This is a genomic window from Streptomyces sp. NPDC048507 (assembly GCF_043199995.1).
Taxonomy (GTDB): Bacteria; Actinomycetota; Actinomycetes; order Streptomycetales; family Streptomycetaceae; genus Streptomyces.
In genome coordinates this window covers 56,075-111,829 of sequence record NZ_JBICWZ010000006.1, presented here as the reverse complement: position 1 = coordinate 111,829, position 55,755 = coordinate 56,075, and the positions used below count along the sequence as shown (strand labels likewise).

The window sequence follows — 55,755 nt, the reverse complement described above, 5'->3', positions numbered from 1 at the left end:
CCGGGCTGATGGCCGAGGTCACCCAGGAGCTGCCGGCCCCGGCGCAGAACCTCTCCGAGAGCGCTCTGTTCCTGTCCTCGCGGCCCGGCCTGCCGGCCCCCGACCTGCAGATCGCCTTCGTCCACGTCCCGTTCGACGTGATCGTCGGCCAGGACCACCCGAACACCGTCTCCATCCTGCCCGGGGTCGTGCGCCCCGTCTCGCGCGGCTGGATCCGGCTGGCGAGCGCCGATCCGCTGGCCCACCCGCTGATCCACCCGAACTACCTGGGCGACCGGTGGGACCTGGAACGGATGGTGCAGGGCGTCAGGACGGCCCGCGAGCTCTTCGCCACCTCGGCCTTCTCGCCCTGGTACAAGCAGGAGCTCACGCCGGGACCGGGCACGGCGGGCGACGAGGAACTGCGCGCCTGGGTCCGCCGGAAGGCGGAGAGCTACCACCACCAGGCCGGCTCCTGCCGCATGGGCGTCGACGACCTCGCGGTGGTCGACCCCGAGCTGCGGGTGCACGGCGTACGGAACCTGCGCGTCGTCGACGCCAGCGTGATGCCCGCCGTCCCGTCGGGCAACTGCCACACCGCCATCGCGATGATCGCCGAGCGTGCGGCGGACTTCATCGCCGGCCGGAACAGGGGGGCCTCCCGTGCCTGACGCGGTCCTGCGCGACGGCGCGCTCACCGGGACCCGGATCGCGGTCCTGGTCGAGAGCGACTTCTACGAGCCCGAGATCTTCTACTACCAGCGCCGGTTCGCGGAGGAGGGTGCCGAGGTCGACTTCCTGACCCGGCTGTGGGGCAACGACTCCATCACCTTCACCGGGCACGAGTACCGGGCGCCCTTCACCGCCGACCGGTCCCTGGAGGGCCTCGGCGACGAGGAGCTGCGCCGCTACTCCGCCCTCATCGTGCCCTCCGGCATGGTGGCCGACCGGCTGCGCTACACGGAGGACGTGGACGTACTGGCCCCGGCGACGGAGCTGCTGCGCCGGGCCTTCGAGGAGCCGACCGTCCTCAAGGGGATCATCTGCCACGGCATGTGGCTGGCCTCCTCGATCCCGGGGAAGGTGCGCGGCCGCAAGGTGGTCTGCCACAACAACCTCATCGGCGACGTCCGCAACATGGGCGCCGAGTACGTCGACGAGGACGTGGTGGTCGACGGGGACCTGGTCACCGGCCGTACCGGTGCCCACCACCACCTCTTCGCCCGTCGGATCATCGAACTGGTCGCCGCCGGGCGGGGCCGGGGGGCCGGCTGATGCCGGGCCCCATGGTCTGGTCGCACGTGGGGCTCAACTGCGCCGACCAGAAGACCACCGAGGAGTTCTACACCCGCCACTTCGGTTTCGCCCGGGCCCGCGTGGTCGACCTCGGGGAGAGCCGGATCGTGTTCCTGCGCAAGGGGGACGCGTACCTGGAGCTCTTCGCGGCGGACGTCGCCCCGGCCCGCGCGGGGCGTGGCGACGGGCCGCCGGCCCCGGGCCGCGTACGGCACCTGGCCTTCCAGACCGACAGCGTCGACGCGTTCCTCGCGGAGCTGGGCGACGCCGCCGAAGTGACGCTGGGCCCGCTGGACTTCGACGACTTCATCTGCGGCTGGCGGACCGTCTGGGTCCGCGATCCCGACGGGGTGGTCGTGGAGGTCAGCCAGGGATTCGAGGACGACCGCTCACACGACAAGGACGGTGCATGACATGGCGGGCTCGTTGGGCTTCTCCTTCTCCGACACGATCGCGGGCTACGTCGTCCGCTTCGACTCCGGCTCGCGGCTGCTGCGGCTGAAGACCTCCGACGACCGGGAGTTCGAGGTCTCGCTCGCCGGGGACCCGAGCGCCGAGCTGGTGCGCAACCTGGACGAACCGTACGTGGACGCCTCGGGGCACATCGACGAGATGCTCTCCCCGGGCCGCTTCCTCTACGTCTACGGGGTGCACTACCCGGAGCACGGCGGCCGGTTCGACGCCAAGCGCCTGGTGTTCCTGGGCCGCGGCGCGGAGGACTACCGCTTCGAGGAGACGAGCTGGTGGGTCAAGCAGATAGAGTCGCTGGCCGACTTCTACCGGCGGGCGCAGTTCGGCGACGGGCCGGTGGACTTCACCGAGTACCGCACCGAGGTCCGTCTCGGCGGCGACAAGACCGCCAGCCACGTCCAGGAGACCGACACGATCTCCCGCCTGGTCTACGGCATGGCCTCGGCCTACCTGCTGACCGGCAAGGACGAGTACCTGGAGGTCGCCGAGCGCGGCACCGAGTACCTGCGCAAGCACATGCGGGTCGTGGACAGCGAGGAGGACGTGGTCTTCTGGTACCACGGCATCAGCGTCGACGGGGACAGCGAGCGCAAGCTCTTCACCTCGGAGTTCTCCGACGACTACGACGCGATCCCGATGTACGAGCAGATCTACGCGCTGGCCGGCCCCATCCAGACCTACCGGATCACCGGTGACGTCCGGATCAAGAACGACGCGGACGCCACCATCCGGCTGTTCGACAAGTTCTTCCTGGACCCGGAGCAGGGCGGCTACTACTCCCACGTCGACCCGATCCTCTTCAGCCCCGACCACGAGTCGCTGGGCGAGAACGCCGAGCGCAAGAACTGGAACTCGGTCGGCGACCACGCGCCCGCGTACCTGATCAACCTGTACCTGGCGACGGGCGACCAGAAGTACGCCGACTTCCTGGAGTACACCTTCGACACGATCGCGGAGCGGTTCCCGGACTACGAGAACAGCCCCTTCGTCCAGGAACGCTTCTTCCGCGACTGGTCGCACGACACCGCGCACAGCTGGCAGCAGAACCGCGCGGTCGTCGGGCACAACCTGAAGATCGCCTGGAACCTGATGCGGATGAACTCGCTGAAGCCCAAGCCGGCCTACGAGGAGCTCGCCCGGAGGATCGGCGAGATCATGCCGCCGGTCGGCAGCGACGTCCAGCGGGGCGGCTGGTACGACGTGGTGGAACGGGTCAAGCACGGGGACGAGGAGACGTATCGTTTCGCCTGGCACGACCGCAAGGCCTGGTGGCAGCAGGAGCAGGCGATCCTCGCCTACCTCATCCTGGGCGGCACGCTCGGCGGCGAGGCGAACCTGCGCGAGGCCCGGCAGGCGCAGGCCTTCTACAACACCTTCTTCCTCGACCACGACGAGGGAGCCGTCTACTTCAACGTGCTCGCCAGCGGTACGCCCTACCTGCTGGGCACGGAGCGGCTCAAGGGCAGCCACTCGATGTCGATGTACCACTCGGCGGAGCTCTGCTTCCTGGCCGCCGTCTACAACAACCTGCTCATCGGCGGCCGGGAGATGGACTTCCACTTCCAGCCCGACCCGGCCGGACTGCCCGACCGCGTCCTGCGGGTCTCGCCCGACCTGCTGCCCCCGGGCTCGGTGCGGATCGCGTCCGTGGAGATCGACGAGAAGCCGTACGAGGAGTTCGACGCCGACGAGCTGACCGTGCACCTCCCCGACGTCCAGGGCCGGGTGAAGGTCAAGGTCCGGCTGCGGCCGGTGAACCGGAAGTAGCGCTCAACGGGGGGCGCCCCAACGAGAGGGGAAACCAATGACTCTGACCGTCAAGGAACGCCGGAACAAGTCGGGCACCGTGCTCGTCGCCACCGGCGAGATCAACAGCGAGACCTCCGGTGCCCTGCTCCAGGCACTCCTGCCGCTGGTCCGCGAGGGCCGGCCGCTGCGCATCGACCTCACCGCCGTCACCTACGTCTCCAGCGCGGGCCTGCGCACCCTGCTCGTCGTCTACCGCGAGGCGCAGCACGCCGGCGTCGCGGTGACCCTGTACGGGGTGAGCGAGGAAGTCCGGTTCGTCATGTCGGCCACCGGCTTCCTCGACTTCTTCCAGACCGGCGAGGCCGCGGCCGCCAGGGCGAAGGCCGCGCGATGAGCGGGACCACCTCCGAGCAGGTGCTGCGGGTGGACGCGTACCCGACCCACGAGGTGGGCGGGTACCGGGTCCGGGCCGGCAAGCCGTTCCCGTTCGGGGCCAACGTGGTCCCCGGCGGGGTCAGCTTCTCCGTCTTCTCCGACCAGGCCACCTCCATGACCCTGGTCATCTTCAAGCGCGGCGAGCCCGAGCCGATGGCCGAGCTGGAGTTCCCCGAGGAGTTCCGCACCGGCAGCGTCTTCGCCATGACGGTCTTCGGCCTCGACCACGAGAACATCGAGTACGGCTACCGGGCCGACGGCCCCTTCGACCCGGCCTCCGGCCACCGCTTCGACGCCCGCCAGGTGCTCTCCGACCCGTACGCCCGCCTGATCGCCGGCCGGGACGTGTGGGGCGTGGAGCCGGACCGCGGCCGCGGCTACCAGTACCGCTCGCGGGTCTGCCTCCAGGACTTCGACTGGGGCGACGACACCCCGCTGCGGATCCCCGCCGAGGACCTCGTCGTCTACGAGGCGCACGTACGGGGCTTCACCCGCCACCCCTCCTCGGGGGTCACCGCCCCCGGCACCTTCGCGGGGCTGCGCGAGAAGATCCCGTACCTGAAGGAACTCGGGATCAACTGCATCGAGCTGCTGCCGGTGTTCGAGTTCGACGAGAGCGACAACCCGCGCAGCAACCCGGAGACGGGGGAGCGGCTCTTCGACTACTGGGGCTACAACACCGTCTCGTTCTTCGCGCCCAAGGCCGGCTACGCGGCCACCGGCCGCTACGGGATGCAGGGCGACGAGTTCCGCACGCTGATCAAGGACCTGCACGCGGCCGGCATCGAGGTCATCCTCGACGTCGTCTTCAACCACACCGCCGAGGGCAACGAGCTGGGCCCGACCATCTCCTTCAAGGGCCTGGACAACGCCACCTACTACATGCTCACGCCCGAGGGATACTACTTCAACTTCAGCGGCACGGGCAACACCGTCAACTGCAACCACCCCGTCGTGCGCAACTACGTGCTGGACTGCCTGCGCCACTGGGTCGCCGACTACCACGTCGACGGCTTCCGCTTCGACCTCGCGGCCATCCTCGGCCGGTCCGCGGACGGCACCCCGCTGCCCAACCCGCCGCTGCTGGAACTGCTCGCCTTCGACCCGGTCCTGCGGCACACCAAGCTCATCGCCGAGGCCTGGGACGCGGGCGGCCTCTACGAGGTCGGCAACTTCCCGGCCTACGGCCGCTGGGCCGAGTGGAACGGCAAGTACCGCGACACGGTGCGCAGCTTCCTCAAGGGCGACCCCGGGGTCACCGGGGAGCTCGCCACCCGGATCGCGGGCTCGCCCGACCTCTACTCCACCCGCGGGACCTCGGCCTCGGTCAACTTCCTGACGGCGCACGACGGCTTCACCCTGGCCGACCTGGTCTCCTACAACGACAAGCACAACGAGGCCAACGGCGAGGGCAACAACGACGGCGGCAACGACAACGCCAGCTGGAACTGCGGCGCCGAGGGGCCGACCGAGGACGCCGGGGTCAACGCGCTGCGGCTGCGGCAGATGAAGAACGCCCTCGCGATCCTCTTCACCAGCCAGGGCATCCCGATGCTGCTGTCCGGGGACGAGGTCGCGCGGACGCAAGCGGGCAACAACAACACCTACTGCCAGGACAACGAGCTGTCCTGGTTCGACTGGGACCAGGTCGGGGACAACACCGAACTGCTGCGGTTCACCCGGCAGCTGATCGCCTTCCGGGGACGGCACCGCGAGCTGCGCTCCACCTGCCACCCCACCGGCCGGCTGCGCGACGGCCTGGGCCTGCCGGACATCAGCTGGCACGGGGAGCGGGCCTGGCAGCCCGACTGGTCGCCGGAGAGCAGGCTGCTGGCGGTGGCCCGCTGCGGGGCCGGTGACGAGGACGTGGTCTACGTGGCGATGAACTCCCACTGGGAGGCGCACGACCTCGAACTGCCCGCGCTGCCCGGCGGCCGCAGCTGGCACCTGTTCGCGGACACCGGCGCCGAGGCGCCGCACGACATCCGGACCCCGGGGACGGAACAGGAGCTGGACAACGCCGGGAAGTACCTGATCGGCCCGCGGTCGGTGGTGATCCTGGTGGGCCGCGCGAACGACCCCGATCCGCGAGGCGACTGAGACGCCCCGACCGAAGGAGACCTGACATGCCGCTTTCCGTGTCCCTGAGCATCGAGGGCGACACCACCGTGATCGAACTGACGGGCGAGCTCGACGCCGAGACCGCGCCGGACTTCCACCGCACCATCGAGAAGGCCGCCGGGCACGGCACCACCACCGTCGAGATCCGGATGGCCGGCGTCGGATACATGGCCAGCGCCGGGCTCCGCTCGCTGGTCTTCGCCCAGCAGAAGGTGGCCACCGGGGTCACCATCAAGGTGGTCGGAGCCATCGAGCCCGTCTCGCGGACGATCCGCACGGCCGGACTCGACCGCAGCATCCAGCTCGCCGACGGCTGAGCGACGGCCGGCCGCGCGGTGAGCGAGACGGTCGAAGTGGCGAGCACGCCCGCCGCACTGGAGGTGCCCGCGACGCTGGGGGCACTGGGCGAGATCGCCGCCTTCGTCCTGCTGCTGGCCGGCCGGGCGGGCCTCGGCAAGGGGGCCGCGTACCGGATCCGGCTCGCGGTGGACGAGCTGGCCACCAACATCGTCATGCACGGGTACCGGGGCGGCGACGGGCGGATCACCGTCCGCGGCCGCTCCGGTCCCGACGGGGTGCGGATCGTCATCGAGGACTCCGCCCCGGCGTTCGACCCCGTCGAGGGCCGGTTGCCCTGCGATCCCGGGGTCCCCCCGGAACGGCGCAGGGTCGGCGGCCTCGGCATCCACCTGGCCCTGACCAGCGTGGACGCGTACGCGTACGCCTACCGGGACGGCCGCAACATCAGCACGCTGACGGTGAGAGCCGAGGGGACGGACGCATGCCCTCCACGATCGTGATCATCCTGGACGTGTACCCTCCGCCACCGGCCGGACTGCTCGAAGCGCTCCGGCTGATGGACGCGGAACTCGTCACGCGCACGTTGTCCGAACTGCTCGTCGGGCGGCTGGAGTCGCTGCCCGCCGCGGACGTGCTGCTCGCCCCGGCCGAGGCCGACGGGGTGGCCGTACGGACCGCCGTGCGCCGGCTGCGCCGCTGGGCCGGAGCCCCCGTCGTGGTCGTCTGGACCGTCACGGAGTTCGCGGCCCTGGAGCGGCACGTGCGCCTGGGCCACGACTACCTCGTACCGCCCTTCCTGCCCGCCCTCGTCGGAGCCCGGCTGCACAGCTGCACGGAGCGCGCCGGACTCGGCCGCACCCTGCGCGAGGCCGACGCCCGCGCCGAACTCATGGGCTACGAGAAGGAACTGGAGATCGGCCGGGAGATCCAGGCCGGCTTCCTGCCCGAATCCCTGCCCGTCCCGGCGGGCTGGGAGATCGACGTGCGCTTCCGCCCGGCCCGCCAGGTCGCCGGGGACTTCTACGACGTCTTCGAACTCTCCCGGGGCCGGCGCCTGGCCGTCGTCGTCGCCGACGTCTGCGACAAGGGCGTGGGCGCCGCCCTCTTCATGGCCCTCATCCGCTCCCTGCTGCGCCACACCGCCGAGAACAGCGGACTGCAGCACCTGATGGCGGCCGCCCGCCCCGGCGGCAGCCGCCGCACCCCGGTCGTCGGCGCGACCCCGCTGCTCAACGCGGTCACCGCCACCAACGGCTACCTCACCCGCAACCACCTGCGGCAGGGCTACTTCGCCACCCTGTTCTTCGGCGTCCTGGACCCGCTCACCGGCAGCCTCGTCTACATCAACGGCGGCCACAACCCGCCCCTGGTGCTCTCCGGGGACGGCGCCGTGCCCCGGCCGCTGGAGGTGACGGGACCGGCCGTCGGAGTCCTGCCCGACTGCGTCTACACCCTCGGGTACGCCCAGCTCGACCCGGGCGACACGCTCTTCGCGTTCACCGACGGAGTGCCCGAGGCGCGCTGCCCCGAAGGCAGCTTCCTCGGGGACGAACGGATGCTGGAACTGCTCGCCGGTCCCCCGGCGAGCGGGCGGGACGTCGTGGACCGGATGGACCTGGCGGTGCGCGAGCACACCGGGACCGCCGAACAGCACGACGACGTCACCATGCTGGCCCTGCACCGGCCCCGTGCGGCGCGGGGGCCGCACGGGGACGGCGCCGGCTACCGGGTGGTCGCCTGATGACCCGGACGATCGTGGTGCACTCGCACCGCGGCGGCACCGGGAAGTCCTCGGTGCTCGCCAACCTGGCCGTGCTGCTGGCGACCGGGGGAGCGCGGGTGGGGGCGGTCGACACCGACCTCCAGTCGCCCACCCTGGACCTGCTGTTCGGACTCGGACCGGGCCCGGGCTCGCTCGCCGACTACCTGCTCGGCCGCTGCGAGATCGAGGCCGCGGCCCGCCGGACCGCCCTGCCCGGGCTGTACGTCGTACCCGCCCGGTCGGGGACGGCGGCCCTGCGGGAGCTGATGACCACCGGGTACGACGTGGGGCTGCTGCCGGAGGGCTTCGACCGGCTCGCCCAGCGGTTCATGCTCGACGTACTGCTGCTCGACACGCACGCGGGGCTCAACAACGAGTCGGTGACCGCCATGGGCAGCGCCGACGTCGTCCTGATCATGGCGCGGGCGGACCGCGTCGACCTCTCCGGGGTCGAGGAGACCGTCGCCCTGGCCGGGCGGCTGGCCTGCCGGCGGGCCCTGGTGCTGAGCATGGCACCCGAGGGCGTCGACCGGGACGCGGTGCGCCGCCGGGCCGAGGAGGTCTACGGAGCCCCGCTGGCCGGAATTCTCCCGTACGTGCCGGAAATGGCGGCCCTGTACGGGGAACGCATATTCGCGCAGGCCCTGCCCGGCCATCCGCTGGTCGGTGAATTCCACGCGATCCTGGCGGCGTTGGACGCACGTGACGAAGTATCACGGGCCTGACGTCCACCCCTTACGCCCCTGACAGGGGGCGTGTTGAATCGGCTGCGAATCCAGGAACAAGGAGAGAATCATGAAGATTCTCGTCGTCATGACGGCAAAGGCCACGCTCCATCTGCTGGACGGGGAACAGCACCCCTCGGGATTCTGGGCCGAGGAATTCGTCGTTCCCTATCTCCTCTTCCGGGACGCCGGCCACACCGTGGACCTGGCGACGGTCGGCGGCCGCGCCCCCACCGTCGACCGGACCAGCATCGACCCCGGCTTCCTGCGCTGGGTCCGGCCCGAGGGCTCCCCGGACGAGGACGCGGCCAACGCCGCCGAGTACGTCCGCGTCATCGGATCCACGCCCCAGCTCCAGCGCCCCCTCGCCCTGGAGGACCTGGGCGAGAAGGACGTCGCCGGCTACGACGGCATCTACATCAGCGGCGGCCACGGAGCCATCGGCGACCTCCCCAAGTCCGACGAACTGGCGCAGGTGCTGCGCTGGGCGCTGGCCCAGGACAAGCCGCTCGCCACCGTCTGCCACGGCCACACCGCACTGCTGGCGCTGCGCGACGGCGAGGGGAACTGGCCGTTCGAGGGCTACCGGATGACCGCCTTCTCGCACAGCGAGGAACTGGTCACCAACATGGCCGGCCGGCTCCCGCTGATCCTGGAGGCCGAACTCACCCGGCTCGGCGCCCGCTACGAGAAGGCCGAAGCGATCTGGGACTCGCACGTGGTGGTGGACCGCAGGCTCACCACCGGCCAGAACCCGTACTCCTCCAAGGCCCTCGCCGAGACGTTCCTGAAGCAGCTCGAAGAGGGCTAGCCCCCGCGACACCGGAAGGTGCAGCCATGACCCAGCGCGTGCTCGGCGACCGACCCCTGGCCAACCCCGGGAAGCTGTTCATCGGCGGCAGATGGGTGTCCGCCCGGGACGGCCGGACCGAACCGGACGTCAGCCCGATCGACGGACGGGAGATCGTCCCGGTGGCCCAGGCCGCCGCGGCCGACGCGGACGCCGCCGTCACGGCGGCCCGCACGGCGTACGAGGAAGGCCCCTGGAGCCGGCTGTCGGCCCAGGAGCGCGCGCTGCGGCTCAACCGCGTCGGCGAGCTGATCGAGCGGGACCTGGAGGAGATCGCGCTGCTGGAGACGGTGGACATGGGCAAGCCGTACGCCTTCTCCAGCACCGTCGACGCACCCATGGCCGCCCAGCTGATGCACTACTACGCGGGCGCGGTCACCCGGGTCGACGGCTCCTCGCGGGCCCCGGCCGGCGGGCAGCTCGCCTACACCCTGCGCGAGCCGCTGGGCGTGGTCTGCGCCATCACCCCCTTCAACTTCCCGCTGCTGCTGTCGATGACGAAGATCGCCCCGGCGCTGGCGGCGGGGAACACGGTCGTCCACAAGCCGTCCCCGGCCACCCCCCTCACCGCCCTGAAGATCGCCGAACTCTTCCAGGAGGCGGAGATCCCCGACGGGGTGCTGAACGTCATCACCGGCCCCGGCGTGGAACTGGGGGAGACCCTCACCGACCACCCCGGCATCGACAAGATCGCCTTCACCGGCTCCACCGCCGTCGGCCAGTCCATCATCCGCAAGTCCGCCGGCACCCTGAAGAAGGTCACGATGGAACTCGGCGGCAAGTCCGCCAACATCGTCTTCGCCGACGCCGACCTCGACGCCGCCGAGGAACTCGCCTTCTTCGGCATCTACTACAACAAGGGCGAGATCTGCACCGCCGGGTCCCGCCTCCTGCTGCACCGCCCCGTCCACGACGAGATGGTCGAACGCCTCGTCGCCCGGGCCGCCGCCCTGCGGCCCGGGGACCCGCGCGACCCGGCCACCCTCTTCGGACCGCTCGCCCACCGGGGCCAGTTCGACAAGGTCAGCTCCTACATCGAGGTCGGCGAGAAGGAGGGCGCGCTGCTGCGCACCGGAGGGACCGGCTGGACCCCCGAAGGAGCCTCCAGCCAGGGCCTGTACTTCCTGCCCACCGTCTTCACCGGCGTCGACAACGGGATGCGGATCGCCCAGGAGGAGATCTTCGGACCCGTCCTGTCGATCATCCCCTTCGACACCGAGGAGGACGCCGTGCGCATCGCCAACGACAGCGCGTACGGCCTCGCCGCCGGGGTCCACACCAAGGACCTGCGCCGGGCCCACCGGGTCGCCTCGCAGATCAAGGCGGGCACGGTCTGGGTCAATTGCTACAACCAGTACGACCCCTCCGTGCCCTACGGCGGCTACAAGGCCTCCGGCTACGGGCGCGAGTGCGGACCGGAATCCCTGGAGAGCTACACCCAGACCAAGTCGGTCTGGATCGGCATGGACTGAGGAGCCCCCATGCGGACAGGCATCATCGGCACCGGACGGATCGGCTCGGTCCTCGCCCGGATCCTGGTGGCCGCGGGCCACCAGGTGGTCCTCGCCAACGCGCGCGGACCGCGCTCCCTCGGCCCCCTGCTGGCCGAGCTCGGACCCGGCGCCGCGGCCGCGGGACCGGTGGAGGCGGCCGGCCAGGCCGACCTGCTGGTGCTGATGGTGCCGTTCGACACCGTGCGCGGGCTGCTGCCCCCGCACGTCGTGCAGGACAAGGTGCTCGTGGACGCCACCAACGCCTTCGGCGGACCCGGCGCCGCGGCCGGCCCGGGCGGGCGCGGTTCCAGCGAACTCGTCGCCGAGTGGTATCCCGGCGCCCGCGTCGTGAAATCCCTGAACACCATGCACTTCGAAACCCTCGCCGTCGCCGGCCGCGCCTCCGGGCGGGAGCCGGAGCGCCGCCTCGCCCATTTCACGGCGGGCGACGACGCGAAGGCGAAGGAAATCGTGGCGGGAATCATCACGGACCTCGGATTCGTGCCCGTCGACACCGGCCCGCTGCACTCCGGAGGAATTCTCCAGCAGCCCGGCGGTCCCCTTTTCAACCGGCCGCTCACGGAAGCGCAGGCGCTCGCATGGATCTGACCCTGAACGTGAACGGAAGACCCGAGGAATTCTCGGCCCGGCCGAGCGAACTCCTCGTGGAAAGGCTCCGCGACGGACTCGGACTGACCGGTACCAAGGTCGGCTGCGACACCGGCCAGTGCGGGACCTGCGTGGTCCGCCTGGACGGCCGCTCCGTCAAGAGCTGCCTGATCCTCACCGCCGCGGCCGCGGGCGCCGAGGTCACCACCATCGAGGGGGTCACGGCCCGGGGCGGCGAGCTGACCGGCCTCCAGGAGGCCCTGCGCCAGGAGCACGGCACCCAGTGCGGGTTCTGCACCCCGGGCATGGTCATGGCGCTGGGCGAGTTCGTCGAGAACGCGCTCGCCGGGAACGCCGCCGCTGGCGCGGCCCCCACCGAGCCCGAGATCCGCGAGTGGCTCACCGGCAACCTGTGCCGCTGCACCGGCTACCACAGCGTGGTCCGCGGGGTGCAGCGCGCCTGCGCCCCCGCCGCCGTGGCAGATGCCGCCGCCGAACCGGCCGCGCCCGCCGCGCCCGCCGGGGACACCGGGTCCACCGGGGCGGCCGAGGGTACGCAGCCGGCCGCCGCCGGAGCGTCCGGACGGGAGGGCTGAGGGAGATGACCGCAGTGACGGGGGAGACCGCCGCGACGCAGACCGCCCCGGCCGGGGCACCGCCCGAGCAGACGCCGGCCGGACCGGGCCCCGTACCCGAGGAGCACACCGTCCTCGGCACGCCGATGGACGCCCGCGAGGATCCGCAGCTGCTGCGCGGCGAGGCCACGTACGTGGCGGACATCGACCTGCCGGGCACCGCGCACATGGCCATCCTGGGCAGCCCGGTGGCCCACGCCAGGATCCTCGGCATCGAGACCAAGGCCGCCGAGCAGCTGCCGGGCGTCCTGAAGGTGGCCACCGCCGCCGACTTCACCGACGTGATGCCGCTGCCCTGCATCTGGATCCCCGGCGGGGTCGAGAGCCACTTCCCGCCGCACCCCTACGGCCTGCCCGGCTCGCGCCCCGTGCTGAGCGGCGACGCCGTGCGCCACGTCGGCGATCCGGTCGCCGTGGTCGTCGCCGAGACCCCGCGCCAGGCCGCCGCCGCGCTCGCCGCCATCCACGTCGAGTACGAGCCGCTGCCCGTGGTCACCCGCGCCGACGAAGCCCTCGCCGAGGGCGCGCCCCAGCTCCACGAGGCCGTTCCCGGGAACCTGAACGCCTACTGGACCTGCGGCGACAAGGACCGCACCGACGCGGCCATCGCCGCCGCCGAGGTGACGGTGGAGCTGGACCTGGTCAACCAGCGCACCATCAACAGCCCCATCGAGCCGCGCGGCGCGGTCGGCGACTACAACGCCGCCACCGACGAGTACACCCTCTACGCCTCCACCCAGGGCCCGCACAACCACCGCTTCCTGCTCGCCGGGCTGGTCCTCGGGATCCCCTTCAACAAGCTCCGGGTGATCGCCCCCACCGTCGGCGGGAGCTTCGGCACCAAGGGTTACCTCTACCCCGACATGGCGCTGGTCCTGCTGCTGTCCAAGGCGCTGCGCCGCCCGGTGAAATGGGTGGACACCCGCACCGGGCTGATGAACTCCACGGTCCAGGGCCGCGACCACCGCCAGCACGTCACCCTCGCCGGGACCCGCGACGGCCGCATCACCGCCGTGCGCTGCACCAGTTACGCCAACCTCGGCGCCTACCCCTCCACCATCGGCCCCGGCGTCGCCACCGCCCTGATGGGCCGCTCCATCAGCGGCATGTACGACATCGACGCGGCCTTCTGCGAGGTCTACGCCGCCTTCACCAACACCGTCTCGCTCGGTGCCCAGCGCGGCAGCGGGCGCGCCGAGGCCGCGTTCCTGATGGAACGCCTCGTCGACCGCTACGCCTCGGAGATCGGCATGGACCCGGCGGCGGTCCGGCGCATGAACCTCGTGCCGAAGGAGAAGTTCCCCTACGACAACGGTCTGGGCTGGACCTACGACTCCGGGAACTACCAGCTGAACTTCGACAAGGCCATCGCCCTGTCCGACTACGCCGGCATGCCGGCCCGCAAGGCCGAGGCGCGCACCCGCGGCAAGCGGCTCGGCGTCGGCATCGCCACCTACGTGGCGATCTGCGGGGTCGGCCCCTCCACCCGGATGTCCAAGGAGGGCATGCTCGGCGGCACCTGGGAGAGCGCGAACATCCGCGTCCACCCCACCGGCGAGGTCACCGTCACCGTCGGCTCCGCCTCCACCGGCCAGAGCCACCACACGGTCTTCGCGATGGTCGCCGCCGACGAACTCGGCATCGACCCGGCCCAGGTGCAGGTGTTCGAGGCCGACACCCAGAAGGCCCCGTACGGACAGGGCACCTACGGTTCCCGCTCCTACAGCATGGCCGCGCCCGCCATCGCGCTGACCGCCCGCAAGATCAAGACCAAGCTCGTCAGGGCGGGGGCCGTCTTCCTGGGCGTCCCCGAGGAGAAGGTCGTCTACCGGGACGGCGCGGTCCACGAGGACGGCAACCCGCAGAACACCAAGACCTTCGCCGAGCTCGCCATGGCCATGTGGTACGGCTGGGGACTGCCCCCGGAGATCGAGCCGGCCCTCGACGAGACCACGCACTTCGACCCGCCGGACTTCAACTACCCCTTCGGCACGCACGTCGCGGTCGTCGAGGTCGACGAACTGACCGGCGAGACGGAGGTGGTGGCCTACACCGCCGTCGACGACGCCGGGAACATCGGCAACCCGAAGATCGTCCACGGCCAGATCGAGGGCAGCATCGTGCACGGCCTCGGGCAGGCCCTGATGGAAGCCGCCGAGTACGACGAGAACGGCCTCCTGATCAGCTCCGACCTGAACCACTACGCCCTGCCGCGCGCCGCCGACGTGCCCTTCTTCGCCCTCGACAAGACCGTCACCCCCTCGCCGCACAACCCGCTCGGCGCCAAGGGCGCGGGCGAGATCGCCACCGTCCCGCCCGCCGCCGCCGTGGTCAACGCCGTCGTCGACGCCCTCGGCGACCTGGGCGTCCGGCACATCGACATGCCGCTGACCCCCGAGAAGGTCTGGCGCCGCATCCAGGGAGAGACGCAGTGATCCTCACCGACTTCGACTACGTCCGGCCCGCCGGACTCGACGAGGCACTGGACCTGCTAGCCGGCCCCGGCGCCCGGGTGCTGGCCGGCGGCCAGAGCCTGCTGCCCGGCCTGCGCACCGGCGCCGACACGGCCCGCCTGCTGGTCGACGTACGCCACCTCGCGGAGCTGCGGGGCATCGGGTCCGCCGGGGGGAGCCTGCGCATCGGCGCCCTGACCACCCTCGCCGAACTCGCCGCGCACCCCCTGGTCCGGGCCGCGGCGCCCGGACTGGCCGCGGCGGCCCGCGCCAACGGCGACCCCCAGGTCCGCAATCTCGGCACCACCGGCGGCAACCTGGCCGTCACGGGCCGGCCCACCGACCTCCCGGTCGCCGCCGTCGCCGCCGGTGCGGAGGTCGAGCTGGCCGGCCCCGGCGGGCGGATCCGGATGGCGGCCGAGGCGTTCGCCGAAACCGGCCCGCCCGCCGGATCGGTGCTCACCGCCCTGCTGGTGCCCGGCGCGGGACCGGCCGCGGCCTTCGAGAAGACCGCCGACCGAGCCACCCGCTACCCGCTGTGCGCCGCCGCCGTACGCCTCACCCCCGACGGGCCGCGGATCGCCGTCACCGGAGCCACCCCCCGGGCCCTGCGCCTGCGCGGGGTCGAGGACCGGCTGCGCGGCGGCCCGTACACCACCGAGGCGGTGCTCGCGGCCTTCCGCGCCGAGCCCCGGGAGCTGTTCGTCCCCGGGCGCGGCACCTCGGCCGAGTACCTCGGCCACCTCGCGGGCGTACTCACCGCCCGCGCGCTCGCCAGGGCGGCCCGGATCAGCACCTGAGCGCCCACCGGGCCCCAGGAGGAGGGGAGTTGACGCAAGTGGCCGAACCGACCGAGACGACGACCGGCACGGACGCCGTGCACCCCGCGCGCCACCACCCGGCCGCCGCCCGCGCGGCCGGTCCCGCCAGACCGTCCGGCTTCTGGGTGGTGGGTGCGGTGCTCGTCCTGCTGATGCTCTCCTCCTCCGTGCCCTCCGCCCTCTACGTCCTCTACCAGCGGGAGTGGGGCCTGTCCCCGGGCAGCGTCACGGTGGTCTTCGCCGTCTACGCCGTCACCGTGCTCGCCGGCCTCCTGCTGTTCGGCTCCCTCTCGGACAGCGCGGGCCGCCGCCCCGTGCTCGGCGCCGCCCTGGTCCTGGCGATCGTCTCCATGGGCCTGTTCGCCGGGGCCGGGGGGCTGGGCCTGCTGCTCGCCGCCCGCGCCGTCCAGGGCCTGGCGGTGGGCCTGGCCACCGGCGCGATGGGCGCCGCCCTGCTCGAACTCAGCCCGCGCTCGCGGCCCGCGCTCGGCGCCCAGGTCAACAGCGCGGGACCGACCGTCGGCATCGGGCTCGGCGGGCTCGGCGCCGGACTCCTCGTCCAGTACGCCCCCGCGCCCACCGCGCTCAGCTACCTGCTGCTGGTCGGGGCGTTCGCGCTCACCCTGATCGGCGTCGCGCGCATGGGCGAGAGCGCTCCCGGGGCGGGCGGCGGCCGGCTGCGGGTGGTGCCGCGCCGGATCCGGGTGCCCGCCGCGGCGCGCGGCCGCTTCGCCGTGCTCGTCCTGACCATCGTCGCCGTCTGGACCGTCGGCGGCTTCTACCTCTCGCTCGGCCCCCACCTGGCCCTGTCCCTGCTCCACTCCACCAACTACCTGGCCGGCGGGGCCACGGTGGCCCTGCTCGCGGGCGCCGCCACCGCCGCCCAGCTGCTGCTGGGCCGCACCGAAGCACTGCGCACCGCCGTGCTGGGCCTGCTCGGGCTGCTCGCCGGGCTCGCCCTGGTGCTGCTCGCGCTGGGACTGGGCTCGGCGGTCGTCTTCCTCGTCGCCACCGCCGTCCTCGGCAGCGGCTGGGGCGCCGCCTTCCTGGGCTCCTTCCGGGCCCTGAGCTCGCTCGCCGAGCCCGCGCACCGCGGCGAACTGACCGCCGCCGTCTACGTGTTCGCGTACCTCGCCATGAGCGTTCCGGCGGTCCTCGCCGGAGCGCTGACCGACATCCACGGCCTGCAGCGCACCTCGGTCGGCTTCATGGCCGCCGTGGCCGCGGTGTGCGCGCTGGCCCTGTTCGCGACCCTGCGGCTGGCCGCGCGCACCAGGGCGGAAGGGAGCACGGCGTGAGCGCCGCCGCGACGAACGGCAGGGAACCGAAGGAACTGCGGGACGCCCTGTACGGGCTGGAGATCTTCGCCGGGCTCACCGAGGACCAGCTGGACTGGCTCGTCTCGGTCTCCGAGCCGCGGGTCCTCGCCGACGGCGAGGTCCTCTTCCGCGACGGGGAGGAAGCCACCCGCTTCCACGTCCTGCTCTCCGGCGGGCTGGTGGTCACCAAGGTCGTCGACGGCCGCGAGGAGGTCCTGACCCGCCACTCCACCGAGGAGGACGGCGGCGCGGCCGAGGAGCACGACGGCAAGCCGCCGGCGGCCCACCGCTTCACCGGCGAGCTGCCGCTGCTCACGGAGGGGTCGTACGTGGCCACCGCCGCCGCGAGCGGCCCCGCCACCACCGTCGTGGCCTATCCGAAGCCGGTCTTCTTCGAGATGCTGACCCGCTGCCACGGGGTGGCGGCCGTCCTCCTCCCGGTCCTGGCCTGGCGGATCAAGTCCTCCGAGGTGCAGGCCCGCAAACGGGCCACCGTCGAAGCCCTCGGCACCCTCGCCGCCGGACTGGCGCACGAGCTGAACAACCCGGCGGCCGCCGTGGCCCGCGCCGCACAGGAACTCCTCCCCGCCCTGGAGCGCCTCACCGCCACCGCCTGCGCGTGGGGCGCGGCCGCCACGGCCGCGGAGCGTACGGTCATGGACCGGATCGCGGTGGAGCTGGACGAGCTCCCGCCGCCCGGGACCACCGACCCGCTCGCGCAGGCGGACGCCGAGGAGGAGATCGCCGACTGGGCCGAGGGGGCGGGCGCCGAACGCGCCGGGCTGCTCGGCTCCGGGGCCGCCGACCTCGGGCTGGAGGCGGACTGGCTGCCGCAGCGGCTGGCCGGGCTGGCGGCCGACCGGCTGCCCGTCGCCCTGGACCACCTCGCGGCGCTGCTGGAAGCCCGCTCGCTGGCCGCCGAACTGCGCGCGGCGGGCCCCAGGATCTCCCAGCTGGTCGCCGCCACCCGGGACTACGCCAACCTCGACCGGGCTCCCGAACAGCGCTTCGCGGTCACCGAGGGCCTGGAGAACACCCTGGTCGTGCTGCGCGCCAAACTCACCGGGATCACCATCGTCCGCGCCTACGATCCCGCCCTGCCCGAGCTCACCGGCTACCCGGGGGAGCTGAACCAGGTGTGGACCAACCTGGTCGACAACGCGGCCGAGGCCATGGAGGGCGCGGGCACGCTCACCCTGCGGGTCCGGGCCGAGGGCGTCTGCATGGTCGTGGAGGTCACCGACACCGGGCGGGGCATCCCCGAGGAGGTGCTGCCCCGCATCTTCGAACCCTTCTACACCACCAAGGACGTGGGCAAGGGCACGGGCCTGGGGCTGCACCTCAGCTACCGGATCGTGACCCAGCGCCACCACGGATCGCTCACGGCCCGCTCCCGTCCGGGCGAGACCCGGATGGTGGTCCGGCTGCCCCTCGCACCGGCCGCACCGGCCGCACCGGCCGCGGCCGCCGCCGGCTGAACCGGCGCCGGCCGCACCCGCGTCCGCACCGTCACCCGCCGGTCCGGCGGCGCGGCGGCCCGGACGTCAGCACGGCACCACCCGTCACCCCAGGAAGAGGAGTCGAATCATGGCCAAGTACGACATCGCCACGCTGCACCCGGTGTTCGTCCGCCAGATGGAGGCGCTGGCCGCCCTGGACATCGAGGCGGTGATGAAGAACTACACGGACGACGCCGTCCTGCTGCGCTTCGAGGGCGCCTCGGTGGGCATCGAGGCAGTTCGCGAGACGTTCACCGGCTATCTCACGGTGAAGCCCACTCTGGTCGAACTCCAGGAGTACATCGAGACCGAGGACACCATCTTCTACCGGGCGATCATGAATCTGAACGGAGAGCCGGAGCACGCGTTCGGGACACTCGTCGTCCGCGATGGCCGGATCTGGCGCCAGACCGCCGGATTCGGCGGCTGAGGTCCCTTTCCTGGGTAGCGTGTGCGGGGAGGGCGGGGCATACGCTCTCCCCGCACACGTGAATGATTCGGTGAAGGGGAGGCCGGGGCGATGGAGCAGGAAACCAACCGCGTGGAGGCGTTCAGCGACGGCGTATTCGCCATCGTGATCACCATTCTGGTGCTGGAGTTAAAGGTTCCGGATGGGGAAGGATCGGCGCTGTGGCACGGCCTGTGGGAACAATGGCCGCACTACGCCGCCTATCTGGTGAGTTTCCTCATCATCGGCGTGATGTGGGTGAACCACCACACGATCTTCAGCCACCTCAAGCGGGTCGACCGGCCGCTGTTGTTCCTGAATCTTCTGGTGCTGATGGTGGTGACGGTGATTCCGTATACGACCAACGTCCTCGCCGAGCACCTCACGGACGAGGATTCGGCCAACGTGGCCGCCCTCCTCTACAGCGCCTGGACCGTCGTGTACGCTCTCGCCTTCCTGGGATTCTGGTGGTACGTCACCCAGGTCGGCCACCTCTTCCACGAAACGGTGGACAAAGAGGGGGCCCGGGCCACCCGGATGCGGTTCGGACTCGGTGCGGTCGCCTACCCCTTGACCGTCGTCCTGTCCTTCTTTTCGGCACCTCTCACTCTCGTCGCACACTTTGTTATCGCGCTCTACTATGCGGCGAACCAGATCCCCATCCCGCTCGTGGTAGAGGAAGAGCGGCTCGAATCTGCCAGCGACCTCAGGAAGTAGCCGCCAGGGCCTACGGCCGTTCTCCGCGGTCAAGTAGGGTAACGGATCTAGTCTGGTCGCGGGGGAGGCCCAGATGGCTCGCGCAGTCCTGCCGGAGGAATCCGCGAAGGAAATCTCCGATTTGATCGACGTGCTGATTTCCCTTTTCTTCGAATCATTACCCCGGCGGGACCAGAGAAACTGGGCCCGCGTTTATCTGAACGGCCTCGTGCGGACGACCGGTAAGAAAACGATCCGTAACATCGCCGGAACGGGGGCCAGTTCCGTCGAGCAGAGCCTCCAGCAGTTCATCAGCAAGTCGCCGTGGGACTGGACCCCCGTCCGCCGCTCCCTCGCCCAGCACCTGGAACGCACCGCCCAGCGCCCCCTGGCCTGGGTCGTCCAGCCCATGGTCATAGAGAAGGCCGGCGACCGCTCCGTCGGAGTCGGCCGCCAGTTCGTCCCCCAGCTCGGCCGCACCGCCAACTGCCAGCAGGCGGGCGGCATCTGGCTCGCCTCCAGCGACGCCAGCTTCCCCGTCGAATGGACGCTCACCCTCCCCGGGCCCTGGACCAGCGAACTGCTGCACCGGCGGCGGGCCGGCATCCCCGACACCGCGCGCTCCCTGACCCCCGCCCAGGACGCCGTGCACGCCGTCCAGCGGATGGCGGCGAACTGGCAGCTCCAGCGCCGCCCGGTCGTCATGGAGGTCTCCAACCCCGACCTGCCCCAGACCGTCGAGGCCTTCGCCCTCCAGGACATCCCCTTCGTCCTCAAGGTCGACGGCTCCCTGCCCGTCTCCTTCGGCGGCGCGGGCCGCCACAAGCCCGGACCGCACACCGCCCCCGCCCGCGAACTGATCGACTCGCTGCGCTCCCAGCGCCGGGTCGTCGAATGGACCCGGCACGGCCGCGCCGAGGGAGCGGTGACCCTGCTCACCTCGGCGCCCATCCTCGCCGCCACCGGCGAGGACCGGGCCGCCGCCGCACCGCCCACCGGGCTGCTGCTGGTCGGCGCCTGGACCGAAGCCGCCCTGCTGCCCTCCGAGTTCTGGATCACCAACATCGCCGACCGGCCCCTCGCCCAGCTCTTCCTGCTGGCCAAACTCACCGACCGGGTCTCCCTGGACTTCACCGGGACCTGCGAACCCGTCGGCATCCGCGATTTCGAGGGCCGCTCCTTCCGCGGCTGGCACCACCACGCCACCCTCGCCAGCGTCGCCCACGCCGCCCGGCTGCTGGCCGCCGGCGGCCGCCATCCCGACCCCGTGGCCCTGGCCGCCGCCGCACCCGCCCGCTACCCCGGCACTCCCGGCGGCAGACCGCCCGCCGTCCTGCCCCCGAGACCGCTCATCCCCGGGCAGTCCCCGCGCCGCGAATTCATCCGCTGATGCTCGACATCGCCGGGGCCCTGCGGGCCTGGTGTGCCGAGCGCCGGGAGTTCGCGCTCGCCACCGTCGTCGCCGTCAGCGGCAGCGCGCCGCGCGGACCGGGCGCCTCCCTGGCCGTGGACGCCGGCGGCACCGCGCTCGGCTCCCTCTCCGGCGGCTGCGTGGAGTCCGCCGTGCACGAGCTGTGCCTGGAGGCCATCGCCTCCGGCGAAGGCGGCGTGCACCGCTTCGGCTACAGCGACGACGACGCCTTCGCGGTGGGTCTGACCTGCGGCGGGATCCTGGACGTGCTGGTCACCCCGGTACGCGGACAGGACCCCGTCCGGCCCGTGCTCGGCTCCGTGCTCGACGCCGCCGCCGACGGGACCCGCGCCGCGCTCGCCCGCGTCGTCAGCGGCCCGCCCGGGCAGCTCGGCCGGGCCCTGGCCGTCCACGCCGACGGCAGCTACGTGGGCGGCCTGAGCGGCGGCGCGGCCCTGGACCGGGCCGCCGCCGACCGGGTCCGCGCCCTGCTCCAGGCCGGTCGCACCGGCACCGCCGAGCTCGGCACCGCCGGGGGACTGTGCGGAGCGCCGCTCACCCTGCTCGTGGAATCCGCCGCCGAACCGCCGCGGCTGATCGTCTACGGGGCCGTCGACTTCGCCTCCGCCCTGGCCCGGATGGGCGCCTTCCTCGGACACCGGGTCACCGTCTGCGACGCCCGGCCCGTCTTCGCGACCCCGCAGCGCTTCCCCGGCGCCGACGAGGTGATCGTGGACTGGCCGCACCGCCACCTCGCCGCCGAACACGCCGCCGGCCGCCTGGACCCCCGTACGGCCGTATGCGTCCTGACCCACGACGCCAAGTTCGACGTACCCGTCCTCGCACTGGCCCTGCGGCTCCCGCTGGCCTACGTCGGCGCCATGGGCTCGCGCCGCACCCACGCGGAGCGCACGGCCCGGCTGCGGGCCGCGGGGGTGAGCGAGGCCGGCCTGGCCCGGCTCAGATCGCCCATCGGGCTCGACCTGGGCGGACGCACCCCCGAGGAGACCGCCCTGGCCATCGCCGCCGAGTTCACCGCCGTCCGCCACGGGGCCGGCGCCACCCCCCTCACCGGCGGATTCCGCCCCCTGCACGGCCACAGGACCAAGGTCCCGTAGGAACCGACCAAGAGGACCGCACCGTCCTGGACGATCGCCCCGGGCGGTGTGAACCCCGGGGCATGGGAGAATGAAGTACGTGCGTTTCCTCGGCTGACCCCGTCAGCCACTCAGAAGGAATCCTTCGATCGACTGGGATGTTCAGCACGTGCGTTTCCTCAATGACCTGAAGCCGCCGTACGACCTGACGTACGACGATGTGTTCATGGTGCCGAGCCGCTCCGCGGTCGGCTCCCGACAGGCCGTCGACCTCTCCTCCCCCGACGGCACCGGCACCACGATCCCGCTCGTCGTGGCGAACATGACCGCCATCGCGGGCCGCCGGATGGCGGAGACCGTGGCCCGCCGCGGTGGAATCGTCGTCATCCCCCAGGACATTCCGATCGAGGTCGTCACCGACGTCATCTCCTGGGTCAAGACCCGCCACCTCGTGCTCGACACCCCGATCACGCTGGCGCCCACCCAGACCGTCGCCGACGCGCTCTCCCTGCTGCCCAAGCGGGCCCACGGCGCCGGTGTCGTCGTGGACGGCGAGGGCCGCCCCGTCGGCGTCGTCACCGACCACGACCTGACCGGCGTGGACCGCTTCACCCAGCTCTCCGAGGTCATGTCGAAGGAGCTGCTGCTCATCGACGCCGACATCGACCCCCGCGACGCCTTCAACCAGCTCGACGCCGGCCACCGCAAGCTGGCCCCCGCCGTCGACGGGGACGGCCGGCTCGTCGGCATCCTCACCCGCAAGGCCGCCCTGCGCGCGACCCTCTACACCCCGGCCACCGACGCCAACGGCAAGCTGCGCATCGCCGCGGCCGTCGGCATCAACGGCGACTTCGTCGCCAAGGCCAAGCAGCTGCTCGACGCGGGCGTCGACACGCTGGTCATCGACACGGCCCACGGCCACCAGGAATCGATGATCAACGCGATCAAGGCCGTCCGCGCGCTGGACCCGCGGGTCCCGATCGTCGCGGGCAACATCGTCGCCGCCGAGGGCGTCAAGGACCTCATCGAGGCCGGCGCCGACATCATCAAGGTCGGCGTGGGCCCCGGCGCGATGTGCACCACCCGCATGATGACCGGCGTCGGCCGCCCGCAGTTCTCCGCGGTGCTGGAGTGCGCCGCCGAGGCCAAGAAGTACGGCAAGCACGTCTGGGCCGACGGCGGCGTCCGCCACCCGCGCGACGTGGCCATGGCGCTGGCCGCCGGTGCGTCCAACGTCATGATCGGTTCCTGGTTCGCCGGGACGTACGAGTCCCCGGGCGACCTCCAGCAGTCCGCCGACGGGCGCTTCTACAAGGAGTCCTTCGGCATGGCCTCCGCCCGCGCGGTGCGCAACCGCACCTCGGAGGAGTCGGCCTACGACCGCGCCCGCAAGGCGCTGTTCGAGGAGGGCATCTCCACCTCCCGGATGTTCCTGGACCCCGCCCGCCCGGGCGTCGAGGACCTGATCGACTCGATCATCGCCGGCGTCCGCTCCTCCTGCACCTACGCCGGTGCCGGCTCCCTCGCGGAGTTCGAGGAGAACGCCGTCGTCGGCATCCAGTCCGCGGCCGGCTACGCCGAGGGCAAGCCGCTGCACGCCAGCTGGAGCTAGTGCCTAGTCCCCTTCCCGGTGGCCCCGGTCCGTCCCCCGCGGACGGCCGGGGCCACCGGCGGGTCCGGCCGGAGCGGAGCCCGCCGGGGGTGAAGTGTGCACGCCCGCCCGGTACTTGGGGATCCGGACCGTGATCTTCATGCCCGCGCCGACGGCCGTCTCGACGACCAGCCCGTACGCGTCCCCGTAGACCTGCCGCATCCGCTCGTCGACGTTCGGCAGCCCGATGCCCGAGGAGGCCCCCGGACGCTCCCCGGACAGGATCCGCCGCAGCAGCGCAGGATCCATGCCGACGCCGTTGTCCTCGATGGTCAGCACCGCCTCCGCGCCGGCGTCCCGGGCGGCGATCGTGATCCGGCACTCCTCGGTGGAATCCTCCACCCCGTGCTTCACCGCGTTCTCCACCAGCGGCTGGAGGCACAGGAAGGGCAGCGCCACCGGCAGCACCTCCGGCGCCACCTGCAAGGTGACCTTCAGCCGGTCCCCGAACCGGGCGCCGGCCAGCGCGAGGTACTGCTCGATCGAACGCAACTCCTCGGCCAGGGTGGTGAATTCACCGTGCCGGCGGAAGGAGTACCGGGTGAAGTCGGCGAACTCCAGCAACAGCTCCCGCGCCCGCTCCGGATCGGTCCGCACGAACGAGGCGATGGCCGCGAGGGAGTTGAAGATGAAGTGCGGGGAGATCTGCGCCCGCAGCGCCTTGATCTCGGCCTCCATCAGCCGGGTCCGCGCCCGGTCCAGCTCCGAGAGCTCCAGCTGTACGGAGACCCAGCGCGCCACCTCCGTCGCCGCCCGCACCAGCACCGCCGACTCCCGCGACCCGTAGGCGACCAGCGCCCCCAGCACCCCGTCCTCGCCCGTCAGCGGGGCGAACACCGCCCACTTCAGCGGGCAGCCGGGCCGCGGGCACTCCGTGCGCAGGCTCAGGCTGCGGCCCGAGCGGAGCATCAGCGCCACCCGGGCCATCGCCCGGCGCTGGTGGTGGTCGGCGCCCGGCCCGTCCCAGGCCAGCACCGCCTCCCGGTCGGTCAGGCACAGCGCCTCCGTGCCCAGCAGCGAGCGCAGCCGCCGGGCCGCCTTGCGCGCGGCGTCCTCGGTGAGGCCCGCCCGCAGCGGGGGAGCGGCCAGCGAAGCCGTGTGCAGGGTGTGGAACGTGGCCCGCTCCACCGGGGTGCCCAGGTCCAGCCCGGCGGACCGCTCCCCGCGCCCGGCGTGCCGGCGGCCCGCCGCCCAGCCCAGCCCCAGCAGCAGGGCCGCCACCGTCACGGCCAGCACCGCGAGCGCCGTCCCGGTCACCGTGCGCTCCCCGGCGCCCGCTCCCCGGCGACGTCCTCGGGCAGGTGCAGCCGGGCCAGCGCGGCGGCCGTCCCCGCCGGGATCCGGGACCGGGTCGCCAGCGACACCCCCACCATGGTGAGGAAGCCCAGCGGCACCGACCACACCGCCGGCCAGGCCAGCAGCGCGTGCGCCCAGCCCGCCGGAACCACCCCCACCCGGGTGGCCAGCACCGCGCCCAGAGCCGCCCCGCCCCCCGTCAGCAGCCCGGCCACCGCGCCGGGCGGGGTCAGCCCGCGCCACCAGATGCCGAGCACCAGCAGGGGGCAGAAGGAGGACGCCGAGACCGCGAAGGCCAGCCCGACCGCGTCGGCGACCGGTACCTCGGTGGCCACCGCCCCGCCCGCCAGCGGCACCGCCATCGCCACCACCACCGCCAGCCGGAACGTCCCCACCCCGCGCCGGGGCAGCACGTCCTGGTGCAGCACCCCGGCCACCGCCATGGTCAGCCCGGAGGCCGTCGAGAGGAACGCCGCGAAGGCGCCCCCGGCCAGCAGCGCTCCGAGCAGGTCCCCGAGCCGGCCGCCCAGCACCCGCTCCGGCAGCACCAGCACCGCCGCGTCCGCGTCCCCGGTCAGCGCCAGCTCGGGCGCGTAGATCCGCCCCAGGGCCCCGTACACCTGCGGCAGCAGGTAGAACACCCCGAGCAGGCCGAGGACGACCAGGGTGGTGCGGCGGGCGGCCCGGCCGTTGGGGCTGGTGTAGAAGCGCACCGCCACGTGCGGCAGGCCCATGGTGCCGAGGAAGGTGGCGAGGATCAGCCCGTACGTGGCGTACAGCCGGTGTTCGCCCCCCGACAGCGGCCGCGACCAGCCCGGCGCGTCCGGGCCGGGGCCCGTGCGGGAGTCCGGGACCACGCTGCCGGGGGCGAACTCCAGGCGGGTACCGCCGGCCACCGTGTACCGGCCGGACTCCAGGGTCAGCGCGGCGCCCGCGTACGGGACCCCGTCGACCCGGCCCGTCACGCGCACGGTCAGCGGGGCGTCCACGCCGATCTGCACGTCCTCGCCCACGGTGACGGCGGTGTGCTCGCGGAAGACGGCCGGCGCGTCGAAGGAGGCGCGGGGCGCGCCGTCCCCGGCCCAGGCGGCGATCAGGAAGAAGGCGGGCACCAGCAGGGCGGTGAGCTTCAGCCAGTACTGGAAGGCCTGGACGAAGGTGATGCTGCGCATGCCGCCCGCCGCCACGGCCGCGGTGACCACGAAGGCCACCACCACGCCGCCCGCCCAGTGCGGGGCCCCGGTCAGCACCTCCAGCGTCAGCCCGGCCCCCTGCAACTGCGGCAGCAGGTAGAGCCAGCCCACCCCCAGCACGAACAGCACCGCGATCCGACGCACCGCCCGCGACTGAAGCCGGTCCTCCGCGAAGTCCGGGAGGGTGTACGCGCCCGAGCGCCGCAGCGGGGCCGCGACCAGCACCAGCAGCACCAGGTAGCCGGCCGTGTAGCCGACCGGGTACCAGAGCATCTCCGGCCCCTGGAGCAGCACCAGTCCCGCCACCCCCAGGAAGGAGGCGGCGGAGAGGTACTCCCCGCTGATGGCCGCCGCGTTGAGCCGGGGGCCCACGGTGCGGGAGGCGACGTAGAAGTCGGAAGTGGTCCGCGATATCCGCAGGCCGAGCGCACCGACCAGGACCGTGACCAGGACGACGACGGTGACCGCGGTCAGCGCGTACGTCTGGTTCAACGAGGCTTCCTTCGCCGGGGGGAGCGGGGTCCTGGGAGTGTACGCAGGCCCCCGCCCCCGGCAACAGGCGCGATCCGGGCGGCGGTCAGCGGGCCGGGCCGTGGTGCCGGGCGCAGTCGCGCAGGGCGATCTCCAGCTCCACGTACGACTCCTCCGCCCGGCGGAACGCGAGCGTCAGGGCCGCCTCCACGCGGGGCGGCAGCTGGCCGCGGGTGCCCTCCTGGGCCTCGTAGAGGACCTCGGCCCAGCGGGCGGCCGCGCTGCGCAGCCGGGCGAGCAGTACCTCGGCCTCGGCGGGACCGGCGGCCCGGGTCCGGGGCAGTCCGCTCAGCGCGTCCAGCAGCGCCTGGATCTCGGACATGCAGCTCCTCCCGGGCCGGAAGATCCACGATACGCGCGGCCCGTGCCCGGGACGGGCGGCCCGCGCCCGCGCTGCGGCCGACGGCCCCGCTGCGTCGCCGTACGCGGGCTGTGGTGCGACGAACGGCGTTCCGGTACGCCGGACGGTCGCCCGGCCGGGCGGACCGGCGGGCGGACCGGCGGGCCGGGCACGGCGGGCGGCGGGGGCTCAGCCCGTCGCCTGGCGCATCAGCAGGTCCCGGAGTTCGCGCGCGTGGCGGCGGCTGACCTGGAGTTCGGCCGGGCCCACGCGAACGCTCGTGGTGCCCGCGTCGATCCGCAGCTCGTCGATCCGGCCGAGCGCCACCAGGTGGCGCCGGTGGATGCGGACGAACCCCCGGGGCGCCCAGCGTTCCTCCAGCGTGGACAGCGGGATCCGCACCAGGTGGCTGCCGTCGTCGGTGTGCAGCCGGGCGTAGTCGCCCTGGGCCTCCACGTACGCGATGTCCGCGATGGCCACGAAGCGGGTGACGCCGCCCAGTTCGACCGCGATCTGCTCCGGCGCGCGCTCCGCGCCCCCCGCGCCCCCCGCTCCCGCCGGAGCGGCGGACCCGGCGGCCGGCTCCGCCCGGGGTTGCGGAGCGGCCGCGCGCCGCTCCGCGGCCCCGTCCGGCCGCTCCAGCAGCGCGCACGCCCGGCGCACCGCCTCCGCCAGCCGCTCCGGCCGCACGGGCTTGAGGACGTAGTCCACCGCCTTGAGGTCGAAGGCCTGGACGGCGAAGCCCTCGTGGGCGGTGACGAACACGATGAGCGGCGGCCGGACGAACCCGGCCAGCAGCCGGGCGATGTCCAGCCCGGTCAGCCCGGCCATCTGGATGTCCAGGAACACCACGTCGATGCCGTCCGGCCCGTCCGGGCCGCTCTCCAGGGCCCGGGTGACGCGGCGCAGCGCCCCGGTGGCGTCCGACGCGCCCTCCGCGCTGCGCACCCGCGGGTCGGAGCGCAGCAGGTAGAGGAGTTCCTCCAGGAGCGGCTTCTCGTCGTCGACGGCCAGTACGCGCAGCATGGGGGCCACTGTAGGCAACGGGGCCGTGCCGGGGAACGGTGCGCGGCCCCCGCCCGGGGGGAGGGGCGGGGGCCGCGCGGACCGGGGGAGGGGCGGAAGGGCTACTGGGCGGTGATGAGCTTGCCGTCGGGGGCGACGGCGTACCAGGTGCCGCCCACGCCCTGCCCGTTGGTGTCGCCGGCCTTCTTGTCGCCGGTGAAGGTGTAGACGGGCCAGCAGTTGACGGTCTGCTGCTTCTTGCCGTCCGGGCGGTCGAGGACCAGGTAGTTCTTCTCGATGATGCCCCGGGCGGCGGCCTTGTCGACCGGCGGTACGACCGGCCACTTGGCGACGCAGTCGCCCTCGCACTTGGAGACCATCGGCCAGGCGGTGTCGGGCTTGAAGCGGTAGACGGTCATGCCGTTGCCGTCGACGATGTGCTCGCCCAGCCGGGCGTCCTTGGCCACGGTCAGGGCCCCGGTGACCGCCGCCGGGACGCCGGCGGGCGCGGCGGCGGGCTTCGCGGCCTTCTTGCCGTCGGGGGCGAGCGCGAACCAGGTGCCGCCGACGCCCTGCCCGTTCAGGTCGCCCGCCTTGGTGTCCTTGGCGAAGCGGTACGCGGGCCAGCCGGCCACGGTCAGCTGCTTGCCGCCGTCCTTGCGGACCACCTCGCCGAGCAGGGCGGGGTCCATGCCGGCCGCCGCCGCCGCGTCCCCCGCCGGGACCGCGGGCCAGGCCTTGGCGCAGTCGCCGTCGCAGTTCGAGACGGGCGGCTTGGCGGTGTCCTTGTCGAAGCGGTAGAGGGTGAGGCCCGCGCCGTCGGTCAGGACGGGGCCGAGCCGCTCGGTGGCCGCGACCGTCAGCGTGCCGGCGGACGCGGCCGCGGCCGCGCCGCCCGCGCCGCCCGCGCCGTTTCCGGGACCCCTCTCGCTGCCGTACGGGTCGGAAGCGGGGGCCTTGGCATCGGCGACGGCGCCGGCCGGTGCGGCCGGGCCCGCCGCCTTGTCGTTCCCGCCGCAGGCGGTCGACGCGAGGGCGACGACGACCGCGACCGCCGCCAGGGAAGTTCCGCGCTTGATACCCATGTTGATCTCTCCCACGTGTGTGTCCGCCGGGTCCGCCGTCGGTGGCCCGGCAACGTGTGCAGAACACGGGGCCGCGGGTCCGGAGCGTTCAGTGGGAGCGGTATGAGCTGTTTCACTCAGCCGGCGTCGAACCCGGCCCGCCGGGCGGCCGTGACCACAGCGAGGCCGAGGACCCGGTGCCCGGCGTCGTTGGGGTGCAGTCCGTCCGCGAGGTGCTCGGGTCCCAGCAGGGCGCGGCCCGGGAGCAGGGCGAGGCGGTCGTCCCCGTCGGCGATCCGGTCGCGGACGGCGCGCTCCATGGCGTCGCGCAGGGCCCCCAGGGTGGCGCCCAGGCGGTTCGGGGTGCGTTCGGCGTCCGGGCGGAGCAGGGGCGACAGGAGCAGCAGGGGGGTGCGGGGGTGGCCCTGGCGGACGAGGTCGAGGAAGGTGCGGGTGGTCTCGTAGAGCAGGGGGGCCGTGTACGGCACGCGGGACCAGCAGTTCGTGCCGAAGGCGAGGGTGAGGGCGTCGGCGCGCAGGGTGGCGAGCTGTTCGGCGGTGGCGAGCTCCCCGCGGGCGGCGCCCGCGTAGCCGAGGTTCACGGTGTCCCAGCCCAGGGCCCGCCCGGCGACGGCGGGCCAGCCGTGCGCCGGCCGGGTGGACCACCAGCCCTCGGTGATGGAGTCGCCGTGCACCACCCAGCGGGGGGCCGCGGGGGCCGGGGCGAGCGGGCCGCCGATCCCCCGCAGGCCCAGGACCAGCGGGGACTGCGCCTCGGGCGGGTACAGGACGAAGGGGCCGGCCGTCGCCCCGCCGCCCCGGGGCAGCTCCAGGCGTACGACGGACTCCGTGGCGGGCTCGGTGAAGACCTCGGTGAGCAGCCCGTGGCGGTTCCACAGGGCGAAGCCGTGCGCGAGGTCGCGCAGCGCGTCGGTGGGGCCGGGGACGGTGGCCCGGTAGCGGACCTCCACCGCGTGCGCCGGGCCGGCGGTGAACTCCAGCCGGACCCCGATGGGCAGGGTGGCCCGCTCGCCGGTGTCCCAGGGCAGCCGCATGGTGTCGGCCGGGTCGGCGCGCACGGGACGGCCCCCGTCCAGCCAGGCGACCCCGCGCAGGAAGGGCCCGGGGTCCAGCCACGGCTCGTCGGAACGCGTCGGTCCCACTGATCGCCTCCGGTCCTCGGGTACGGGAGAGGAGAGGCACGCTGCGGCATGTCTGACGTGGTGTCAAGAACGGGGGTCGGGGGAGGGCTGCGCAGTGATCGATCGTCCGTGCGCAACAAACGGCCATCCCGGACAGATCCGCGCAATGATCGTTCGCCAATGTGCAAGGATGGTGCATTACGGGCGGTATCACTCAGCTCGTAGGCTCACTCGCTGTACGTGGAGTGGCGCGGACCGCCTGCTCGGCGGTCCCCCATGCCCAGGCAGGGTTCACCCCTGCCTGTCAACTGCTCCGGACCGCTGCGGTCGACGCCTGACAGTCCCCATCCGCAGTGTCAAAGGAGTCCCTTCGTGCTCGATCACGGCCAGGCGCCACCGCTCACGTCCGAGCCCCGCAAGCCCGCCCACCCGCTGCTGCGCCGCAAGCCCGTGGAGACGCTGGTCGCCGAGGGCGGCCAGGGCGAGGGCGGCACGCTGCGCCGCTCGCTCACCATGTGGCAGCTGACGATGATCAGCATCGGCGCCACCCTGGGCACCGGCATCTTCGTCGTCCTCGGCGAGGCCGCCCCCAAGGCGGGCCCGGCGGTCACGATCTCCTTCATCATCGCGGGCCTGACCGCGCTGTTCTCGGCCCTGTCCTACGCCGAGCTGGCCGGCTCCGTACCGGTCTCCGGCTCCTCGTACTCGTACTCGTACGCGACCATGGGCGAGTTCATCGCCTGGATCTGCGGCTGGTGCCTGGTCCTGGAGTACGCCGTCTCCGTCGCGGCCGTCGCCGTCGGCTGGGGCCAGTACCTCAACGAACTGCTCGACGGGACCATAGGCGTCACCCTCCCCGAGAGCATCTCCGCCCCGATGGGCGAGGGCGGCTTCATCAACCTGCCGTCGCTGGTCGTGGTCCTGCTCGCCATGGTCTTCCTGATGCGCGGCGCCAAGGAGAGCGCCACGATCAACTCGATCATGGTCGCGGTGAAGATCGTCACGCTGCTGCTCTTCATCGGCATCGGCGTCATGGGCATCAAGTCCGGCAACTACACCCCGCTCGCGCCGCTCGGCGTCACCGGCATCAGCGCCGCCGCCTCCACCCTCTTCTTCTCCTACATCGGCTTCGACGCCGCCTCCACCGCAGGTGAGGAAGCCAAGAACCCGAAGAAGGACCTGCCGCGCGCGATCATGCTCTCGCTGGGCATCGTCACCGTCCTCTACGTCCTGGTCGCCTTCGTCGCCGTCGGCGCCATGCCGTGGCAGGACTTCGAGGGCACCGAGGCCGCGCTCGCCCAGATCATGACCGACGTCACCGGCCACAGCTTCTGGGGCGTCGTCCTCGCCGCCGGCGCCGTCGTCGCCATCGCCTCCGTCGTCTTCGCCGTCCTCTACGGACAGACCCGCATCCTCTTCGCGATGTCCCGCGACGGCCTCGTCCCCAAGGTCTTCGCCAAGGTCGACGAGAAGTCCGGCGCCCCCCGCGCCAACGTGGTCATCGTCTCCCTCTTCTGCGGCGCGCTCGCGGCGTTCATCCCCCTGGGCGAACTGGCCAACGCCACCAGCATCGGCACGCTCTTCGCCTTCGCCCTGGTCAACGTCGCCGTCGTGATCCTGCGCCGGACCAAGCCCGACATGCCCCGCACCTTCAAGGTGGCGCTGTTCCCGGTCACGCCGGTCCTCGGCTTCCTCGCCTGCGCCTACATGATGTACAGCCTGCCGGTCGCCACGTGGGTCGCCTTCGGTGGCTGGATGGCCGTCGGCCTCGTGGTCTACTTCCTGTACGGCATCCGCCGCTCCACACTGGCCACAGCAGAGAAGTGATCCACCCGCAGTGCGACTGAACGATCTCGACGAACGCATCGTGCACGCCCTCGCCGAGGACGCCCGCCGCTCCTACGCGGACATCGGCTCCGAGGTCGGCCTCTCGGCCCCCGCCGTCAAGCGGCGCGTCGACCGGCTCCGCGCCGAAGGCGCCATCACCGGCTTCACGGTCCGTGTGGACCCCGCCGCGATGGGCTGGGAGACCGAGGGCTTCATCGAGATCTACTGTCGCCACAACACCTCGCCGGACGACATCCGGCGAGGTCTGGAGCGGTACCCCGAGGTGGTGTCCGCGTCGACCGTCACCGGCGACGCGGACGCCCTCGTCCAGGTCTTCGCCTCCGACATGCGCCACTTCGAGCGGGTGCTGGAGCGCATCGCGGGGGAGCCGTTCGTGGAACGGACCAAGTCCGTCCTCGTCCTCTCGCCCCTCCTGCGCCGCTTCACCTCGGGCGCCCCGGCCTGATCCGGTCCGCCACGCGGCGTCACACCGCTCACACCGCTCACACCGCCACGCGGCGGGCCCCCGCGCCGGTGAGCAGCCGGCGCCGCTCCTCCTCCGTCAGTCCGCCCCACACCCCGAACGGCTCACGGGTGCTGAGCGCGTGCTCCAGGCAGGCGGTCCGCACGGGGCAGCCGGCGCACACCCGCTTCGCGGCCTCGTCCCGGCCCTCGCGGTCGTCGCCCCGCTCCCCGGCGGGGTGGAAGAACCGTCCGGGGCCCAGGCCCCGGCACGCCGCGCGCGCCTGCCACTGCCAGTGCCGGGGTCCGGCGCCGGGCTGGCGGGAGACGTCGTTCATGGCAGTTCCCTTCCGTAGGTTGCGTCGCTCCTCCCGCGTGTGACCGCGAGAGGCGCCCCGAAACCCCGGATCGGGCGCCGCCCTTCAGGAACCGGTGGGAGCTGCCGCCACGGGCACGGCCAGCCCCAAGTGGTCGCGCAGGGTGGGCCCCTCGTACTCCCGCCGGAAGACGCCCCGCTCCTGGAGCAGCGGCACGACCGTGTCCGCGAAGGCGTCCAGGCCGCCGGGCGTCAGGTGGGGGACGAGGATGAAGCCGTCGGCCGCGTCCTGCTGGACCAGCTCGTCGATGGCCGCGGCGACGGTGGCGGGCGAGCCGACGAAGGACTGGCGCCCGGTGGTCTCGATGACCAGCTCGCGGATCGACAGCTTCCGGGCGGCGGCCAGCTCCCGCCACTGCCTGGCCGTGGCCAGGGGGTCGCGGAACATCCGGACGCCGGCCCGGCCGAGGGCGATCGTGTTCTCCCCGGGGTCCGGGTCGATCTCCGGGAGCGGGCCGTCCGGGTCGTACGCGGACAGGTCCCGGTTCCAGACGTGCTCCAGGTACTTGATCGCCGTGGCCCCGCTGACCTGCGCGGACCGCACCTCGCGAGCCCGTTCGAGGGCGTCGGCGTCGGTGTCGCCGAGGACGAAGGTGGCCGCGGGCAGGATCTTCAGCTCGTCCGGGGTGCGGCCGTACCGGGCCAGTCGGCCCTTGACGTCGGCGTAGAAGGCCCGTCCCTCCTCCAGGGTGGCGTACCGGCCGAAAACGGCGTCGGCCCCCGCCGCGGCGAACTCCCTGCCCTCGTCCGAATCGCCCGCCTGGAAGATCACCGGGCGGCCCTGCGGGCTGCGCGGCACGTTGAACCGGCCCGCGATGTCGAACTGCCGTCCCCGGTGGACGAAGGCACCCGCGCCCGCGTCCCGCAGGAAGACCCCGGTCGCCGGATCGGCGAGCACCTCGCCCCCGTCCCAGGAGTCGAACAGCTCGTGGGCGGTGGCCAGGAACTCCCGTGCCCGCTCGTAGCGGTCCTCGCGCGCCAGGAAGCCGCCGCGGCGGAAGTTCTCCCCGGTGAAGGCGTCCCAGGAGGTCACCACGTTCCAGGCGGCCCGGCCGCCCGAGAGGTGGTCGAGGGTGGCGAACTGCCGGGCCACCTCGTACGGCTCGTTGAAGGTGGAACTGATCGTGCCGGTCAGCCCCAGGTGCTCGGTCACGGCGGCCAGCGCGGCCAGCACGGTGAAGGTGTCGGGCCGTCCGACCACGTCCAGGTCGTAGATCTGTCCGCCCTGTTCGCGCAGCCGCAGCCCCTCGGCCAGGAACAGGAAGTCGAACCGGGCGCGCTCGGCGGTCCGCGCGAAGTGGACGAACGAGTCGAAGTCGATGTGGCTGCCGGCCTCCGGGTGGCTCCACACGGTGGTGTTGTTGACCCCGGGGAAGTGCGCGGCCAGATGGATCTGCTTGAGCGGCTTGCCCATGGCGGTACGTGTCCTCCGCGTCTCGTGTCGGATCGGGTCCTGCGGGCGCTCAGGCGGCGGGCCGGGCGTACCGGTTCGCGGGGCGGGGCAGCCCCAGCAGGCCGCGGAGCGAGGAGGCCTCGTACGAGCGGCGGAAGGCCCCGCGCCGCTGGAGCTCGGGCACCAGACCGCGGGTGATCGCCGGGAGGTCGTGCGCCAGCACCCCGGGGCGCAGCCGGAAACCGGAGAGGCCGGCCCGCCGCCAGTCCAGCAGCAGGTCCGCGAGCTGTCCCGGGGTCCCCGCGAAGAGCAGCGCGTCGCCGGAGTACGCCGACCCGTGGAGGGCGTCCAGCCGCTGGAGCCGCCGGGTCGCGGCCGCGGGGCCGGGGTCGAGGAAGACGGTCAGCTCCCCGAACACGTGCAGCGGCCGCCCGGCCGTGCCCGCCTCCTCCTGGGCGGCCCGGATCCCGGCCACGGCGGCGCGCGCCTGGCCGGCGTCCCGCGGGGTCACGTAACCGACGTCCGCGCCCCGGGCGAGCAGCGGATACCCGGCCGGGTCCGGCGCGAGCGCGCTGACCGGGGGCTGGCCCTGCGGGGGACGGGGGGTGATGGACGGGCCCCGGACCCGGAAGTGCGGGCCCGCGAAGCCGACGGGGTGCAGCTTGTCCCGGTCGACGAAGCGGCCCGTGGCCACGTCCCGGATCTCTGCGTCGTCCTCCCAGCTGTCCCACAGCCGCCGCACCACCTCGACGTGGTCGCCCGCCTCGGCGAGCAGCTCGCCGGCCGGCTCCAGCGGGTCGCGGCGGCCGAAGTGGCGCGCCTCGTCACGGCGTTCGGAGATCTGCACGCGCACTCCGGCCCGGCCCCGGCTGACGTGGTCCAGCGTGGCCACGGCCTTCGAGACGTGGAAGGGCTCGGTGTGGGTGGTGCTCACGCTCGGCACCAGGCCGATGTGGCGGGTCAGCGGGGCGACCCGGGCGGCCACCAGCACCGCGTCGAGCCGTCCGCGCACCAGGTCGGTGCGGCCGTCGGCCCCGGCCGGGTCGGTGGACTGCAGGCCGAGCGCGTCCTCGAAGGTGACGAAGTCCAGCAGGCCCGACTCGGCCTCGGCGACCGCGTCGGCCCAGTACCGGGCCGTGGTCAACTCGGCGGGCCGGGCCCCCGGTTCGCGCCAGGCGGCCGGGTGCCAGCCGGCGCCTTCGAGGGCGACGGCCAGGTGGACCGGGGCGGTTTCGGATGCGGGCACGGCGGCGCCGCCTTCCTGATCGGGGCGGGCCGGCGCGGCGGTCGCCGCGGCGGCGGGGGCGCGATCAGGGGCGACAGAGCGAGGCGCAGACCCGCTGGAGGTCGATGTGGGTGCGGACGTACAGCCGCACCGCGCGGCGCGGGGCGAACACGGGAGCCGGACGGAGGGCGGGACGACCGCTGATCTGCAACGTGTTCACCGCCACGGCCCTCTCCCCTCCGTCCGTGCTCCCGTTCCCACGACGCTACGGGAGACTCCGGCGGCACTCAATGAACCCCGTGTTAAGCCGTGTTACGGCTGCCCGCCCGGGTCCGCCGGGGTGCGCACGCCGACGAAGACCGGCTCGCGGCGCAGGGTGAACCCCATCGCCCCGTACAGCCGGACGGCGCCGGTGTTGTCGGCCGCCGCGTGCAGGAAGGGGGCGTCCCCGCGGTCCCGGATCCCGGCCGCGACCGCCCGGACCAGCCGCCCGGCCAGGCCCTTGCCCCGGTGGTCCGGGTGGGTGCAGACGGCGCTGATCTCGGTCCAGCCGGGCGGGTGCATGCGCTCCCCGGCCATCGCGACCAGCCGCCCCTCGTGCCGGATGCCGAGGTACGTGCCGAGCTCGACGGTGCGCGGCAGGAAGGGGCCGGGCTCGGTGAGCCGGACCAGCTCCGTCATCTCCGCGACGTCGGCGGGGCCGAGGCGGACGGCCTCCGGCGCGTGCTCGGCGCGTACGGCCCGGCCGTCGAGCTGGACGCCGGGGATGGTCATCACGGTGTCCCAGCCGGGCGGCGGGGCGGGCGGGAGGCCGGTCAGCCACACCGTCTCGCCGGGGCCCGCGAGGGCGGCGAGGTCCGCCCAGGAGGCGGGGTCGTGCGGATCGGCGAGGGCGGCGAACGGGTTGGCGGCGGGCAGGTAGCGGGCCGCGAGCCCGCCGGGGGCGGGCACGGCGAAGGCCCGGTGCGGGCCGTTCAGCGCCGCCCACACCGGGTTGTCGAGCGGGGCGGTGGGGTGCTCGGTGGGCATCGGGTGCGGGGATCCTCTCGTGGGGGCGGGCAACGGCCGGTCCCCGCCGCCTCCTTGACGGCTCCGGCCCGGCGCCGTGAGACTGCGGGGGACAGCGTCGGCGAGGGGCAGGCTATGCCCCGGGGACAGCGGGGAGCAGGTCGATTTCCGTGGCACCGGTCGAGACCCCCTCCCCCCGCCGCTGGTGGCTGACCCGCCGCCTGCACATCGACCTGCTCCGCGTCTCAAGCGCCACCCCGCACTGACCCACCCGCGCCCGCCCTCCGGCTCGCGCCGCGGTCGGGCCCGTCGGGCCGGGGCCCGAGTGCCCGGCCCGAAGCCGGCCCCCGGCGCAGGGCCCGCACCCCGGCCCCGCGCCGGCGTCTCGTCCGCTGCCGGTGCCCCGGTCCGGCGCCCGGGCACTGGTCCGGGGCTCCGTCCGGCTCCGGGTTCCGGTTCCCGGCCGGTGCCGGGGGCGGCTGCCCGGCCCTGGACGGGTGCTTCGCCCGGGCTCCCGCCCGGTGCCGGGCCCCCGGTCCGGTGGTCCGGGTTCCCGGCTGGTGCCTGGTCGCTGGTCCGGGTTTCCGTCGGGTGCCGGGGGCGGCTGCCCGGTCCGGGACGGGTGCTTCGCGCGGGCTCGGGCTCGGGCGGCTGCCCCGGTCCGGCTTCTCGGCCGGTGCCGGGCCCCCGGTCCGGGTTCCCGGCCGGTGCCTGGTCGCTGGTCCGGGTTTCCGTCGGGTGCCGGGGGCGGCTGCCCGGTCCCGGACGGGTGCTTCGCCCGGGCTCGGGCTCGGGCGGCTGCCCCGGTCCGGTGGTCCGTCCGGGTTCGGGCGCCCGGTCCGGGCCCCCGGACGGGGGCCGGGGGTGGCTGCCCGGTCCCGGGTTCGGGTTCCGGGCCCTGGCTCCGGGCGGGTGCCCCGCCTGGGGCTGGGCTCCGGAGCCCGGGTCCGGGTGCGGTCCGCCCGGCGGCGGCGGCCGGGCCGAGATCGACCCACCCCCGGCCAGGGGAGTGGCTCCGCTTCCGTCCACCACACCCCCGGAGGGTCACCGTGCTTCCGACCGTCATGCCCCGCACCACCCCCCTCCCCGCACCGCGCGGCAGGATCGGGGCCGGCTTCCTGCCGGTCCCGTACCGCTACCACCTCTACCTCGCCGAAGGCTGTCCCCGGTCCCGCCGGGTCCGCACCGCCCTCGCGCTGCTCGGCCTCACCGGTTCCGTCGGCACCACCACGCTCGGCGCCCCCGCCTCCCTCGCCGCCCTGCGCCGGGCCTACGAGGCCGCCGGGCACCACTACGACGGCACCCTCGCCGTCCCCGCCCTCTGCGACACCTGGAGCGGCCGCGTCGTCAGCAACCACACCCCCGACATCCTCGACGACCTCGCCGTCCGCCTCGCCGGGCGCCCCGATCTGGCCCCGCCCGCCCCCGCCCCCTTCGCGGGGGCCCTGCGCGCCCTGCTCGACGCGGACGCCCCCGCCGCCGCCCGGTCCGCCGCCCTGGGCCTGCTGGAGGGGTGGCTCGCCGTGCGCCCGTATGCTCTGGGGAGCCGCCCGACCGTCACCGACGCGGACCTCTGGGTGGCCCTCCAGGACCCCGCCGTCCTGCCCGGCGCCGGCCCGCGCCTGCGCGCGTACGTCCGCCGGCTGCGGGCCCATCCGGCCTTCGGAGCGGCCTCGTAACGCCCTGGCGCAACGAATCGCCGTACCCGCCCCGAAACACGCAACGAATCGATGCGCTCAGCGCAACGGTGACGTCTTGTCGCGGTCGAACGCCCGAACGTACCGTTTTACGACCCCCACCCCACCTGTCACAGAGGTACGCCCATGCCCCCGCTGCGCACCGCACTCCTCCAGAGCTCCGGACGGCTCGGCGACACCGCCGAGAACCTGAAGCGGCTCGACGAGGCAGCCGCGCGCGCCGCACAGGCCGGGGCCGGGCTCCTCGTGACCTCGGAGATGTTCCTGACCGGCTACGCGCTGGACCTCCAGGACATCCCCGCCCTCGCCGAACCGGCCGACGGCCCGTCCGCCGTCGCCATCGGCGAGATCGCCCGCCGCCACGGGGTCGCCGTGCTGTACGGCTACCCCGAGCGCGCGGGCGGCGGGGCGGTCTTCAACGCGGCGCAGCTCATCGGCGCCGACGGGACCGCGCTCGCCAACTACCGCAAGACCCACCTCTTCGGCGGCTTCGAACAGGACGCCTTCACCCCCGGCGACACCCCCGTCGTCCAGGCGGACCTCGGCGGGCTCCGCGTCGGCATCATGATCTGCTACGACGTCGAGTTCCCCGAGAACGTCCGGGCCCACGCCCTGGCCGGGACCGACCTCCTCCTGGTCCCGACCGCGCAGATGCACCCGTTCCAGTTCGTCGCCGAGCAGCTGGTCCCCGTCAGGGCCTTCGAGAACCAGATGTACATCGCGTACGTCAACCGGACCGGCCCCGAGGGCGAGTTCGAGTTCGTCGGCCTCAGCTGCCTCGCCAACCCGGACGGAGTCACCCGCACCCGGGCCGGCCGCGGCGAGGAGATGGTCTTCGGCGAGGTCGACCCGGAGCTGCTCGCCGCGTCGCGGGAGAACAACCCCTACCTGCGCGACCGCCGCCCCGGCCTCTACGCCTCCCTCGTCTGAGCCCCTGCCGCCGCTCGCCCGCCGCCCCCTGCCACACCCCGCAAGGAGACGTACCCCCATGACGTCCACGGTGCCCACCACCGCCGTCCCGCACAGCGACGGTCAGCCCCCGATCACCATGTTCGGGCCGGACTTCCCGTACGCGTACGACGACTTCCTCGCCCACCCGGCGGGCCTCGGCCAGATACCGGCGACCGAGCACGGCACCGAGGTGGCCGTGATCGGCGGCGGGCTCTCCGGCATCATCTCCGCCTACGAGCTGATGAAGATGGGCCTCAAGCCCGTCGTCTACGAGGCCGACCAGATCGGCGGCCGGCTGCGCACCGTCGGCTTCGAGGGCGCGGGCACCGAGGGCCTGACCGCGGAGATGGGCGCCATGCGCTTCCCGCCGTCCTCCACCGCCCTCCAGCACTACATCGACCTGGTGGGCCTGGTCACCGAGCCGTTCCCGAACCCGCTCGCCGAGTCCACCCCCTCGACGGTCGTCGACCTCAAGGGCGAGACGCACTACGCCGAGACCATCGCCGACCTCCCGCAGATCTACCGCGACGTGTCCGCCGCGTGGAACGCCTGCCTGGACGAGGGCGCCGACTTCTCCGACATGAACACCGCGATGCGCGAGCGGGACGTCCCGCGCATCCGCGAGATCTGGGCGAAGCTCGTCGAGAAGCTCGACGACGAGACCTTCTACGGCTTCCTCTGCAAGTCCGAGGCCTTCCAGTCCTTCCGCAAGCGGGAGATCTTCGGCCAGGTCGGCTTCGGCACCGGCGGCTGGGACACCGACTTCCCCAACTCCATCCTGGAGATCCTCCGCGTCGTCTACACCGAGGCGGACGACCACCACCGCGGCATCGTCGGCGGCTCGCAGCAGCTGCCGCTGCGCCTGTGGGAGCGCGAGCCCGAGAAGATCCTGCACTGGGCCCAGGGCACCTCCCTGTCCTCCCTGCACGACGGCGCCCCGCGCCCGGCGGTCACCCGCCTGCACCGCACGGCCGGCAACCGGATCACGGTCACCGACGCTGACGGAGACATCCGCACGTACCGTGCCGCGATCTTCACGGCCCAGTCCTGGATGCTGCTGTCCAAGATCGCCTGCGACGACACGCTGTTCCCGATCGACCACTGGACGGCGATCGAGCGCACGCACTACATGGAGTCCAGCAAGCTCTTCATCCCCGTCGACCGGCCGTTCTGGCTGGACAAGGACGAGGAGACGGGCCGCGACGTCATGTCGATGACCCTCACCGACCGGATGACCCGCGGCACCTACCTGCTGGACGACGGCCCGGACCGGCCCGCCACCATCTGCCTCTCGTACACCTGGTGCGACGACAGCCTCAAGTGGCTGCCGCTGTCCGCGCACGAGCGGATGGAGGTCATGCTGAAGTCCCTCGGCGAGATCTACCCCAAGGTCGACATCCGCCGTCACATCATCGGCAACCCGGTGACCGTGTCCTGGGAGAACGAGCCCTACTTCATGGGCGCGTTCAAGGCGAACCTGCCGGGCCACTACCGCTACCAGCGCCGCCTGTTCACGCACTTCATGCAGGACCGCCTCCCCGAGGACAAGCGCGGCATCTTCCTCGCGGGCGACGACATCTCCTGGACGGCCGGCTGGGCCGAGGGCGCCGTCCAGACCGCCCTGAACGCGGTCTGGGGCGTCATGCACCACCTCGGCGGCACGACCGACTCCACCAACCCCGGTCCGGGCGACGTCTACGACGAGATCGCACCGGTCGAGCTCCCGGAGGACTGATCCTCCCGGACCCCGTGACCACGGGCCGCCCCCGCGCACCGGCGCGGCGGCGGCCCGTCCTCATGCCCGGGCCGGGCGGGGGGCCAACGGGGACGGGGTGAGCAGGCAGCGGCCGACCAGGCCGACCCCGGCGTCGAGGGATTCGGCGAAGTCCTCGGCGAGTTCGGGGGAGCGCCGCAGGGTCCACAGCAGGCGGGCCGCGGCCCACGCCCCGGAGCGGGCGCGCTCCAGGCTCCAGGAGCCGAGCAGGTGGGTCAGCGGGTCGGCGACCTCCAGCAGGTCCGGACCGGGCATGAGGTCCTCGCGGATGCGTTCCTCCAGGGAGACCAGGGTGTCCCCGACCCGGTGGAAGTCGGCTTCGAGGGCCGCGGGCGCGCAGTCCAGGGCGTGGCAGGAGGAGACGACCGCCAGTGCCAGGTCGTGCCCGATGTGGGCGTTGATCCCGGCCAGCGCGTGCTGGAGCGGCCGCACCCCCGGGTGGCGGCGGTACTGGAGCAGCGGGCGCCAGCAGGCGGGGGCCCGGCCTCCCCCCTCCACCGCCCGCAGGTAGCGCTCCGCGAAGCGCACGCTCAGCGTCTCGGCCCGGCGGGGCGCCGGGAAGCCGCCGTGGCCGATCCGGTGGTGCAGGGTCTGGGTGACCGTCAGGTAGACCCGGTTGAAGACGGCGACGCCGTCCTGCGCGGGGAGCCGCTCGTCGAGGGCGCGCATCCGCGCGAGTACCGCTTCCATGTCAGGCAGCGTCGCAGCCGGGACGGGCCGCGCGCGGAACTTGGCCGTACGCTTCGCCGGTTCGGGCGAAGCGGCCGTCAACGCGGCGTGTTCCGCCCGTCCCCCGGCCCGTCGCCCCGGTCGCCGTCGCCCTCGTCGTAGGCGGAGGTGCCCGAGTCGAGGAGGGGCTCCTGCCGCTTGAGGTGGGGCGGGGCGAAGTAGCGCAGCGCGTGGTACCCGGTGATCACCACGATGGTGCCCAGGGCGATGCCGCCCAGCTCGAAGCTGTCGCTGAAGCGCAGCTTGACCCCGCCGACGCCGATGATGATGCCCGCCGCGGCCGGGACCAGGTTCAGCGGGTTGCGCAGGTCCACTCCGCCGTTGATCCAGATCTGCGCGCCGAGCAGGCCGATCATGCCGTAGAGGATCACGGTGATGCCGCCGAGCACCCCGCCCGGGATCGCGGCGACGACCGCGCCGAACTTGGGGCACAGGCCGAAGAGCAGGGCGAAGCCCGCCGCGGCCCAGTAGGCCGCCGTGGAGTAGACGCGGGTGGCCGCCATGACGCCGATGTTCTCGGAGTACGTGGTGTTGGGCGGCCCGCCGACCGCCGTGGAGAGCATGGACGCGGCGCCGTCGGCGGCGATGGCGGTGCCGAGCTTGTCGTCGAGCGCATCACCGGTCATCTCGCCCACGGCCTTGATGTGCCCGGCGTTCTCCGCGATCAGCGCGATCACCACCGGCAGGGCGATGAGGATCGCCGACCACTCGAACTGCGGGGCGTGGAAGGAGGGGAGTCCGATCCAGTCGGCCTTGGCGACGCCGGAGAGGTCGAGCCGCCAGTGGTCCACCGCCTCCGGGCCGCCCGCCGTCGAGTGGATCTTCCCGAAGACCAGGTCGGAGATCCAGGAGAGCCCGTACCCGAAGAGCAGGCCCAGGAAGATCGCGATGCGCGACCAGAAGCCGCGCAGGCAGACCACGGCCAGCCCGGTGAACAGCATGGTCAGCAGTGCCGTCCACTGGTCCTGGGGCCAGTAGGTGGAGGCCGTCACGGGCGCCAGGTTGAAGCCGATCAGCATCACGACCGCGCCCGTCACCACCGGCGGCATCGCCGCGTGGATGATCCGCGCCCCGAACCGCTGGACGGCCAGGCCGGCCAGGAACAGCGCCGCACCGACGACGAACACGGCGCCCGTGACCACCGCGCTGTTCCCGCCGCCGGCCCGGATCGCCGCGGCCACCCCGACGAAGGAGAGCGAGCAGCCCAGGTACGAGGGCACCCGGCCGCGGGTGGCGAGCAGGAAGATCACGGTCGCGATGCCGGACATCATGATCGCCAGGTTCGGGTCCAGGCCCATGAGGACCGGGGCGACGAAGCTCGCGCCGAACATCGCGACGACGTGCTGGGCGCCGAGCCCGGCGGTCCGGGGCCACGACAGCCGTTCGTCCGGCCGCACCACCGCGCCGGGGGCGGGGGTCCGCCCGTCTCCGTGCAGGGTCCAGCGCACGCCGAAGCCCATGTCCCACCACTTCCGTTCGGTTCGTCAGGCACCTGGCCGGACGCGCCCGGACGGCGTGGTCGACCAGCCGATATATTACGGCCGGATTGGGGCAGGTTCGTCCCGATTGGACGGGTCGGACGCCCCCGGCACCGGCTTGGCGCGCAGCACGGCCGCCCCCACGACCAGGGCGAAGGCGAGCAGCGTGACCAGACCGAAGGACACCACGAGCGAGGTCGCGTCCGCCACCGCGCCGATGGCGGACGGGGCGATGAGTCCCGATGTGTACGTGATCGTCGCGACGCCGGCGATGGCCTGGGCGGGCGCCGGACCGCTGCGCGCCGCCGCCGCGAACGCCAGCGGCACCACCACCGCGATGCCGAGCCCGATCAGTCCGAACCCGGCCAGGGCCGCCGCCGGGTGGTGGACCGTGACCACCAGCAGCCCGCCCGCGGTGGCCAGTACCCCGCCGGCCCGGACCGTGCGGACCGCCCCGAACCGGTCCACCACCCGGTCCCCGGCCAGCCGGGCCAGGGTCATGGTCAGCGCGAACGCGGTGGTCGAGGCGGCGGCCAGCCCCGCGTCGGTGTGCAGCACGTCCCGCAGGTACACCGCCGACCAGTCCATGCTGGCGCCCTCGGCGAAGACCGCGCAGAAGCCGACGAGGCCGATCACCAGGGCCGACTTCGGCGGCAGCGTGAAGTGCGGGGGCGCCTCCCCGGCCTCCCCGCGCAGGTCCAGCACCCCCCGTACGGCGAGCAGCCCGGCCCCCGTCAGGGCGAGGGCGGCGACCAGGTGGTGCAGCCGGGCGTCGGCCCCCGCGTGCGCGGCGACCGTGCCGGCGGCCGAGCCCAGCAGGGCGCCCGCGCTCCACATGCCGTGCAGCGAGGACATGATCGACCGCCCGAGCCGGTTCTCGGTCTCCACGCCGAGCGCGTTCATGGCCACGTCCGCCATGCCCGCGGTGGCTCCGTAGACGAACAGGGCGCCGCACAGCACCGCCAGGTTCGGGGCCAGGCTCGGCAGGATCAGGGACAGCGTCCACAGGGTCAGCAGGCCGCGCAGGGCGGTGCGGGCGCCGAAGCGGTGGTTGATCCGCCCGGCCAGCGGCATCGCGACGGCCGCGCCGAGGGCGGGGAAGGCCAGGGCCAGCCCGAGGGTGCCCGCGCTGAGCTGGGCGTGGTCCTGGATCCATGGGATGCGGGTGGCGAACGAGCCCGTGACGGCGCCGTGGGCGCAGAAGACGGCGGCTATCGCGAAGCGGGCGTGGCGCAGGCGCGCCGGGCTGGGGCCGGGTTCCCCGGGCGTGGGCCGTGTCATGGGGCGTAAACTATCAGGGTCCCTGCCTGATAGTTAATGGTTTCCCCCTCCCTAAGATGGGCGCCGTGACCCCTGCCAAGGTGCTGACCCCCGCCGTCGCCCCGTCCCCGGCCCCCGCCTCGCCGAGCACGGCCCGGGCCATCAACGACCGCCTCGCCCTCGAACTCCTCCAGGAGGAGGGGCCCCTGACGGCAAGCCGGCTCAAGCAGCTGACCGGACTGTCCCGCCCCTCCGTCGCCGACCTCGTCGAGCGGCTCGCCGAGGCCGGGCTGATCGAGGTCGTGGGCGAGTCCGGGGCCCGCCGGCGCGGCCCCAACGCCCGCCTCTACGGGATCGTGGCCCGCCGGGCCCACCTCGCGGCCCTCGACGTGCGGACCGACAGCGCGACCGCCGTCGTCACCGACCTGCTGGGCCGCCCGCTGGCCACGGCGGCCCTGCCCGTCGACGCCGTGGACGAGGCCGTGGAACGGCTGGAGGCCCTCACCCGGGAGGCGGGCGCCGAGGCCCTGCACACGGTGGTCGTCGGCGCGCCCGGCCTGGTCACCCCCGGCAGCGGCGAGCTGGCGGGCCCGGTCGGGCTGCCGCTCTGGCACCGGGAACTGGTCGGCGCCCTCCAGCGGCGGCTGCCGGCCACCGTCGTCGTGGAGAACGAGACCAACCTGGCGGCCCTGGCCGAGCAGCGCGTGGGCGCCGCCCGGGACGTGGACTCCTTCGTGCTGCTGTGGCTGGGCGCGGGGGTGGGCGCCGCCGTGGTGCTGGACGGACGGCTGCGCCGGGGCGCCTCCGGCGGGGCGGGGGAGATCGGCTTCCTCCCGGTGCCGGGGACGGCGGGGCTGCCCTCGGCCACCGACTGCGGCGGCGGGTTCCACTCCCTGGTGGGGCGGGAGGCGGTCACCGCCCTCGCCGTCGCGCACGGGTTCCGGGGGCCGGTGGAGGAGGCCGTCGCGGGGGCGGCGGGGGCCGCCTTCCTGGAGGTCCTCGCGGAGCGGCTCGCGCTCGGGGCGGCGGCCGTCGCGGCGGTCCTCGACCCCGGCTGCGTCGTCCTCGGCGGCGAGCTCGGCCGGGCCGGCGGGCCCGGTCTCGCCGGGCTGGTCGAGCGCCGGCTGGCCACCCTCACCCCCGTCCCGACCGCGGTCCGGGCCACCGTCCTGGGCGGTCCGGCGGTCCTGGAGGGCGCCCGCCTGGCCGCCCGCGAAGCGGCCCAGTCGGTCCTGTTCGGCCCCTGACGCGGGGCCGTCCCCGCCGGGCCTGCGGACGGGCCGGCCGCCGTCCGGACGTGCGAGGACCCGGTGGCCGCCGGGCCACCGGGTCCTCACGTTCCGCAGGGGAGGGGGCCGGGATCAGCAGGCTCCCTGGTCCTTCCAGACCCCCCAGTCACCGGTGGTGCCGGGCTCCTCGTTCTGCGTCCACCACTGGGCCTTCCAGGTGTGGCCCTTGTGGGAGACGAGCGTCCCGCTGGTGGAGACCGAGCCCGCCACGTACGCCGGGGCGGTGCACGTACCGCCCGGAGGCGTGGTCGGGGGCGTGGTCGGCGGCGTCGTCGGGGGAGTGGTGGGCGGCGTCGTCGGCGGAGTGGTGGGCGGGGTGGTGGTGCCCGGCTCCGTCAGCGTCGTGCCGCGCGCCAGGTCCCCGGCGAGGGCGTAGGTGGTGCCGGAGATGTTCACCGTCCAGTTGGAGGGCGTGGACACCGGCAGGTAGTAGTTGAACGCCAGGTCGACCGAGGCGCCCGGAGCCAGCGTCTGCCAGGCCGGGAGCTTCAGGGAGACCCGCTGGAAGTCGCCCTTCAGGCCGCCGACGTTGGCTCCGCTGTGACCGGTGCTGATCACCTTCGTGCCGAAGCCGGACTGGTCGGAGGCGTTGGCCGGGGCCGAGGTCCCGTAGTCGAACTGGAACTCCGTGCCGCCGGGCAGCGTGGTCTTCGTGTTGTTGGTGATCTTCAGCTTGGGCGTGATCGGGTAGTTGGAGTCGCCCAGCTTGAACTCGGTGAACTCCGTCTTGATGTCGACGGCCTGGGCGGGCATCGCCGCGCCCGCCTTCTTCGCGCCGTACGGGGCGGCGGCCTTGAACTTGTCGTACATCAGGGAGGTGAGCGTGTCGCCCATCTCGTACTGGCCCTTGGCCGCGTTGTAGGAGTAGTCGCCCGCGAGCTCCCACACCATCGTGCCGCCGATGCCCTTGTTCACCACGTAGTCGGCCTTGGCGGCGACGGACTGCTCGTCCTCCGTCGACAGGAAGACCTTCTTCTGCGCGTTCCACAGCCACGGCGCCACCAGGGTGGAGTCGTACTTGCGGGCGTAGGTGCCGGTCAGCGTGGTGTTCGCGGGGAAGCCGTACTTCGTGACGTAGTCGCCGACGACGCCCTTCTCCAGGTTCTTCGCGTGCCACATCGGGTTGGAGCCCGCCGGGGACTCGGCCCCGTTGGTGTCCAGGTCGTGCCAGAGGTTGTCGATGCCGACCGCGCCGTCACCGCACTTGGTCAGGCCCGCGCCCGCCGGGCAGGTGGTGGCCGGGGCCTTGCCCCACAGGCCGTCCGTGCCGCCCTGCACGTTCTTGAAGCCGCGGGTGTAGTACGGCAGGCCGATGTTGATCCGGCCCGACGGCATCGAACCGCGGAAGTAGTGGTAGGCCCAGTCGGTGTTCAGATAGCCGGTGCCGCCGTACTGGGAAGTGGAGTAGACGCTCGCGGCGGCCAGTTCGCCGTCCTTGCCGTCGTCGAAGAGCGAGGCGTTGGGGCCGACGAACTCGTTCCAGGCGCCGTGCAGGTCGTAGGACATGATGTTGACGTAGTCCAGGTACTGCTGCATCTGGAAGGTCTCCATGCCCCGCAGCAGGTAGCCGGAGGAGGGGGCGGCGACGGAGAGCAGGTAGTGCTTGCCGTCCGTGGCGCCCGCGCGGTCGAGCTTCTCGCGCAGCGACTTCATGAGGGCCGCGTAACCCTTGACGAGACCGGCCCGGCGGGCGTTGGACAGCTGCCAGTCCAGCGGGTTGCCCGAGTCCTTCATGGTGGTCGGGTACTCGTAGTCGATGTCGACGCCGTTGAAGCCGTACTTGCGGATGAACTCCACCGAGGAGTCCGCGAAGGTGTCGATGCCGGCCTGGTTGACCGACCCGTCGGCGTTGGTGGCCATGGAGTAGAAGCCGCCGGACGCGACGCGGTTGCCGTCGTCGCCGAAGTAGCCGCCGGTCTCCGCCCAGCCGCCCACCGAGATCAGCGTCTTGACGTTCGGGTACTGCTTCTTGAATTTGTTCAGCAGGTTGAAGTGGCCCTTGTACGGCAGGGCCGGGTCCATCTCCGCGCCGGCGACGCCGGGCCAGGTCATCCCGGTGGCGGCGTTGTTCGCGTTGTCCGCGCCGACCGAGATCTTGTTGTCGCCGCCGACGTGCGCGAAGGCGTAGTTGAGGTGGGTGACCTTGGACCACGGGACGTTGTTGGCGAGGTAGGCCGGAGTGCCGTCCTTGCCGGTGCGCCAGCCGGTGAAGTAGCCGATGACGCGGCGCTGGTGGTCCGCGCCCATCTTCTCGCGGCCTTCGGAGTCGTAGACCGAGCAGTACGGGACGTCCACGCCCGCGGTCTTGTACAGACCGTCGGGGCGACAGCTCTCGTTGTCGGCGGCGTGGGACACGCCCGCCGAGAGCCCGCCGACCAGCAGTCCGGCGATGGCGGCGCCGGATGCGAGGAGCAGCGCTCTCGTACGAGTGGGGGACGGCATTGTGCCTCCTGGGGAGGGGAGGATGGCAGGACACGACGTGCGGTGACGAGCAGGAACGTGGCGCTGGTCGGCCTGTGACGTGCGCACGTCGGCAGGCCGGGAACCCCGGGGAAGATGAAGGGAACGTTAAGAGGACTAGACCAACCCGTCAATAGGTCTGGACCAAAGCGAGGTTGGCGCGTTCCCGGCACCGGCGCGGCGCGGGTGGCGCGAGAGCGACCCTCGAGAACGGCTTGTTTGTGACCCAGGCCACAGCGCTTCACTCGCATGGCCGTCGGCGCCCCGTGGCACACTGGCCGTAGTACCAGTAGCAGCGCACTCCGGGGTCGGTGTAATTCCGAACCGGCGGTATAGTCCGCGACCCGTCCGCATCCAGCGGCCGGTTGACCAGGTGAAATTCCTGGACCGACGGTTAAAGTCCGGATGGGAGGCAGTGCGCGGCGGGCCAGTCACCGGTACGCCGCCGTCGGCGGTCCATCGGCGTATCCCCAGCGGATACGTGTCGGACGGACCGTTCTTCCGGCTTCGGCGTCCCCGCGTGTGCTCACCCGCTTCATCTGTCGTATCCCGACAGGCCCCGGAGTCCGTGCCCGATGAGGCAGGAGGACCCGGTGGCGACAGACGCCGACGTGAACGCGGAGCCCGGCACCGACGTGCGGGCCATGCGGCGAGCCGTCGTACTCGCGGCGCGCGGACTCGGCTCCACCAGTCCCAACCCGGTCGTCGGGTGCGTCATCACCGATGCCTCGGGCACCGTCGTCGGCGAAGGCTGGCACGAGCGGGCCGGCGGCCCGCACGCCGAGGTCCACGCCCTGCGCCGGGCCGGCGCGGCGGCCCGCGGCGGCACCGCGTACGTCACCCTCGAACCCTGCGACCACACAGGCCGCACCGGCCCCTGCACCCGCGCCCTCCTGGAGGCCGGAGTCAGCCGGGTGCGCTACGCCGTGTCCGACCCCGACCCGCAGGCCGCCGGGGGCGGCGCCACGCTCCGCGCGGCCGGGGTCGACGCCGAGGGCGGCCTCCTCGCCGAGGAGGCCGCGGCGGGCAACGCCGCCTGGCTGACCTCCGTACGGCTCGGCCGCCCGCACGTCACCTGGAAGTACGCCGCCACCCTCGACGGGCGCACCGCCGCCGCCGACGGCAGCAGCCGCTGGATCACCTCCGCCGAGTCCCGGGCCGACGTCCACCGGCTGCGCGCCGCGTGCGACGCCGTCCTCGTCGGCGGTGGCACCCTGCGGGCGGACGACCCGCACCTGGCCGTCCGCGGCGTCGAGGGCGCGACGCAGCCCCTGCGGATCGCCCTGGACACCCGCGCGGAGCTGCGGCCCACCGCCCGCATCCTCGACGCCGCCGCCCCCACCCTGCTCGTCGTGGGGCAGGACGCCGACACCGGCCACCTCCCCGGCATCGAGCTGCTCCGCCTGCCCCTGCGCGACGGCCGCATCGCCGTCGACGACCTGCTGGAGCGGCTCCACGCCCGCGGCCTGCGCTCCCTCTTCCTCGAAGGCGGCCCCACCCTGGCGGGCGCCTTCCTCCGGGCCGGAGCCGTCGACCGGGTCGTCGGCTATCTGGCCCCGGCCCTCCTCGGAGCGGGACCCGCCGCCGTCGCGGGCGCGGGCATCGAGAACATCTCCGACGCGCTGCGCCTCGACATCACCGAGGCGGTCCGCATCGGCCCCGACCTCCGCATCACCGCAGTCCCCACCGTCCACACGCCCCTCAAGGAGCACTGAGTGTTCACCGGAATCGTCGAAGAACTGGGCGAGGTCACCGCCGTCGAGCAGCTCGCGGACGCCTCCCGCTTCCGCCTGCGCGGCCCCGTCGTGACCGAGGACGCCAAGCACGGCGACTCGATCGCCGTCAACGGCGTCTGCCTGACCGTCGTGGAGACCGCCGATGGCGAGTTCACCGCCGACGTGATGCAGGAGACCCTGAACCGCTCCAGCCTCGGCGCGCTCACCGCGGGCTCCCGCGTCAACCTGGAGCGGCCCATGGCCCTCGGTGGACGCCTCGGCGGCCACCTCGTCCAGGGGCACGTGGACGGCACCGGCGAGATCCTCTCCCGGACGCCCTCCGAGCACTGGGAGATCGTCCGGGTCGCGCTCCCGGAGAACCTCTCAAGGTACGTCGTAGAAAAGGGCTCTATCACTGTGGACGGTGTCAGCCTCACGGTGGTGGAGGCCGCTGCCGGCCACTTCAGCATCAGCCTCATCCCCACCACCCTGGCGCTGACCACCCTGGGCATCAAGCAGCCCGGCGACCCGGTCAACCTGGAGGTCGACGTCCTCGCGAAGTACGTCGAGCGCCTCCTCGCGGCCGGAGTCGACCCCCTGGCCGCCGCCACCCCCGACGACCCGAAGGAGACGGACCGGTGAGTGCCCTGACCTGGCTCAACTCCGAGGCCTTCAGCGCCTTCGGCCAGAAGATCATCTGGTCGGACGCGATCGGCAACACCATGGGCCTCGCCGCCCTCGCACTCGGCTGGCGGCGCTCCATATGGACCTGGCCGACCCAGTTCCTCTCCGGCGCCATCCTCTTCGTCGCGTTCGCCGCGGGACACCTCTCCGGCAACGCCGGCAAGCAGGTCGTCGTCATGGTGGTCGCCCTGTGGGGCTGGACGATGTGGAGCCGCGGCAAGCGGCAGGCCCAGGACGCCTCGCTGGCCGTACGCTTCGCCACCTGGCGCGAGCGCGCCCTGCTGCTGGGCGCCGCCGCCGTAGGCACCCTGGCCGTCGCCGGACTGTTCACCCTCTACCCGTGGATGTCCTGGAACCCGCTGCCCGACGCCTACATCTTCGTCGGCACCGTCGTCGCCATGTACGCCCAGGCCAAGGGCCTGGTCGAGTTCTGGTTCGCCTGGCTGCTCGTCGACGCGGTCGGCGTCCCGCTGGCTTTCACCAGCGGCTACGCCTTCTCCGCCTTCGTGTACGTGATCTACGGGGCCCTCGTCCTCTGGGGCGCCCACGACTGGTACCAGCGCTCGCGCACCAACCCCGCCCCGGCCCTCGAAGGAGCAACGGCATGACCCCCCTCAAGCCCGTGCCGGACGTCCCCGCATCCGCTCCGCAGGAGTCCTTCCGCCTCGATCCCGTCGAGCAGGCCGTCCGCGACATCGCCGCCGGGCGTCCCGTGGTCGTCGTCGACGACGAGGACCGCGAGAACGAGGGCGACCTCGTCATCGCCGCCGAGATGGCCACCCCCGAGATCATCGCCTTCATGATGAGCGAGTGCCGCGGCCTGATCTGCGCCCCCATGGAGGGCCCGGAGCTGGAGCGCCTGGAGCTCCCGCAGATGGTCCAGCACAACACCGAGTCGATGCAGACCGCCTTCACCGTCTCCGTCGACGCCTCCGGCGCCCACGGCGTCACCACCGGCATCTCCGCCTCCGACCGGGCCACCACCCTGCGCCTGCTGGCGAGCGGCAGCTGCGGCCCGGCGGACTTCGTCCGCCCCGGCCACATCTTCCCGCTGCGCGCCAAGCCCGGCGGCGTCCTGGTCCGCAACGGCCACACCGAGGCCGCCGTCGACCTCGCCCGCCTCGCGGGCCTGCGCCCGGCCGGCGCCATCGTGGAGATCGCGGGTGAGGACGGCGTCATGCTGCGCCTGCCCGAGCTGATCCCCTTCGCCCGCAAGCACGGACTGACGATCATCTCCATCGAGGACCTGATCGCCTACCGCCGCTCCGCCGAGCCGACCGTGCGCCGCGAGGCCGAGGTCAGCCTGCCGACCGCCGCCGGCGAGTTCACCGCGTACGGGTTCCGCTCCACCGCCGACGGCGTCGAGCACGTCGCCCTCGTCCACGGCGAGATCGGCGACGGCGAGGGCGTCCTGGTCCGGATGCACTCCGAATGCCTGACCGGCGACATCTTCCAGTCCCAGCGCTGCGACTGCGGCCCCCAGCTCCAGGCGGCCATGGAGCGCATCCAGGCCGAGGGCCGCGGCGTGGTCGTCTACCTGCGCGGCCACGAGGGCCGCGGCATCGGACTCCTGTCCAAGCTGCGCGCCTACGAACTCCAGGAGCGCGGCCGCGACACGCTGGACGCGAACCTGGAACTCGGCCTGCCCGCCGACGCCCGCGACTACGGGGCCGGCGCCCAGATCCTCGCCGACCTCGGCGTCCGCAGCGTCCGGCTGCTGACCAACAACCCCGACAAGTCCGCCGCGCTCGTCCGCCACGGCATCGCCGTCAGCGGCCGCGAGCAGATGCCCATCGAGGCGGGCGAGCACAACCTGCGCTACCTGCGCACCAAGCGGGACCGGATGGGCCACGACCTGCCCTGGCTGGAGGCGGCCGTGCCCGCCTCCGCCTGCGGCAACCAGTGACACCCGCACACCACGACACACCCACCACGACACATCCCACGAACAACCGAGGAGCAGAGCTGTGAGCGGCAAGGGCGCACCCGAACTGAGCGTGAAGAACTGCGGAGACCTCCGGGTGGCCGTGATCGCGGCCCAGTGGCACGAGAAGGTCATGGACGGACTGGTCGACGGCGCCCTGCGGGCCCTGCACGAGCTGGGCATCGACGAGCCCACCCTGCTCCGCGTCCCCGGCAGCTTCGAGCTGCCGGTCGTGGCGAAGGTACTCGCCGGTCGCGGTTACGATGCCATCGTCGCCCTCGGCGTTGTCATCCGGGGCGGCACCCCGCACTTCGACTACGTCTGCCAGGGCGTCACCCAGGGCCTGGTACAGGTGTCGATCGACACCGGAGTCCCCGTCGGCTTCGGCGTACTGACCTGCGACAACGACGAGCAGGCGCTGGACCGCGCCGGGCTCGAGGGGTCGAACGAGGACAAGGGGCACGAAGCGGTCACCGCCGCCGTCTCCACGGCCATGACCCTGCGGACCGTCAGCGAACCCTGGCGCTGAGCGGCGGCGCGGGACCCCTTATTCTGAGGACCATCATGGCGAACGAACCCTCCAAGAGTTTCGAAGAGCTCTTCACCGAGCTCCAGCTCAAGGCCGCCAACGGCGACCCCAGCACCTCGCGCACCGCCGAGCTCGTCGGCAAGGGCGTCCATGCCATCGGCAAGAAGATCGTCGAGGAGGCCGCCGAGGTCTGGATGGCCGCCGAGCACGAGGGCAAGGAAGCCGCCGCCGAGGAGATCTCCCAGCTGCTCTACCACGTTCAGGTGATGATGGTGGCGCGCGGGATCTCCCTCGACGACGTCTACGCGCACCTCTAGGCCGGAGCCCTCCACGGCGGGCCCCGCGCCCCGCTCCCGCACCCCCTTTCGCACCTACGCACCAAAGGAAGCCCCATGCTGCGCATCGCCGTCCCCAACAAGGGCTCACTCTCCGGAGCGGCGTCGGCGATGCTCCATGAGGCCGGCTACCGCCAGCGCAAGGAGTCCAAGGAACTCGTCACGGTCGACCCCGAGAACGAGGTCGAGTTCTTCTACCTCCGCCCGAAGGACATCGCGATCTACGTCGCCTCGGGCAAGCTGGACATCGGCATCACCGGCCGTGACCTGCTGCTGGACTCCGGTGCCAACGCCGAGGAGATCCTGCCGCTGAACTTCGGCCGGTCCACCTTCCGCTACGCCACCAAGCCCGGCACGGCGAAGGGCCCCGAGGACTTCGCCGGCATGACGATCGCCACCTCCTACGAGGGCATCGTCGGCAAGCACCTGGCCGAGATCGGCATCGACGCCTCCATCGTCCACCTGGACGGCGCCGTCGAGACCGCCATCGAGCTGGGCGTCGCGCAGATCATCGCCGACGTCGTGGAGACCGGCACCAGCCTGCGCAACGCCGGACTGGAGGTCATCGGCGAGCCGATCCTCAAGTCCGAGGCGACCGTCATCCGCCGCACCGGCGCCGGCGTCGACGACCCGAAGGTGGGGCAGTTCCTGCGCCGCCTCCAGGGCGTCCTCGTGGCCCGCAGCTACGTGATGATGGACTACGACTGCCGCGCCGAGCACCTGGAGCGGGCCGTCGCCCTCACCCCCGGCCTGGAGTCGCCGACGATCTCCCCGCTCCACAACGAGGGCTGGGTCGCGGTCCGCGCCATGGTCCCCGCCAAGGAAGCCCAGCGGATCATGGACGACCTGTACGAGCTCGGCGCGCGCGCGATCCTCACCACCTCGATCCACGCCTGCCGTCTCTGACCCGTACGCAGTCCCCGGCCCCGTACGCCCCCTCCAGAAGGCATCACCAGCACCATGAGCGAGTCCGCCGCCCCCACCGCCCCGCCCGCCCTGCCGGTCACCTTCCGGCCGACCCGCACCCGGGCGGTGCTGCTGGGCGTCGGGCTCGCCATGTTCGCCACCATCACGGCCATCGCCCTGCTGCTGGAGAACCTCGGCCCCGGCGAGCGCGTCAGCTTCGTCTTCACGGCCGCCCTGATGGCCTCCGTCCTCGTCCTGCTCAGCCGCCCCAAGGTGGTCGCGGACGAGAGCGGGGTCACCGTCGTCAACCTGACCACCACCCGCCGGCTGGAATGGGCGCAGATCCTGCGCGTCAACCTGCGCCCCGGCGACCCGTGGGTGTTCCTGGACCTGAGCGACGGCACCAGCCTGCCCGCCCTCGGCATCCAGCCCGGCATCGCCCGGGCCCAGGCGATCGGCGACGCCCGCGCCCTGCGCTCCCTCGCGGAGACCAGGGGAACCGGCGCAACCGACCACTGAGCCGGACCGCTCTCGTCGCTGCGTCCCATTGCGGCGGCGATCCCAATGACTACCCTGGTGGCGGGGCGCGAACGCGCGCCCTCCCACACGCCCCGGGACCCCGTGGCCCGTGGGCACCATCGACCAGAGGAGTGACTCCCTCCAGCAATGGACGGATCGTCCGGTAGTACACGCGCCGCCCTCCCTCCGGAGGCGGCGGCATGACCATCCCGCTACTCCTGCTCCTGGCGGCCTTCGCCCTGATCCTCGCCAACGGTTTCTTCGTGGCGGCCGAGTTCGGCCTCGTCACGGTGGAGAGACCCGAGGCCGAACGCGCCGCCGCCGAAGGCGACCGCCGTGCCCGCACGGTCGTCGAAGCCCTGCGGGAGCTGTCCTTCCAGCTCTCCGGCACCCAGCTCGGCATCACCATCACCTCGCTCGTCGTCGGCATGCTCGCCGAACCGGCCCTCGCCGCACTCCTGTCGGGGCCCCTGGCCGCGACCGGCCTGCCCCGCGGAGCCGTCTCCGGTGCCGCCGTCCTCATCGGGATGCTGCTCGCCGCGGCCGTCCAGATGGTCGTCGGAGAGCTCGTCCCGAAGAACTGGGCGGTCTCCCGGCCGCTCCAGGTGGCCCGGTTCGTCGCCGGACCGCAGCAGGTCTTCTCCCGGGCCTTCCGGCCCGTCATCGCCGCCCTCAACGCCATCGCGAACCGCCTCGTACGGGCGCTCGGCGTCGAGCCGGCCGAGGAGATGGCCTCCGCCCGCACCCCCGGCGAGCTGGTCTCCCTGGTCCGTCATTCGGCCCAGGCCGGCGCCCTCGAACAGGACACCGCCGACCTCTTCGT

The 55,755-nt window shown here is 73.0% G+C and carries 54 protein-coding genes and 1 riboswitch (2 of these 55 only partly in view); of the genes, 39 read left to right on the top strand and 15 right to left on the bottom strand.

Translation table 11 applies throughout. The features are described from left to right. The 23 genes from ACGFXC_RS18450 to ACGFXC_RS18340 form a co-directional block, all read left to right on the top strand. On the top strand, nucleotides 1-650 hold the 3' portion of the coding sequence (locus ACGFXC_RS18450) for a GMC family oxidoreductase (protein WP_393713986.1). The gene continues 967 nt to the left of window position 1, outside the view; 650 of the gene's 1,617 nt are visible here — the last part of the coding sequence; its start codon lies off the left edge, out of view; the stop codon is at nucleotides 648-650. Then, nucleotides 643-1,254, top strand: coding sequence for a DJ-1/PfpI family protein (locus ACGFXC_RS18445; RefSeq protein ID WP_393713984.1), 612 nt, complete (start codon nucleotides 643-645; stop codon nucleotides 1,252-1,254). The genes ACGFXC_RS18450 and ACGFXC_RS18445 overlap by 8 nt, the downstream gene beginning before the upstream one ends. Further along, a complete protein-coding gene (locus tag ACGFXC_RS18440; protein ID WP_393713982.1) occupies nucleotides 1,254-1,688 on the top strand; it encodes a VOC family protein in 435 nt (144 codons plus the stop codon). Before ACGFXC_RS18445 ends, ACGFXC_RS18440 begins: the two co-directional genes overlap by 1 nt. Before the next feature lies 1 nt (nucleotide 1,689). Beyond that, the gene (locus ACGFXC_RS18435; protein WP_393713981.1) at nucleotides 1,690-3,513 is read left to right on the top strand and encodes an AGE family epimerase/isomerase; all 1,824 of its coding nucleotides are present in this window, start codon (nucleotides 1,690-1,692) and stop codon (nucleotides 3,511-3,513) included. A 37-nt stretch (nucleotides 3,514-3,550) separates the two neighbouring features. Next, nucleotides 3,551-3,889 carry an STAS domain-containing protein gene (locus tag ACGFXC_RS18430; RefSeq protein WP_393713979.1) on the top strand — a complete coding sequence of 113 codons (339 nt, stop codon included), beginning with the start codon at nucleotides 3,551-3,553 and terminating at the stop codon, nucleotides 3,887-3,889. Next, nucleotides 3,886-6,030 carry a glycogen debranching protein GlgX gene (gene glgX / locus ACGFXC_RS18425; RefSeq protein WP_393713977.1) on the top strand — a complete coding sequence of 715 codons (2,145 nt, stop codon included), beginning with the start codon at nucleotides 3,886-3,888 and terminating at the stop codon, nucleotides 6,028-6,030. Before ACGFXC_RS18430 ends, glgX begins: the two co-directional genes overlap by 4 nt. Before the next feature lie 26 nt (nucleotides 6,031-6,056). Beyond that, entirely contained in the window at nucleotides 6,057-6,368 is a 312-nt protein-coding gene (locus ACGFXC_RS18420; RefSeq protein WP_393713975.1) for an STAS domain-containing protein, read from the top strand. Nucleotides 6,369-6,386: 18 nt separating this feature from the next. Continuing rightward, the gene (locus ACGFXC_RS18415) at nucleotides 6,387-6,851 is read left to right on the top strand and encodes an ATP-binding protein (protein ID WP_393713973.1); all 465 of its coding nucleotides are present in this window, start codon (nucleotides 6,387-6,389) and stop codon (nucleotides 6,849-6,851) included. Next, nucleotides 6,833-8,092: a PP2C family protein-serine/threonine phosphatase gene (locus ACGFXC_RS18410; protein ID WP_393713971.1), complete on the top strand. Its 1,260-nt coding sequence runs from the start codon at nucleotides 6,833-6,835 to the stop codon at nucleotides 8,090-8,092. Before ACGFXC_RS18415 ends, ACGFXC_RS18410 begins: the two co-directional genes overlap by 19 nt. Continuing rightward, nucleotides 8,092-8,838 carry a MinD/ParA family protein gene (locus ACGFXC_RS18405; RefSeq protein WP_393713969.1) on the top strand — a complete coding sequence of 249 codons (747 nt, stop codon included), beginning with the start codon at nucleotides 8,092-8,094 and terminating at the stop codon, nucleotides 8,836-8,838. The genes ACGFXC_RS18410 and ACGFXC_RS18405 overlap by 1 nt, the downstream gene beginning before the upstream one ends. A 70-nt stretch (nucleotides 8,839-8,908) precedes the next feature. Continuing rightward, a complete protein-coding gene (locus tag ACGFXC_RS18400; protein ID WP_393713967.1) occupies nucleotides 8,909-9,649 on the top strand; it encodes a type 1 glutamine amidotransferase domain-containing protein in 741 nt (246 codons plus the stop codon). A gap of 26 nt (nucleotides 9,650-9,675) precedes the next feature. After that, a complete protein-coding gene (locus ACGFXC_RS18395; protein ID WP_393713965.1) occupies nucleotides 9,676-11,160 on the top strand; it encodes an aldehyde dehydrogenase family protein in 1,485 nt (494 codons plus the stop codon). A gap of 9 nt (nucleotides 11,161-11,169) precedes the next feature. Next, the gene (locus ACGFXC_RS18390; RefSeq protein WP_393713963.1) at nucleotides 11,170-11,790 is read left to right on the top strand and encodes an NADPH-dependent F420 reductase; all 621 of its coding nucleotides are present in this window, start codon (nucleotides 11,170-11,172) and stop codon (nucleotides 11,788-11,790) included. Further along, entirely contained in the window at nucleotides 11,781-12,386 is a 606-nt protein-coding gene (locus ACGFXC_RS18385) for a (2Fe-2S)-binding protein (RefSeq protein ID WP_393713961.1), read from the top strand. The genes ACGFXC_RS18390 and ACGFXC_RS18385 overlap by 10 nt, the downstream gene beginning before the upstream one ends. 5 nt (nucleotides 12,387-12,391) lie before the next feature. Next, nucleotides 12,392-14,860, top strand: coding sequence for a xanthine dehydrogenase family protein molybdopterin-binding subunit (locus tag ACGFXC_RS18380; RefSeq protein WP_393713959.1), 2,469 nt, complete (start codon nucleotides 12,392-12,394; stop codon nucleotides 14,858-14,860). Further along, nucleotides 14,857-15,678, top strand: coding sequence for an FAD binding domain-containing protein (locus ACGFXC_RS18375; protein WP_393713957.1), 822 nt, complete (start codon nucleotides 14,857-14,859; stop codon nucleotides 15,676-15,678). Before ACGFXC_RS18380 ends, ACGFXC_RS18375 begins: the two co-directional genes overlap by 4 nt. A gap of 38 nt (nucleotides 15,679-15,716) precedes the next feature. After that, entirely contained in the window at nucleotides 15,717-16,997 is a 1,281-nt protein-coding gene (locus tag ACGFXC_RS18370) for an MFS transporter (protein WP_393713956.1), read from the top strand. Next, a complete protein-coding gene (locus ACGFXC_RS18365) occupies nucleotides 16,994-18,496 on the top strand; it encodes an ATP-binding protein (protein WP_393713954.1) in 1,503 nt (500 codons plus the stop codon). The genes ACGFXC_RS18370 and ACGFXC_RS18365 overlap by 4 nt, the downstream gene beginning before the upstream one ends. A 109-nt stretch (nucleotides 18,497-18,605) precedes the next feature. Next, nucleotides 18,606-18,947, top strand: a complete 342-nt coding sequence (locus tag ACGFXC_RS18360) for a nuclear transport factor 2 family protein (RefSeq protein WP_351827110.1) — start codon at nucleotides 18,606-18,608, stop codon at nucleotides 18,945-18,947. 90 nt (nucleotides 18,948-19,037) lie between these two features. Continuing rightward, entirely contained in the window at nucleotides 19,038-19,682 is a 645-nt protein-coding gene (locus ACGFXC_RS18355) for a TMEM175 family protein (RefSeq protein ID WP_393713953.1), read from the top strand. Between the two features lie 73 nt (nucleotides 19,683-19,755). Further along, the gene (locus ACGFXC_RS18350) at nucleotides 19,756-21,051 is read left to right on the top strand and encodes an IS701 family transposase (RefSeq protein WP_393713951.1); all 1,296 of its coding nucleotides are present in this window, start codon (nucleotides 19,756-19,758) and stop codon (nucleotides 21,049-21,051) included. After that, on the top strand, nucleotides 21,051-22,190 hold the full coding sequence (locus ACGFXC_RS18345) for an XdhC family protein (RefSeq protein WP_393713949.1): 1,140 nt from the start codon (nucleotides 21,051-21,053) through the stop codon (nucleotides 22,188-22,190). Before ACGFXC_RS18350 ends, ACGFXC_RS18345 begins: the two co-directional genes overlap by 1 nt. Nucleotides 22,191-22,338: 148 nt before the next feature. Further along, on the top strand, nucleotides 22,339-23,781 hold the full coding sequence (locus ACGFXC_RS18340) for a GuaB1 family IMP dehydrogenase-related protein (RefSeq protein WP_393713947.1): 1,443 nt from the start codon (nucleotides 22,339-22,341) through the stop codon (nucleotides 23,779-23,781). A gap of 3 nt (nucleotides 23,782-23,784) precedes the next feature. Here the strand turns inward: ACGFXC_RS18340 and ACGFXC_RS18335 are convergent, their stop codons facing one another. From ACGFXC_RS18335 to ACGFXC_RS18310, 6 genes are all read right to left on the bottom strand, one after another. Then, nucleotides 23,785-25,077 carry a sensor histidine kinase gene (locus tag ACGFXC_RS18335; protein ID WP_393713945.1) on the bottom strand — a complete coding sequence of 431 codons (1,293 nt, stop codon included), beginning with the start codon at nucleotides 25,075-25,077 and terminating at the stop codon, nucleotides 23,785-23,787. Continuing rightward, a complete protein-coding gene (locus ACGFXC_RS18330; RefSeq protein ID WP_393713943.1) occupies nucleotides 25,074-26,801 on the bottom strand; it encodes a cation acetate symporter in 1,728 nt (575 codons plus the stop codon). The genes ACGFXC_RS18335 and ACGFXC_RS18330 overlap by 4 nt, the downstream gene beginning before the upstream one ends. Nucleotides 26,802-26,886: 85 nt before the next feature. Further along, nucleotides 26,887-27,162: a hypothetical protein gene (locus ACGFXC_RS18325; RefSeq protein WP_393713942.1), complete on the bottom strand. Its 276-nt coding sequence runs from the start codon at nucleotides 27,160-27,162 to the stop codon at nucleotides 26,887-26,889. A gap of 207 nt (nucleotides 27,163-27,369) precedes the next feature. Beyond that, nucleotides 27,370-28,206, bottom strand: coding sequence for a LytR/AlgR family response regulator transcription factor (locus ACGFXC_RS18320; protein ID WP_393713940.1), 837 nt, complete (start codon nucleotides 28,204-28,206; stop codon nucleotides 27,370-27,372). Between the two features lie 101 nt (nucleotides 28,207-28,307). Next, a complete protein-coding gene (locus tag ACGFXC_RS18315; RefSeq protein WP_393713939.1) occupies nucleotides 28,308-29,270 on the bottom strand; it encodes an SCO0930 family lipoprotein in 963 nt (320 codons plus the stop codon). Nucleotides 29,271-29,386: 116 nt separating this feature from the next. Beyond that, on the bottom strand, nucleotides 29,387-30,412 hold the full coding sequence (locus tag ACGFXC_RS18310) for a GDSL-type esterase/lipase family protein (protein ID WP_393713937.1): 1,026 nt from the start codon (nucleotides 30,410-30,412) through the stop codon (nucleotides 29,387-29,389). A gap of 351 nt (nucleotides 30,413-30,763) precedes the next feature. Here ACGFXC_RS18310 and ACGFXC_RS18305 point away from each other — a divergent pair, with 351 nt between their 5' ends. Then, the gene (locus tag ACGFXC_RS18305; protein WP_393713935.1) at nucleotides 30,764-32,218 is read left to right on the top strand and encodes an amino acid transporter; all 1,455 of its coding nucleotides are present in this window, start codon (nucleotides 30,764-30,766) and stop codon (nucleotides 32,216-32,218) included. A gap of 10 nt (nucleotides 32,219-32,228) precedes the next feature. Next, nucleotides 32,229-32,684 carry an Lrp/AsnC family transcriptional regulator gene (locus ACGFXC_RS18300; RefSeq protein ID WP_007262967.1) on the top strand — a complete coding sequence of 152 codons (456 nt, stop codon included), beginning with the start codon at nucleotides 32,229-32,231 and terminating at the stop codon, nucleotides 32,682-32,684. Nucleotides 32,685-32,721: 37 nt separating this feature from the next. Here the strand turns inward: ACGFXC_RS18300 and ACGFXC_RS18295 are convergent, their stop codons facing one another. From ACGFXC_RS18295 to ACGFXC_RS18275, 5 genes are all read right to left on the bottom strand, one after another. Continuing rightward, nucleotides 32,722-33,018 (bottom strand): WhiB family transcriptional regulator, encoded by a 297-nt coding sequence (locus tag ACGFXC_RS18295; RefSeq protein ID WP_393713933.1) that lies wholly within the window; start codon nucleotides 33,016-33,018, stop codon nucleotides 32,722-32,724. Nucleotides 33,019-33,102: 84 nt separating this feature from the next. After that, nucleotides 33,103-34,470 (bottom strand): NtaA/DmoA family FMN-dependent monooxygenase, encoded by a 1,368-nt coding sequence (locus ACGFXC_RS18290; RefSeq protein ID WP_393713931.1) that lies wholly within the window; start codon nucleotides 34,468-34,470, stop codon nucleotides 33,103-33,105. A 49-nt stretch (nucleotides 34,471-34,519) separates the two neighbouring features. Beyond that, nucleotides 34,520-35,695 (bottom strand): LLM class flavin-dependent oxidoreductase, encoded by a 1,176-nt coding sequence (locus tag ACGFXC_RS18285; protein WP_393713929.1) that lies wholly within the window; start codon nucleotides 35,693-35,695, stop codon nucleotides 34,520-34,522. Between the two features lie 64 nt (nucleotides 35,696-35,759). Next, entirely contained in the window at nucleotides 35,760-35,900 is a 141-nt protein-coding gene (locus tag ACGFXC_RS18280; RefSeq protein ID WP_393713927.1) for a hypothetical protein, read from the bottom strand. Nucleotides 35,901-35,986: 86 nt separating this feature from the next. Beyond that, the gene (locus ACGFXC_RS18275) at nucleotides 35,987-36,703 is read right to left on the bottom strand and encodes a GNAT family N-acetyltransferase (protein ID WP_393713926.1); all 717 of its coding nucleotides are present in this window, start codon (nucleotides 36,701-36,703) and stop codon (nucleotides 35,987-35,989) included. Nucleotides 36,704-36,852: 149 nt separating this feature from the next. Here ACGFXC_RS18275 and ACGFXC_RS18270 point away from each other — a divergent pair, with 149 nt between their 5' ends. The 4 genes from ACGFXC_RS18270 to ACGFXC_RS18255 all read left to right on the top strand — a co-directional run bounded on the left by ACGFXC_RS18270 (nucleotide 36,853) and on the right by ACGFXC_RS18255 (nucleotide 41,065). Then, nucleotides 36,853-36,948: a putative leader peptide gene (locus tag ACGFXC_RS18270; protein WP_393713924.1), complete on the top strand. Its 96-nt coding sequence runs from the start codon at nucleotides 36,853-36,855 to the stop codon at nucleotides 36,946-36,948. A 798-nt stretch (nucleotides 36,949-37,746) separates the two neighbouring features. Beyond that, nucleotides 37,747-38,361, top strand: coding sequence for a cell envelope biogenesis protein OmpA (locus tag ACGFXC_RS18265; protein WP_393713922.1), 615 nt, complete (start codon nucleotides 37,747-37,749; stop codon nucleotides 38,359-38,361). 144 nt (nucleotides 38,362-38,505) lie between these two features. Next, complete coding sequence (locus ACGFXC_RS18260; protein WP_393713920.1) at nucleotides 38,506-39,309, top strand: carbon-nitrogen hydrolase family protein; 804 nt, start codon at nucleotides 38,506-38,508, stop codon at nucleotides 39,307-39,309. A gap of 58 nt (nucleotides 39,310-39,367) precedes the next feature. Continuing rightward, nucleotides 39,368-41,065: a flavin monoamine oxidase family protein gene (locus ACGFXC_RS18255; RefSeq protein WP_393713918.1), complete on the top strand. Its 1,698-nt coding sequence runs from the start codon at nucleotides 39,368-39,370 to the stop codon at nucleotides 41,063-41,065. A 60-nt stretch (nucleotides 41,066-41,125) separates the two neighbouring features. Here the strand turns inward: ACGFXC_RS18255 and ACGFXC_RS18250 are convergent, their stop codons facing one another. The 3 genes from ACGFXC_RS18250 to ACGFXC_RS18240 form a co-directional block, all read right to left on the bottom strand. Continuing rightward, nucleotides 41,126-41,794, bottom strand: a complete 669-nt coding sequence (locus ACGFXC_RS18250) for a DUF5995 family protein (RefSeq protein ID WP_393713916.1) — start codon at nucleotides 41,792-41,794, stop codon at nucleotides 41,126-41,128. 77 nt (nucleotides 41,795-41,871) lie between these two features. After that, entirely contained in the window at nucleotides 41,872-43,293 is a 1,422-nt protein-coding gene (locus ACGFXC_RS18245) for a uracil-xanthine permease family protein (RefSeq protein ID WP_393713914.1), read from the bottom strand. A gap of 75 nt (nucleotides 43,294-43,368) precedes the next feature. Beyond that, the gene (locus ACGFXC_RS18240) at nucleotides 43,369-44,592 is read right to left on the bottom strand and encodes an MFS transporter (protein ID WP_393713912.1); all 1,224 of its coding nucleotides are present in this window, start codon (nucleotides 44,590-44,592) and stop codon (nucleotides 43,369-43,371) included. Between the two features lie 56 nt (nucleotides 44,593-44,648). Here ACGFXC_RS18240 and ACGFXC_RS18235 point away from each other — a divergent pair, with 56 nt between their 5' ends. Beyond that, on the top strand, nucleotides 44,649-45,818 hold the full coding sequence (locus ACGFXC_RS18235; protein WP_393713910.1) for an ROK family protein: 1,170 nt from the start codon (nucleotides 44,649-44,651) through the stop codon (nucleotides 45,816-45,818). Nucleotides 45,819-45,932: 114 nt separating this feature from the next. Here the strand turns inward: ACGFXC_RS18235 and ACGFXC_RS18230 are convergent, their stop codons facing one another. After that, entirely contained in the window at nucleotides 45,933-48,302 is a 2,370-nt protein-coding gene (locus tag ACGFXC_RS18230; protein WP_393713908.1) for a chitinase C-terminal domain-containing protein, read from the bottom strand. 311 nt (nucleotides 48,303-48,613) lie between these two features. Next, nucleotides 48,614-48,743, top strand: a riboswitch (FMN riboswitch). A gap of 152 nt (nucleotides 48,744-48,895) precedes the next feature. Between ACGFXC_RS18230 and ribD the strand changes: the two genes are divergently transcribed. From ribD to ACGFXC_RS18185, 9 genes are all read left to right on the top strand, one after another. Beyond that, nucleotides 48,896-50,035, top strand: a complete 1,140-nt coding sequence (ribD, locus tag ACGFXC_RS18225) for a bifunctional diaminohydroxyphosphoribosylaminopyrimidine deaminase/5-amino-6-(5-phosphoribosylamino)uracil reductase RibD (protein WP_393713906.1) — start codon at nucleotides 48,896-48,898, stop codon at nucleotides 50,033-50,035. Further along, nucleotides 50,036-50,677, top strand: a complete 642-nt coding sequence (locus ACGFXC_RS18220; protein ID WP_393713904.1) for a riboflavin synthase — start codon at nucleotides 50,036-50,038, stop codon at nucleotides 50,675-50,677. Next, complete coding sequence (locus tag ACGFXC_RS18215) at nucleotides 50,674-51,327, top strand: nicotinamide riboside transporter PnuC (protein ID WP_393713902.1); 654 nt, start codon at nucleotides 50,674-50,676, stop codon at nucleotides 51,325-51,327. Before ACGFXC_RS18220 ends, ACGFXC_RS18215 begins: the two co-directional genes overlap by 4 nt. Beyond that, a complete protein-coding gene (locus ACGFXC_RS18210; RefSeq protein WP_393713901.1) occupies nucleotides 51,324-52,625 on the top strand; it encodes a bifunctional 3,4-dihydroxy-2-butanone-4-phosphate synthase/GTP cyclohydrolase II in 1,302 nt (433 codons plus the stop codon). Before ACGFXC_RS18215 ends, ACGFXC_RS18210 begins: the two co-directional genes overlap by 4 nt. A gap of 61 nt (nucleotides 52,626-52,686) precedes the next feature. Beyond that, entirely contained in the window at nucleotides 52,687-53,172 is a 486-nt protein-coding gene (gene ribH / locus ACGFXC_RS18205; RefSeq protein ID WP_007262951.1) for a 6,7-dimethyl-8-ribityllumazine synthase, read from the top strand. Between the two features lie 35 nt (nucleotides 53,173-53,207). Beyond that, nucleotides 53,208-53,489 (top strand): phosphoribosyl-ATP diphosphatase, encoded by a 282-nt coding sequence (locus ACGFXC_RS18200; RefSeq protein ID WP_008743111.1) that lies wholly within the window; start codon nucleotides 53,208-53,210, stop codon nucleotides 53,487-53,489. Between the two features lie 75 nt (nucleotides 53,490-53,564). Then, on the top strand, nucleotides 53,565-54,413 hold the full coding sequence (hisG, locus tag ACGFXC_RS18195) for an ATP phosphoribosyltransferase (RefSeq protein ID WP_393713899.1): 849 nt from the start codon (nucleotides 53,565-53,567) through the stop codon (nucleotides 54,411-54,413). Between the two features lie 54 nt (nucleotides 54,414-54,467). Continuing rightward, complete coding sequence (locus ACGFXC_RS18190) at nucleotides 54,468-54,932, top strand: PH domain-containing protein (protein ID WP_393713897.1); 465 nt, start codon at nucleotides 54,468-54,470, stop codon at nucleotides 54,930-54,932. 200 nt (nucleotides 54,933-55,132) lie between these two features. Next, nucleotides 55,133-55,755, top strand: the beginning of a protein-coding gene (locus ACGFXC_RS18185; RefSeq protein ID WP_393713895.1) for a hemolysin family protein. 739 nt of this gene lie beyond the right edge of the window; 623 of the gene's 1,362 nt are visible here — the first part of the coding sequence; it begins with the start codon at nucleotides 55,133-55,135; the stop codon falls past the right edge of the window.

Excerpts from the sequence above, each read along its gene's own strand:
- ACGFXC_RS18380 (WP_393713959.1), top strand. The coding sequence starts at position 12,392 with ATGACCGCAGTGACGGGGGAGACCGCCGCGACGCAGACCGCCCCGGCC.
- ACGFXC_RS18315 (WP_393713939.1), bottom strand. The coding sequence starts at position 29,270 with ATGGGTATCAAGCGCGGAACTTCCCTGGCGGCGGTCGCGGTCGTCGTC.
- ACGFXC_RS18420 (WP_393713975.1), top strand. The coding sequence starts at position 6,057 with ATGCCGCTTTCCGTGTCCCTGAGCATCGAGGGCGACACCACCGTGATC.
- ACGFXC_RS18405 (WP_393713969.1), top strand. The coding sequence starts at position 8,092 with ATGACCCGGACGATCGTGGTGCACTCGCACCGCGGCGGCACCGGGAAG.
- ACGFXC_RS18435 (WP_393713981.1), top strand. The coding sequence starts at position 1,690 with ATGGCGGGCTCGTTGGGCTTCTCCTTCTCCGACACGATCGCGGGCTAC.
- ACGFXC_RS18250 (WP_393713916.1), bottom strand. The coding sequence starts at position 41,794 with ATGGAAGCGGTACTCGCGCGGATGCGCGCCCTCGACGAGCGGCTCCCC.
- ACGFXC_RS18345 (WP_393713949.1), top strand. The coding sequence starts at position 21,051 with ATGCTCGACATCGCCGGGGCCCTGCGGGCCTGGTGTGCCGAGCGCCGG.
- ACGFXC_RS18360 (WP_351827110.1), top strand. The coding sequence starts at position 18,606 with ATGGCCAAGTACGACATCGCCACGCTGCACCCGGTGTTCGTCCGCCAG.
- ACGFXC_RS18410 (WP_393713971.1), top strand. The coding sequence starts at position 6,833 with ATGCCCTCCACGATCGTGATCATCCTGGACGTGTACCCTCCGCCACCG.
- ACGFXC_RS18290 (WP_393713931.1), bottom strand. The coding sequence starts at position 34,470 with ATGGGCAAGCCGCTCAAGCAGATCCATCTGGCCGCGCACTTCCCCGGG.
- ACGFXC_RS18355 (WP_393713953.1), top strand. The coding sequence starts at position 19,038 with ATGGAGCAGGAAACCAACCGCGTGGAGGCGTTCAGCGACGGCGTATTC.
- ACGFXC_RS18325 (WP_393713942.1), bottom strand. The coding sequence starts at position 27,162 with ATGTCCGAGATCCAGGCGCTGCTGGACGCGCTGAGCGGACTGCCCCGG.
- hisG (WP_393713899.1), top strand. The coding sequence starts at position 53,565 with ATGCTGCGCATCGCCGTCCCCAACAAGGGCTCACTCTCCGGAGCGGCG.
- ACGFXC_RS18265 (WP_393713922.1), top strand. The coding sequence starts at position 37,747 with ATGCCCCGCACCACCCCCCTCCCCGCACCGCGCGGCAGGATCGGGGCC.
- ribD (WP_393713906.1), top strand. The coding sequence starts at position 48,896 with ATGAGGCAGGAGGACCCGGTGGCGACAGACGCCGACGTGAACGCGGAG.
- ACGFXC_RS18275 (WP_393713926.1), bottom strand. The coding sequence starts at position 36,703 with ATGCCCACCGAGCACCCCACCGCCCCGCTCGACAACCCGGTGTGGGCG.
- ACGFXC_RS18230 (WP_393713908.1), bottom strand. The coding sequence starts at position 48,302 with ATGCCGTCCCCCACTCGTACGAGAGCGCTGCTCCTCGCATCCGGCGCC.
- ACGFXC_RS18400 (WP_393713967.1), top strand. The coding sequence starts at position 8,909 with ATGAAGATTCTCGTCGTCATGACGGCAAAGGCCACGCTCCATCTGCTG.
- ACGFXC_RS18390 (WP_393713963.1), top strand. The coding sequence starts at position 11,170 with ATGCGGACAGGCATCATCGGCACCGGACGGATCGGCTCGGTCCTCGCC.
- glgX (WP_393713977.1), top strand. The coding sequence starts at position 3,886 with ATGAGCGGGACCACCTCCGAGCAGGTGCTGCGGGTGGACGCGTACCCG.
- ACGFXC_RS18260 (WP_393713920.1), top strand. The coding sequence starts at position 38,506 with ATGCCCCCGCTGCGCACCGCACTCCTCCAGAGCTCCGGACGGCTCGGC.
- ACGFXC_RS18295 (WP_393713933.1), bottom strand. The coding sequence starts at position 33,018 with ATGAACGACGTCTCCCGCCAGCCCGGCGCCGGACCCCGGCACTGGCAG.
- ACGFXC_RS18240 (WP_393713912.1), bottom strand. The coding sequence starts at position 44,592 with ATGACACGGCCCACGCCCGGGGAACCCGGCCCCAGCCCGGCGCGCCTG.
- ACGFXC_RS18320 (WP_393713940.1), bottom strand. The coding sequence starts at position 28,206 with ATGCTGCGCGTACTGGCCGTCGACGACGAGAAGCCGCTCCTGGAGGAA.
- ACGFXC_RS18245 (WP_393713914.1), bottom strand. The coding sequence starts at position 43,293 with ATGGGCTTCGGCGTGCGCTGGACCCTGCACGGAGACGGGCGGACCCCC.
- ACGFXC_RS18385 (WP_393713961.1), top strand. The coding sequence starts at position 11,781 with ATGGATCTGACCCTGAACGTGAACGGAAGACCCGAGGAATTCTCGGCC.
- ACGFXC_RS18430 (WP_393713979.1), top strand. The coding sequence starts at position 3,551 with ATGACTCTGACCGTCAAGGAACGCCGGAACAAGTCGGGCACCGTGCTC.
- ACGFXC_RS18235 (WP_393713910.1), top strand. The coding sequence starts at position 44,649 with ATGGGCGCCGTGACCCCTGCCAAGGTGCTGACCCCCGCCGTCGCCCCG.
- ACGFXC_RS18440 (WP_393713982.1), top strand. The coding sequence starts at position 1,254 with ATGCCGGGCCCCATGGTCTGGTCGCACGTGGGGCTCAACTGCGCCGAC.
- ACGFXC_RS18395 (WP_393713965.1), top strand. The coding sequence starts at position 9,676 with ATGACCCAGCGCGTGCTCGGCGACCGACCCCTGGCCAACCCCGGGAAG.
- ACGFXC_RS18255 (WP_393713918.1), top strand. The coding sequence starts at position 39,368 with ATGACGTCCACGGTGCCCACCACCGCCGTCCCGCACAGCGACGGTCAG.
- ACGFXC_RS18210 (WP_393713901.1), top strand. The coding sequence starts at position 51,324 with ATGACCCCCCTCAAGCCCGTGCCGGACGTCCCCGCATCCGCTCCGCAG.
- ACGFXC_RS18350 (WP_393713951.1), top strand. The coding sequence starts at position 19,756 with ATGGCTCGCGCAGTCCTGCCGGAGGAATCCGCGAAGGAAATCTCCGAT.
- ACGFXC_RS18200 (WP_008743111.1), top strand. The coding sequence starts at position 53,208 with ATGGCGAACGAACCCTCCAAGAGTTTCGAAGAGCTCTTCACCGAGCTC.
- ACGFXC_RS18190 (WP_393713897.1), top strand. The coding sequence starts at position 54,468 with ATGAGCGAGTCCGCCGCCCCCACCGCCCCGCCCGCCCTGCCGGTCACC.